The sequence below is a fragment of the Microbacterium sp. NPDC058062 genome (genome assembly GCF_042885375.1).
GTDB lineage: Bacteria > Actinomycetota > Actinomycetes > Actinomycetales > Microbacteriaceae > Microbacterium > Microbacterium trichothecenolyticum_C.
On sequence record NZ_JBHVSC010000004.1, the window covers coordinates 54,586 to 112,256 of the forward strand.

A 57,671-nucleotide genomic window follows, 5' to 3' on the forward strand; every position below is an offset into this window, starting at 1 on the left:
TTCGCGAACTCGGCGCCGAACAGCGCCTTGGCGCGGTGGATCGCGAGCTCCTCGGCGACGTCCACCTCTTCGCAGCCGCCGTAGTAGCGGCGACCCGGGTAGCCCTCGGCGTACTTGTTGGTCAGCACCGAGCCCTGCGACTGCAGCACAGAGACCGGAACGAAGTTCTCGGAGGCGATCATCTCGAGGTAACCGCGCTGGCGGTCGAGCTCGCGGTCGAGCACCTGGGCGATCTCGGGATCGACCTCGGCGAGAGGGGCGTTGAAGAACTGATCGGTCATGCGATCTCCTTGACTGCGGCTTTCGGGGTGCGCGGCACGGGGTGCCGGGATTCACATCGGCCCAGGCGTGCGGTCGAATGCCGTAGTCGGTCGCTCCCCGGTGGTGTCCCACCTCAACGCCAGTCGCGACACACCGAGCATAACGGAACAGGAGGCGCTAGGCTGAGTCGAATCGCTTTTGTTAGGACTCTTTACATGAATCGTCGACGAGGACGGGCCGTCGTGGCAGCCGTCCTCGTCGCTGCGCTGCTGGCCGGCTGCACCCCGGTCGCACAGAATGGAGACACCGTGTCGCTTCCCGCCGTCGTCCCCGCCCCCGTCTCGATCGAGGCCGGCTCCGGCGCGCCGTTCCGGCTCACCTCCGCCACGGCGGTGAACGGAGAAGCGGATGCTGCCGCCGCCCTGTCCGCGATCGTCGAGGCCCGCACGGGACTGACCCTCGCAAGCGGCGACGGCGCGGGCATCGAGCTGCGGATCGACCCTTCGGCGGGCTCAGGAAAGGGGGACCCGGCCGAGTCCTACCGGATCGCCGTGGACGAGGCATCCGTCTCCGTCACCGGCGCCGATGCGGCCGGCCTCTTCTACGGCGTGCAGACGCTGGGCCAGCTCATCGCGCGCGACGGCGACGAATGGACCGTGCCTGCCGTCACCATCGAGGACGCCCCGCGCTTCGCGTACCGCGGTGTCATGCTCGATGTCGCCCGCCACTTCCATCCCGTCGAGACGGTCGAGGCGTACATCGACCACGCGGCGTCGCTCAAGTTCAACGCGCTCCACCTGCACCTGACCGACGACCAGGGCTGGCGCATCCAGCTCGACTCGCGGCCCGAGCTCACCGAGAAGGCGTCGGGCACCTCGGTCGGCGGCGACCCCGGGGGCTTCTACACGAAGGACGATTACCGCGGGATCGTCGAGTACGCGGCATCCCGTCACATGATCGTCGTCCCCGAGATCGACATGCCGGGCCACACGCATGCGGTCGGGCTCGCCTATCCCGAACTCGCCGAAGACCCGAGCATCAGCGACCACATGCGCGAGATCATCCGCGACTACGGCGGCGAGGAGCCGCGTTTCGGCGCACCGTACGACGGCATGGCCGTCGGGTTCTCGTCACTGAAGATCCACGACGAGGCGACGTACGACTTCGTGGCCGACGTGTTCGGCGAGCTCGCGGCGATGACGCCCGGCCCGTACCTGCACTTCGGCGGCGACGAGTCGCTCTCGACGACCGACGAGGACTTCGCGGAGTTCGTCGGGCGCGCGAGCGAGATCATCGCCGACCTCGGCAAGACGCCCGTGGCGTGGCACGAGGCCGGCGCCGCGGCCGGCATCGCCGACACCACGGTCGGCCAGTACTGGGGCTTCCTCACGCCGCAGGAGGGCGCCGCCGAGAAGGCGACAGCGTTCGTCGACAACGGCGCCCAGCTGATCCTCTCTCCCGCCGACGCGATCTACCTCGACATGAAGTACCCGGCCGGCCCCGAGCTGGGCCTCACGTGGGCGAACGGCCCGACGAGCGTCGAGCACGCGTACTCGTGGGAGCCGTCCGACGTGGTCCCCGGCGTCGACGACTCCGGCATCCTCGGCGTCGAGGCGCCGCTGTGGACCGAGACGATCCGCACGGCCGCCGACATCGACACGATGGCGTTCCCCCGCGCGGCCGCCGCGGCGGAGGCCGCCTGGTCGCCCGCGACCGGAGCGAGCGGCCTGCGCACCTGGGCGTCGTTCCGCGAGCGCGTCGGCGCCCTCGGCCCGCTGTGGACCAGCATGGGCATCGGCTTCCACCCGTCCGAAGAGATCCCGTGGGTCACCGAGTGACCTCCGCCGAGTGATCCGGAGCACCGCATGAGCACCCTCGTCCACTCCGTCCGCCTGCTGGGCTCTGTCTCCGTCGACGGCGACCGCACCGACGGGTGGGCGCTGTTCGAGGGCGGGCGCGTCGCGTCGGCCGGCGCCGGCGGCGATCTCCCGGTCGCCGACGAGGTCGTGGACGGCGGCGGCGGATGCCTCGTCCCCGGCTTCATCGACATCCACGGGCACGGCGGCGCCGGCGCGAGCTTCGACGACGGACCGGACGCCGTCGCGACCGCGCGCGCCATCCATCGCGCCCACGGCACCACGCGCGCGGTGCTCTCGCTCATCACGGCGCCGATCGACGTCCTCGTCGAGCGCGTGGCGATGGTCGCCCATCTCTGCGATGCAGATCCCACCGTCCTCGGCTCGCACCTCGAGGGCCCGTTCCTCGACCCCGGCCACAAGGGCGCGCACACCGAGTCGCTGCTGCGGGCGCCGGACGCGGCATCCGTCGACCGCCTCCTCGAAGCGGGGCGCGGCACGATCCGGCAGGTCACGCTCGCCCCCGAGCGCGCCGGCGCCTTCGACGCGATCCGGCGCTTCGTCGATGCCGGGGTCGCGGTGGCGGTCGGCCACACGAACGCCGACGCCGACACGACGCGGCGCGCGTTCGACGCCGGCGCGACGCTGCTCACCCACGCGTTCAACGCGATGCCCGGCATCCATCACCGCGCCCCCGGTCCGGTGATCGCGGGCCTCCGCGACGAGCGCGTCACGCTCGAGATCATCGCCGACGGCGTGCACGTCGACCTGGAGCTCATCGCGACCCTCTTCGCCGTCGCCGGCAACCGCATCGCGCTCATCACCGACGCGATGGCCGCGGCCGGCTCGCAGGACGGCCGGTACGAGCTGGGCGGCCTTGCGGTGCGCGTGACCGACGGCGTCGCGAGGCTCGAAGAGGGCGGCGCGATCGCCGGCTCGACGCTCACGCAGGACGCCGCACTGCGCCACGTCGTGGCCGCGGGCGTGCCCCTGGAGGTCGCCTCGCACGCCCTGAGCCGGCAGCCTGCGCACGCGATCCACCGCGGCGACCTCGGCACGCTCGACATCGGCGCGCCCGCCGACGCCGTGCTGCTCGACGGCGCGCTCGCGGTGCGCCGCGTCTGGGTCGCGGGGCACGGGGCCTGAGCGCGCTCGCGCGCACGTGAAAGGCGGGGCCGAAGGTCCCTCCCCCGAGATACCTCCGAGCCCCGCCTTCTCCGCGGGAGTCCCGCGGGGGCGGCCACCGTCGTGCCCCACACAAGGGCGGCCGGCCACTCTGACGAAAGAGACGGCGCGACCCCCGATCTATTACGCGAGTTCTGAAAATTCGCTCGGACGGATGCCGCGGGGTCGAGTCGCACCCTGGTCAAAACCGGGGACGGCGACGACAATGGAACGAGCCGCGGTCCGCACCCGGGATCGACGTCGTCGATGTGCGCCGCGGAACTGGGGGATCCATGGACCACGAGGAAGTGCAGGAGCACGAGACGGAGGTCGTCGTCGACGCCGACGCCGACCTCGTCCTGCGGACGAGATCGGGCGACACCGACGCGTTCGCGGAGCTCTGGCGGCGGCACTATCGCGCAGGCGTCACCGTCGCGCGCAACATGACCTCGAGCCTCGATGCCGACGACCTCGTGCAGGAGGCGTACACCCGCATCTACCACTCGATCGTCCACGGCGGCGGGCCGACCGGATCGTTCCGCGCGTACCTCTTCACCAGCATCCGCAACACCGCTGCGGCGTGGGGGCGCGCGCGCCGCGAGACCGCGTACGAGGAGCTCGACGGCGTCGAGGACCCCTCCGGCGCCGAGCACGAGAGCGAGGCCGCGCTCGACCGGGGCCTCACACATCAGGCCTTCCGCAGCCTGCCGACGCGGTGGCAGGAGGTGCTCTGGTACTCCGAGATCGAGCGCATGAAGCCCGCCGAGATCGCGCCGCTGCTGGGAATGAAGCCGACGGCGGTCGCCCAGCTGACCTTCCGTGCGCGGGAAGGACTGCGCGAGGCCTGGATCCAGGCGCACCTGCGGTCCGTGGCCGACGGCTCGGACTGCCAGTGGACCATCGAGCGCCTGGGCGCGTACTCGCGCCTCAACCTCGGCCGCCGCGACCACGCGAAGCTCGAGCAGCATCTCGGCCGCTGCGTGCGCTGCTCGATCGTCGCGAGCGAGGCCAAGGAGGTCTCGAGCCGGCTGGCGCTCGTGCTCCTGCCCATCGCGCTCGGCGCGGTCGGCACCGCCGGGTATCTCGCGACAGTCCAGGGCGGCGGCACCTCGCTGGTGGCGCTGGCTTCGATGCCGTCCAGCGTCGTGCACAGCACGGTGACGATCGCCCCGGGCGGAGTCGTCGGTGCGGGTGCGACCGCGAGTGCGGGTGCCGGTGCGGCGGCGACGTCGGCCGGCGTGGGATCGGCGGGGGCGGTCGGCGCAGCAGGGGCGGCGACCGCCGTCGCTTCGACGGGGGCGGTCTTCGGCACGTCGGCGGTCGCCGGCATCGGTGCGGCCTCCGGACTCGCCGCCGCCGGCCTCGTCGTCGTCAGCGGCGTGGTCGCCGCGGCCGTGATGCTGCCGGCCACCGCCGGCCCGGAACCGGTGCCGACGCCCACGCCCGCGAACGAGGTCGCGGCAGAGAACGTGAACGCCCCGGCCCTCCTGCCGGAGGAGACCGGCGACACCGCGCTCCAGCTTCCGGCCGAGCCGGGTCCCGGGCCGGCCGACGTGCCCGTCGTGTCCGACGCCACTGCCGGCGACGGTGACGCGCAGAGCGGCGGCGCCACGTCGTCGGGTGGCGGCAAAGCCACGGGCCAGACCGGCAACGGCACCGCGAAGGGCGACGAAGCCGCGCAGGGGAACAACGGCAACCCGACCAGCAACAACGGCAACCCGACGAGCAACAACGGCAACGGGAACACCGGCAACAACGGCAACGGGAACACCGGCAACAACGGCAACGGGAACACCGGCAACAACGGGAACGGCAACGGCAACGGCAACGGCGCCGGAGAGTCGGGTAACAACGGGAACGGCAACGGGAACACCGGCAACTCGGGCAACGGCACGCCGACGAACGGCACGGGCAACGGCAACGGCGGCACCACCGGTAACGGCGGCTCGACCGGGAACGGCACCCCGACCAACGGCACCGGCAACGGGAACGGTGGCAACACGGGCGCCGGCAGCGGCACGGCCAAGCGCAACGTGAGCCTTCCGAACGGCCTCGGCCGTGGCGTCGTCGACCGGATGGCGGCCTCGACCGCCGCCGAGGCGCCCGCGGACGCTCCCGAGGTGGCCGACACCCTGCCCCTGGAGACCGTGCCTGCCGACGGCGGCAACTGACCCGCCGCGTCCCGCGTCGTCAGAAGCGCTCATCGCCGGGCGAGAGCACCGGCGCCGGGCGGACGCGCGCGGCACGCCGCCGTAGACTGGAAGCCATGTCCGACACGCCGAACGTCACTCCCGCGCGCCCTGCCGAACCGGCACCCGGAACGCGCGCGCCCCTTTCGGCGATCGACGTGGTCGCGTTCGTGTGCGAGATCTTCGCGTTCGGCACCCTCGCGCTGTGGGGCTTCACGATGTGGCCGTTCCCGTGGAACATCGTCGCGGGCGTCGGGGCTCCCGCGATCGCGATCCTCCTCTGGGCCTTCTTCGTGTCGCCGCGTGCCGTGTTCGCGGTGCACCCCTTCGTCCGCGCCGTCGTCGAACTCCTCGTCTACGTGTCCGCGACCGCCGCCTGGTGGTCGATGGGCAACGCGTGGATCGGACTCGCGTTCGGCGTGGTCGCCGTGACCGCCGGCCTCATCGCCGGCCGGCGGCACCTGTCGTGATCCCGGGCGCCGACGCGCTCGACCAGCTGCGCGCGGCACTCGGCGACCGCGTCGACACGTCCCCGGCCTCGCTCGCCGCCGCGCGCGCCGACAAGTCGGGGCACGCGGCATCCGGTCTCCCCCTCGCCGTCGTGCACGCCCGCAGCGTCGACGACGTGCAGCAGACGCTCCGCATCGCCGGACGCACCGGCACGCCCGTGGTCACCCGCGGCGCCGGCACCGGCCTCGCCGGCGGCGCCAATGCCGGAGACGGGGAGATCTCGCTGTCGGTGCGCGGCATGGACCGCATCCTCGAGGTGCGCCCCGACGACCTCCTCGCGGTCGTCGAGCCGGGCATCCTCAACGCCGACCTCAACGCCGCGCTCGCCCCGTACGGCCTCTGGTGGGCACCCGATCCCGCGAGCCGGGCGATCTCGACGGTCGGCGGCAACATCGCCACCGGCGCGGGCGGACTCCTCTGCGCGAAGTACGGCGTCGTGCGCGACGCGGTGCTCGGCGTCGACCTCGTCCTCGCGGACGGCCGGCTCCTCCACCTCGGCCACCGCACCGTCAAGGGCGTCACGGGCCTCGACCTGACGTCGCTGGTGATCGGGTCGGAGGGGACTCTCGGCGTCGTCGTCGGCGCGACCCTGAAGCTGCGCCGACTGGTGCCCGGCGAGGTCTGCACGATCGCCGCGACGTTCCCCGACGTGCGGGCGGCGGCCGAGGCATCCTCCGCCGTCACCGCCTCCGGTGCGCAGCCCGCGATCATGGAGCTGATGGATGCCGCGTCCCTCGCCGCCGTGCACGCGCTCCTGGCGCTCGAGGCACCGACTCCGGGCGCGGCGCAGCTCACCATCCAGACCGACGGCCCGGCCGCGATCGCCGAGGCCGACGCCATCGCCGACGTGCTGCGTCGTGCCGGAGGCACGGCCGTCGTCTCGCACGACCCCGAAGAGGGAGAGCGGCTGCTGGCGATCCGCCGGTCGATGCATCCCGCCATGGAGTCGCTCGGCACCGCGCTCATCGAGGACGTCTCGGTGCCCCGCAGCGCCCTGCCCGCGATGTTCGACGAGATCGCCCGCGTCGAGCGCGCGCACGGCGTCGTGATCCCGACGGTCGCCCACGCCGGCGACGGCAATCTGCATCCCAACTTCATCTTCGAGGCCGAGCCCGACGAGTTCGGCGTCGTCGAGGCCCCGGACCACATCTGGGCCGCCGCCGACGACCTCTTCCGCGCGGCCCTGCGCCTCGGCGGCACGCTGACCGGCGAACACGGCGTGGGCGTGCTCAAGCGCCGCTGGCTCGCCGACGAGCTCGGCGAAGACCAGTGGGAGCTGCAGCGTCAGATCACGCGCGTCTTCGACCCCCAGGGCATCCTCAACCCCGGCAAGGTGTTCGCGCGCTGAGCCGCCCGCGGGCTACGAGGCGGGCGGGTAGACCTGCGTCGGCGCCGCGGGGCGGGGCGACTCTCGCGGCGCGAACACGATCGCGAGGATGCCGAGCAGCAGGACCCCGAGCGTTCCGATCGCGGCGGACCCGAAGACCACGGCCACGAGGTCGGGCTGCACCAGGCTGCCGCTGGTCGCGACGACGAAGACCTGGGCGAGCACCTGCGCGCCCACCGCCACCGCGACGACGATGAGCGGCACCCACCGCAGTCGATCGGGCACCGCACCCGCGCGGCCGATGACCACCGTGGCCACGATCAACGCGACAGGCGACAGCACCATGACCAAGGTGCCGACCGATGTCGCCGTCGTGGCGTCCCAGGTCTGGAGCGGGAGCACCCACCACACCAGCCTCGATGCCAGAGGAGCCGCCGCCGCTACCACGAGCGCGGCGATGCCGAGCGACTGTCGTCCGACCACGCTTCCCGATCCACGGATGCCGAGGGCGAAGACGAGCAGCGCGGCGCCCCACACGAGGTCGATCGCCACGCCGACCGCGGGGAACGCGAACGTCCAGCTGCCCTGGGCGATCAGCCCCAGCGTCGCCGAGGCGATCAGCAGCGAGCCCCCGAGGATCCATGCGCGCCGCGCGTCGCGCACGGCGGGCGTCGCAGCGGGCGTCACGACGTCGGCGTCATCGATCATGCCCTCAGCGTAAGGTCAGATGCCCTGCCAGTCGGGCTTGTTGTCGTAGGCGTAGCGGTAGTAGTCGGAGCGGGTCAGCTGCGAGGCCGCGGCCTCGTCGACCACGATCGTCGCGTGCGGGTGGAGCTGGATCGCCGATCCCGGCAGGGACGCCGACAGCGGACCCTCGACGGCGCCGGCGACCGCGGCCGCCTTGCCCTCGCCGAACGCGAGCAGCACGAGGTGTCGCGCGCGCAGGATGGTGCCGAGGCCCTGCGTGATGCAATGCATGGGCACGTCGTCGATCGAGTCGAAGAAGCGGGCGTTGTCGCGACGCGTCTGCTCGGTGAGGGTCTTCACGCGGGTGATCGAGGAGAACGACGAGCCGGGCTCGTTGAAGCCGATGTGGCCGTCGGTGCCGATGCCGAGGATCTGCAGGTCGATGCCGCCGGCCGCGCGGATGGCCTCGTCGTACTCCTCGCCGTGGTGCTCGATGCCCTCCGGCGTGCCGTCCGGCGTGCGGATGAGATCGGGGTTGAGGCCCAGCGGCTCGACGACCTCGCGCGTGATCACCGAGCGGTAGCTCTCGGGATGCGCCGGGTCGATGCCCACGTACTCGTCGAGCGCGAACCCGCGCACGCGCGAGAGGTCGACGCCCTCCAGCCGTGAGCGCAGCGCCTCGTAGACGGGCAGCGGCGTGGACCCGGTCGCAAGGCCCAGCACCGTCTCGGGATTCGAGCGGACGAGCTCCGCGATGTGGTCGGCGACGAGCGCGCCCGCGGCGGCCTTGTCTTCGACGATGACGATCTCAGCCATGGACCAGTGCTTCCTCTGCGTCGTGTGTGGCGTCGCCCTCCGCACCCACCAGCGCAGCCCCGAGTGCAGCGGCCGGGGAACCCGGCGGCAGCAGCTCGACCCGGTCGGCGAGGTGCAGCGAGCGCATGAACGGGGATGCCTCGGCACTGGCCGCGAGCTCGGCTGCGACATCCGTCATCAGTCGATCTCCCAAAGCCGTGACACCCCCTCCGAGGACCACGATATCGACGTCCGCCGTCAGCACCAGCACCCGGATCGCGGCGGCCACGCCGCGGGCGAGCCCCGCGCGCAGCTGCCGTGCCGACGGGTCGCCCGCGTCGGCGGCGTCGAAGACGTCGCGCACCGGCAGTGCGGAGCGCTGAGCCCAGCGCTCCGCGATCGCACCGCCGCCCGCGAACGCCTCGATGCAGCCGCGCTGGCCGCAGCGGCACAGGGGTCCGTTCGGGTCGACCGAGATGTGGCCGACCTCGCCCGCGGTGCCGCGGGCGCCACGCCAGAGGATGCCGTCCGAGACGATCCCCGCGGCGATGCCGGTGCCGAGGTTGAGGTACGCCATGGAGCCCGGCGCCGGTGCGCCATCCCGCGTGTGGAGCGCATGCGCTCCGAGGGCGGCGGCCTTGACGTCGTTCTCGACCTGCACCGGCACCCCCAGCTGGGGCCCGACGGCGGCGGCGAGGTCGAGCTCGTCGACGCCGAGGTTCACCGCGTGCACGACGCGGCCCGTGCCCGGCTCGATCTGGCCCGGGATGCCGACCCCGACCGAGCGCACGGCCGAGAGGTCGACGCCGGCCTCGGAGCCGAGCGCACGCACGGCGTCGATGACGGTCTGGGCCACAGCATCCGGCCCCCATCCCGTGGGGATGCGGAGGCGACCCGCGATCGTGCCGTCGGCGTCCACCGCGACGGCGTCGGTCTTGGTCCCGCCGACGTCAAGCCCGACCTTCATCGGCCGACCTCCCCGTGGGAGGCGGCGTGGTCCTTCGTGCGCATCAGCCCTTGACCGCCCCTGCCACGAGACCGCTGGTCATGCGGCCCTGGACGATCACGAAGAACACGATGACGGGGATCGCGACGATGGTGGACGCCGCCATCACCTCGCCCCAGTCGATCGCGCGGCTGGAGCTCTGCTGCACGAACCCGCGCAGCCACAGCGGGAGCGTCTGATTCTCGGCGTTCATGATGACGAGGGCGACGGTGAACTCGTTCCAGCACTGCAGGAACGCGAACACTCCGGACGCCACCAAGCCGGGCGCGAGGAGAGGCAGCGTGATGCGCATGAACGCCTGGGTGCGGCTCAGCCCGTCCACCATCGCAGCCTCCTCGAGCTCGGCGGGAACGCCGGCGACGAAGCCGCGCAGCATCCACACCGTGAACGGGACGACGGCCGCGATATAGAGAAGGCTGAGGCCGAACACGTTCGACAGCAGGCCCAGCTCGCTCATCATCTTGTACTGGGCGATGAACAGGCCCTCGGCCGGCAGCATCTGGATGATGAGGATCGCGAGCACGAAGGTGGTGCGACCGCGGAACCGGAACCGACTGATCGCGACCGACGCGAGGAACGCGAACAGCAAGCAGAAGAACACCGCGATGATCGTGACGGCGAGGCTGATGCCGAGTGCGCTGAAGAACGACCCGTCGATCACGCCGCGGTAGTTGGCGAACGAGCCGGCGAACGGCAGGAAGGTCGGAGTGAACGACTCGAGCGTCGCCGACGACAGCATCGACGAGTTGACCATCCAGTAGACGGGGAACACCCAGATCACCGCGACGACGATCGCCAGGGCGCTCCATCCCCACGTCGCCGCCCGGCCGCGACGACGACGCTTGGGCGCGGGTGCGGAGGTGCGGGACGAACCCGAGCGGACCGGCGCCGTGGTCGGCGCGAGTTGTGCGGACGCGGACATCAGGCCTGGTCCTCCTTCAGAAGGCTGCGGATGTAGAACCAACTCAGCAGGATCGTGAGCGCCAGTACGAAGATCGCCATCGCTGCGCCTTGGCCGAAGTTGAGGCCGGCGACGCCCATCTTGTAGATGTACGTGCCCAGCAGGTCGTAGTCGCTCGAGTTCGAACCGGCGTCCTGGAGCATCGTGATCTGTGTGAACACGCGGAGGTCCCAGATGAGGTTGAGGAGCAGCACGATCATGATGACTGGACGGATGATCGGCAGCACGATGTAGCGCAGACGCTGCCACCCTGTGGCGCCGTCGAGCTGGCTGGCTTCGACCATCTCGGTCGACACCTGCGTGAGTCCGGCGTAGGCAGAGAAAGCCACGAAAGGCACCGACATCCAGATCACGATGATCGAAGCGACCATGAAGAACACGAAGGGCTCGCCGCCGATCCAGTTGAACTGGTTCATGTCGACCCCTGGGATGAGGTCGAGCAGATAGTTGACGACACCGCGGCGGCGGTCGAACAACCAGATCCACACGGTCATCGCCGCGACGACGGGCATCGCCCAGGCGAGCAGCAACGCGATCTGCAGAGTGATGCGTACGCCCGAGTGGACACGAGTCATCAGCAGCGCGAGGGCCATTCCGATGACGACGGTGACGGCCGCGGTCACGAGGCAGAACAGCACGGAGCGAATCGCGACCTCCCAGAACGTGGGACTCGTCGCGACGGCGATGTAGTTGTCGAGTCCGACGAAGTCGGGAGCCTTGCCGCCGAGCTGCTGCAGGGCACCGTACTTCTGGAACGACGTAATGACCTGCCACACCACCGGATAGCCCATGCCGAACAGCAGAATGGCGATAGCGGGAATCAGCAGGAACAGGGGAACAGGGGACCGGCGCCGAGCGCCGACCGATTCATCGGCGCGGTCTTGTCGGTCGATCGCGGTGGGGGCAGGAACTGCCATGCCCGCCTCCTCAGGGGGGTCTCGCAGGGAACCGGGGTCGCGGACGCGTGTCCGCGACCCCGGGATTGCTGAAGGTCTCAGCCGTTGATGATGGCGTTGATCTTCTCGTCGTATTCGGCGGCCAGGTCGGCGACATCGCCACCCGACGCGACCTTGCCGAAGAACTCCTCGAGGATCTTCTGGCCCTCGACTGCAGCCCAGCCGGGCGCGGCCGGGGTGAGCTTCGAGTTCAGGGCCGACTCGATGAGAGCCGAGGCGAAGATGTCATCGCCGAGCGAGTCCACGAACTTGGTGTTCGCCGGACCGAGGCCGTTCTGGCCGAGCATCTGCTGGTACTCGTCGGAGAAGATGATGCGCAGCAGCTCCTTGGCGCCGGCCTGGTTTTCGCTCTTGGCCGAGATGCCGACGTTCGAGCCTCCCGCGAAGACCGGAGCGGCCTCGCCCTCGGTCGTGCCGGGCAGCGGGAAGACGCCGAACGTGTCGTCGTTCCACTCGCGGACCTCGGTCACGGTGCCGTCGTCAGCGGTCTTCTCCTCGACGAAGTCGCCGATCGACCAGTGCGCCCAGCCGGGTGCGATGATGGTGGCCGCCGTGGGCGGGTTGCCGGTCTTGTCGTTGTTGATGTTGACCCACGGGGTGCTGTCGTCCTCAGTTGCCGGGGCGTTCGAGGCGTTCTCGAACAGGTCCTGGAACTGCTCGAGACCCGTGATGGTCTTCTCGTCGCTCAGCGTCGAGACCCACTTGTCGCCGTCCTTCTTGGCCAGCTCGCCGCCGTTGGCGAAGATCCACGAGATGCCGTTGCGCCAGTCCTCGCCGCCGATGTAGAAGCCCGACTGGTCGTCGGTCCGGAGCGTCTTGACGTCCTCGTTGAACTGCTCGAGCGTCGTCGGCACGTCGAGGCCCGCGGCCTCCCAGATGTCCTTGCGGTACGTGATGTAGCGCGAGCCGAAGTAGTACGGCAGTGCATATTGCGCGCCGTCCACGGTGCCCACGTCGACGAACGACTGCAGGAGGTCGTCGCCACCCAGGTCCTCGTAGACGCCGCTGAGGTCGCTGAACGCGCCGGAAGTCGTGAAGGTCGGCGACCACGTGTTGCCGATCTCGGTCACGTCGGGGGTGTTCTTGGCGTCAGGAAGCTGGTTCGCCAGCTTCGTGAGCGCGTCGCCCCACGACTGCTCCTCGATCGTGAGGGTGCCGCCGGCGGCCGCCTTGTACTCGTCCTTCAGGTACTCGCGCAGCTCGTCCGGGGTGTCGCCGCCCATGACCCAGAACGTGATGTTCTGGTCCTTCGCACCTTCGGGGTCGAAACCCGAGGCGTCGTCGGATCCACCGGACGTGCCGCCGCCGGCGCAGCCAGCGAGCACCAGTGCCGAGGCGCCGATGAGCGCCACAGCTCCAAGCGTCTTCTTCATGGTGTGTTCCTTTTGTCTGTTCTCTTGGTGTTTCGGTTGGGCCGGGTGACCCATCCGGGGATCGGATGCTCCGCGGGGAGCGCTCCGTGTTGTTTCGGGATCCGGGGGGATCCCCCGGGGAATCGCGCTGTGTCAGGACACCCCGAGTTGTCCGGACAGGACCATGACGGCCGCGCCGCGCAGGACGATGTCCTGGCCTTGCTCCGTCATCCGCACTCGCACGCCTTCGTCGACGGACGGCGCGAGCGTGCGCGCGCGGAGTGTCTCGACGGTCTGCTCCGCCAGGGAGCCGCCGAGGAGTTCAGGGGGGCCGGAGAGGACGATCTCCGACACGTCGAGCGCGCCCACCACGGGGGCCAGCGCGATGCCGAGCCGCTCCCCCGCGTCGCGGAGGATGCCCTCGTGGGCGGCGGGATCGGCCGCCGCGTTCAGTCGCGAGGTCAGCGACGGGACCGAGAGCCAGGCTTCGAGGCATCCGACCTTGCCGCACGCGCATTGCGGGCCGCCGTCGGTGCCGACGGTCACGTGGCCGATCTCGCCCGCGGCGAAGCGGCTGCCGCGCATGGGCTGGCCCGCCAGCAGCAGCCCGGAGCCGACGCCGCGCCCGACTTTGACGAGCAGCACGTCGTCGGGAGCGCCGCCGAACGTGTACTCGGCGAGGACGGCGGCGTTGGCATCGTTGGCGACCAGCACAGGAACCTCGAGCGCATTGCGCAGCGCGCCCTCCAGGTCGAAGCCGGCCCAGCCGAAGTTGGGTGCCGTGAGGATGACTCCCCGATCGTCGACGACACCGGGGGTGCCGACGCCGACGCCGAGCACGGGCGCGTGAGACTCGGCGACGAGCGCGCGGGCGAGTTCGACGACGGTGTCGACAAGAGCGTCGGCTGCGGGGACCGCGACCTCCCGACGCGCGACGATGCCGCCGTCGAGGGTCAGGACGGCGCCGATGAAGGTGTCGCTGCCCGACAGGTCGAGCCCGATGATGCGGTGACCGGCGTGATCGAGGTCGACGAGGATCGCGGGCTTGCCGGGACCCGAGGCCTCGCGCACCCCCATCTCGGCGACGAACCCGTCCGCGATGAGCTCGGCGACGAGGTCGGAGATCGTGACCCGGGTGAGCCCGGTCTCACGCGACAGGTCGGCGCGGCTCATCGCGCCCTGGTGGAAGAGGGTCTGGAGCACCAGCGAGCGGTTGTGGCCGCGCGCGTGCTCGGGCAGGACCTTCGCACCCTGGCGGAGCGTGCGTCCGGGGGCGAATGCACGGGCATTCGTGGTGGGGCTCTGCGGCGCGTCGATAATGGAAGGGCCGCGCCGCGCTTCCGTGTTGGGCATGTTTGTTAGTAGACCTTACGAACTAACTTTTCGCAAGCCCCTGGGCCAATTTGGTCGGATGCTTTACAAAACCGTGATGCGCCGTGTTCGGATCGTTACCGACGCCCGCGCGGGTTTCCCGCTGTGACCGGCGGTTCGTGCGTGACCAGCCCGTGACCTCGACACGCAGGCGCGTCGCCTACCATGGGGGGAAGCGTTGATCACAGTCGGGGGTGTGGCGTGACGAATCTGGCGACCGAGTCGCAGGCAGGGAAGGCGTCAGGGGATGACGCCGTCCAGGCCGAGCAGGCCGTCGAGGACGAGCAGTCCGCAGCGGCGGACAACACGGAATCGAATGCCGTGAACGAGACGGATGCTGAGGCCCCGGCGGATGCCGAGACGGCCGACTCCGTCGCGCCCGCGGATGCGGACGACTCCCCCGCTGACGACGCGGACGCGGAATCGGCGTCTGAGCCTGAGGCCGAGGACGAGGCGGAAGAGGCGCCCGAGGGCGAGGCCGAGCTCGACGAGTCGTCTGAGCCCGCAGCCGCTGAGGACGACGCCTCCGCAGACGAGCCCGCAGACGAGGCAGAACCCGCCGACGAGGCAGAGCCTGCAGACGAGGCAGAGCCCGTCGACGAGGCCGCCGCCGCCGAGGACGCCGAGCCCGCCGTGGCGGCCGAGCCCGAGGCATCCGTCACCACCGACACCGATGCCGATGCCGATGCCGATGCCGATGCCGAGACCATCGCCGTCGCGACGACCGTGCTCGCCCCTGCCGGCGCGACTGCGCTCGCGCCGACCGCAGATCTCTCCGCCGAGCCCGCGACCGCCGTCGCCACGGCTACCCAGACCGCTCCGGCCGACGGCTCCCCCACGTTCGCGTGGGCGCCGGCCGAGCCCAAACCGAAGAAGAAGCGCACGGCGATCTGGGTCGGCGCAGCCGCCGGCGTCGCCGTGATCGGGCTCGTCGTCTCGTCGCTCGTGCTCATCGCGCCCGGCACCACGGTCGCCGGCGTGCCGGTCGGGTGGCTGACGCCTGGCGCGGCCGCCGATGCCATCGAGCAGCGCTTGGCCGAGACGACGGTCGTGCTCACCGGCGCGGGCGAGGACGCCGAGGTCACCGGCGCCGAACTGGGCGCCGCGGTCGACGCGAAGGCACTCGCCGACGCCGCGTTCGCGCAGCACCCGATGTGGAACCCCACCGCCTGGTTCGCCGCGACCGATGCCGAGATCGAGCTCGACCCGGCTGCCGCCACCGCGGCCCTCCGCGAGGTCGCGCCGCAGCTCTACACCGACCCGACCGACGCGACGCTCGCGTTCGACGCGGCCACCGCGTCGTATGTCTCCACGGCCGCCGTCGCCGGCGCGGGGATCGACGTGGCCGCCGTCCAGGGCGCCATCCAGGCGGCCTTCGAGGCCGGTGAGACCCGCGTGCAGCTCGACCCGGTCTCATCCGAGGTTCCCGCCGACATCTCGACCGAGACCGCCGACGCGACCGTCGCGCAGCTGAACGGCATGCTCGACACGGCCGGCTTCTACGTCGGCGAAGAGCGCACGGTGCCGATCGACCGCGCGACGCTGGCAGGCTGGCTGACCGTCGCACCCGACCCCGAGAACGCCGCGTACGACATCACCGCCGACAAGGCCGCGATCCAAGCCGCGGTGGACGGTCTTCCCGCCGCGGTCAATCGGCCGGCCGAGAACGGCGCCGTCATCACCAACTCGGCCGGCAAGGTCCTCCGCGAGGAGGCGCCCGGGATCTCGGGGCGCGAGGTCGGCGACACCTCGAACTTCGCCTCCGACTTCGCCACGCAGCTGGCCACCGGCAACGCGGTGTTCGAGACGCCCGTGACCGAGGTCGCGCCCGTCGTCTCCACGTTCGCCCGCACCGTCGAGGTCGACCTGTCCAGCCAGACGGCCACCCTCTTCGAGAACGGCAACGTGGTCGCCTCGTACACGATCTCGTCGGGACTCTCCGGCACGCCGACGCCCACCGGGCACTTCACCGTGAACGCCTTCACCCGCGTCCAGGACATGGGCGCGCTGTGCTACAACCCGGCCGCGGTGAACAGCTATTGCACGAAGGACGTGCCGTGGATCACCTGGTTCGCACCCGACATCGCGTTCCACGGCGCTTCGAACTTCCGCAGCCGCCTGGGCTTTCCGCAGAGCCACGGCTGCGTGAACATGTGGAACGACGACGCGAAGTTCGTCTACGACTGGACCGCGCGCGGCACCGAGGTCTGGGTCCACGCCTGATCGCGGTCACGCCGCCACGCTGACCCGCCGCCTGCCGGCGACCCCGGCGATCACGAGGCCGAGCCCCGCGACGGCCGTGAGGCCCAGCCCGATGATCGCGGGGATGACCCCGGCCGCGTCGGCGGTGAGCGCCGCCCGCAGGAGCGCCGTCGCGGCCGCGGTCGGCAGCGCCGCCGCGAGCTGCGAGATGACCGGCGGAACCGTTCCCGCGAGCCCCGCCGCGAGCGCCACGATCGCGATCAGCGCGGCGACGAGGCGGCCGGTGGCGCCGAACGCGGCCGCCAGTCCCTGATTCGCGAGACCGAAGACCGCGCCGCAGAGCATCGCCGACGCCACGAACGCGATCCACTCGAGCGGGTTCACGCCCACCGACGTGAGCACGGCCGCACCGACGACGACCCCCTGCGCGGCGCAGATCGCCAGCGTCGGCACGACGGCGCGCAGGGCGATGGCGACCGAGCCCCTGCCACTCAGCAGACGCGCGGTCGGCACGGACTGCACCGCGATCGCCGTGACGAGGGCGCCGAGCCACAGCGCGATCATCGTGAAGAGCGGAACGGATTGGATGCCGGTGGCCGGCGTCGTCTGATCGACCACGACGGGCTCCGCGACGACTTTCGACAGCGTGTCGATGTCATCGTCGGTGTAGGTGGGGAGCTGGGTCGACGCGGAGTCCAGCCCCGACGACAGCTCGGCGGCGCCGGCGCCGACCTGTGCGGTGCCTGCGGCGAGCTGGGCGGCACCGGAGGCCACCTCGCCGCCGCCCGCGCTGGACGAGGCGGCACCGGCCGACACCTGGCCGGCGCCCGTCGCCGCGCTGTCGATGCCACCCACAACCCTCGGCAGCGCCGCGGCGAGCGCGTCATTGCCGACGGCGACGCGGCGCGCGCCGGTCGTGAGGTCGCGCAGCCCCGCGTCGGCCGCCTCGAGCTGCCGGAGCGCCTGCGTGGCGCGATCGCACAGCGTTCCCGGTCCGGGGAGTGCGCACAGTTCGGCGACGACCTCCGCGAAGGCGAGGGTTGCGGCGTCCGCCTGTCGCAGCGCCTGGTCCAGCGAACCGGCGACCCGGTTCGCCCCGGCGGCGACGTCGGCCGCCGCCCGCGGCAGCGGTCGGGCTGAGGCGTCGAGCTGCGCCAGCCCCGAGGCCAGGCCTGCAGCTCCCGCACTCAGCGAAGCGAGCCCTGACGACAGCGCGCTCGCCCCGCTCGACAGATCGGCCGCTCCCGTCGCCGCCGAGGCCGCCCCGGCAGCGACCTGATCCGCCCCTGCGGCCGCCTGGCCGATCTGGTCGGCGATCGTGTTGAACCCGGCGTAGACCTGCTCGAGGTAGCGGCCCGTGAGCTCCCTGCCGAGGGCCGCAGTCGCAGCCTGCGTCACCGCGCCGGTCAGCGCGGGGTCGAGCCAGGCGGACGCCGGGGTCGTGCGCACCTCCACGACCGCCTGCCGCGCCTGTGCACCCGGTCCCGAGATCGAGGTGGCATCGGCCGAGAAGGTCGGGGGGATCCGCACGACGGCCACGTATCGCCCGGCTGCGAGCCCCTCGGCGGCATCCTCGTCGTTCGTGAGCACCCAGTCGAGACTCGGCGGCGGGTCGTCCGTGGTGTCGACTCCGGGCTGCGCAGGCTCCTGAGCGGCCATCAGTCCTGCGGCGAATTGCCGCCCGAGCGGCACGGACTGGCCGTCGACGGTGACGGGCGTGTCATCGTTCACGATCGCGGCGGTGAGCCGCTCCGGGTGCGCCGTGGGCGCCGCGAGTGCCCACGCCAGGATCCCTCCGATCAGGAGCGGCACGATGATGAGACCGATCACCGCCAGGCGCCCGAGCCGCGGCGACCCCGAGGTCGCGCTGAACGCGGCCATCAGTCCGGCCCCGCCGGCGCCGCGGTGGCACCGCCCACCGCCACGAGCGCACGATCGCGGTCGCCGCCGGCGAGCCGCACGACGACGGGCGCCGCGTCCGCGGGCAGCGCCGGCTCGACGTCGACGGTGTCGCGTGCGGCGACCACCAGGGCCAGCGCGGGATCGGCGGCGCGCGCCGCCGTCAGCTCCCCGTGCACGCGCCGCAGCGCCGACGGGGAGCCGACGTCGTCGAGCCCGTCGACGAACACGAGCGCCGGCCCCGAGCCGAGCGCCAGGTCGAGGCCTCCGGCGTCCGGGGGCACGCGCCAGTACGACGTCCGGGCGCGCACCGTGGCGGTGCGGGCCGGCAGCACGAACCCCGCCACCCTGACGCGTCCTGCGGCGAGTTCGGCCCGCCCGCACAGCGCGGCGAGCATCGCGCGCCGTTCCGCAGCATCCGCCCCTTCGATCACGAGGATGCCGCCGGGCGCGAGCTCCGCGTCCAGCGTGCACTCGTGGTCGTGCACGCGCGCTCCCTCGGCCGCCAGCGCGAGGTCGCGGCCGGGCCATTCGGCCAGGGCGAGCTCTTCCGCGAGCCCCTCCCCCTCGACGTCGAATGACGGCAGCAGGCGGTCCAGCCACGCCGGCATCCACCATGCGTGGTGCCCGAACAGCACGAGCACCGCCGGGATGAGCGTCATGCGCACCAGGAACGCGTCGATGACGACGCCGACGGCGAGCCCGAAGGCGATCGGCTGGATGTTGGCGTCGCCCTCGGGGACGAACGCGACGAACACCGCGAACATGATGGTCGCGGCCGCGGTGACGACGCGAGCGGATGCTGCGAACCCGTCATGCACGGCACGCACCGGCTCGCCGTGGTGGACGTAGTCCTCGCGCATCCGGCTGACGAGGAACACCTCGTAGTCCATCGCGAGCCCGAAGAGCACGCCCATGAGGATGATCGGCATGAAGCTGATGACCGTCCCCACCGCGGCGACGTTCAGGGCGTCGGCGAAGACCCCGTCGACGAAGACCAGCGTGGTGAGGCCGAACGCCGCGCCGATCGACAGCACGTAGCCGAGCGCCGCGGTGATCGGCACGACGATGGAGCGGAACACCATCGCGAGCAGCACGAGCGAGAGCCCCACGACCAGGATGCCGAACGGCAGCAGCGCGCCGCCCAGTCTCTCCGAGATGTCGATGCCGGCCGCCGTGTATCCCGTCACCGAGAGGTCCACGCCGTACTCGGTCTCGAAGTGGTCGTGCATGCCGCGCAGCGTCGCGACGAGGTCCGCCGTGGCGACCGAGTCCGGGCCGCCGTCGGGGATCACCTGCACGATGCCGGTGTCGCCGGTCTCGTTCGGCGTCGTGAGCGGCACCGAGGCCACGCCGTCGACCGTCGCGATCTCGGCGCCGAGGTCGTCCATCAGCCCGACCGGATCCGTGCTCTCGATCACCGATCCCGTCACCAGCAGCGGGCCGTTGTATCCGGGACCGAAGTGCTCGGCGATGAGGTCGTAGGTCACGCGGCCCGGCTCGCCCTCCTCCATCGATCCCGCGTCGGGCAGGGCGAGACGCAGGTGCGCGGCGGGGAGGGCCGCGAAGGCGAGCAGACCGACGATCAGCACCACCGTCACGAGCGGCCACCGCGTGACGGTGCGGACCCAGCCGCGGAAGAACCCGCCCGGCTCCCGCGGGGTCGGCGCCGAGTCCGCGCCGTCCGGGTCGGTCGCATCACCCGCAGCGGCAGCATCCGGCGCCCCTTCCGCGTCCTCTTCCGCCTCGGCCGGATCGATGAGCTCCACCTCGGCGTCGTCGAGCGCAGGCCGCTGCCCGTCATCGTCGACCGCATCGACGGACTCCGCGTCGACGACGTCCGCAGCATCCGTGTGCCGCGCGGGACGGTAGCGTCGCGGCACGACGCGCCATTTCGCGAACCCCAGCAGCGCGGGCGTCAGCGTGAGCGAGACGAGCACGGCCAGGGCGACCGCGACGGCCGCGGCGACGCCCATGGTCGTGAGGAACGGGATGCCCGCGACCACGAGCCCGAGGAGCGCGATGATCACCGTGAGCGCGGCGAACACCACCGCCGACCCCGACGTCGCGATCGCTCGCGCCGCCGCCTCTTCCGGTTCGACGCCCTCCTTGAGCTGGTCCTGATGTCGCGCGAGCACGAACAGTGCGTAGTCGATGCCGACGGCGAGTCCCAGCATGAGGGCGAGCAGCGGAGTGGTCGAGGTGATCGTGGTGAACCGCGTCGCGATGAGCACGATCGAGAGCGACGCCCCGACGCCGACGATCGCCGTGACGAGCGGCAGCCCGGCGGCCACCAGTGAGGCGAACGTGAACACCAGCACCACGAACGCGACGCCGATGCCGATGAGCTCGGTGATGCTGATGCCCGTCGAGCTCTGCGAGAAGAGCTGCCCGCCGACCGACACCTCGCAGCCAGGGGGCAGGGCGTCCTGCAGCGCCGCGCCCGCATCCTGCAGCGCCTCGCCGGTCGAGGCGTGCACGGCGGTGCCGCTCACGGTCAGCTGGATCGGCACCAGCACGGCGTCGCCGTCGGCGCTGATGTTCGCCGACGACGCCTGGCCGTACGGCGAGGTCGCCGACGACACCTGCGGGATCTGGGCGATCGCATCGACGGATGCCTCGACCGCAGCCTCGAAGTCGGGATCGGTCGCCGACCCGCCCGGCGCCGCGACGGCGATCAGCTGCGCCGATCCTCCGCTCACCTGCGGGAACGTGCGGCCCAGCGCATCCAGTGCCTCCTGGGACTCGGTGCCCGGGATCGTGTACGTGTTGTCGGTGCCCGTGCCGAGCAGCGCCGCGCCCGCGAACAGTGCCATGAGCACCGCGATCCACACGCCCAGCACGAGGCCGCGCGCGCGGAAGGCCCAGCGCCCGAGCGTGTAGAGCGCAGACGACATCGTCCCCCCTCGGAAGGGCCGCCCCTCCCCAGCGGCGGTGGCGCCCCCCAGGGTAGGACTGCGCGACCTCGGGATCAACAGCCCCGGAGACGACGGAAGGACGGATGCCGAGGCATCCGTCCTTCCGTATCTCAGTCGTACGTTTCGACTGGTCCGCCGCTGACGCGTCGGACGCTCAACGACCGGCCCTCTTGGTCGCTCAGCTCCGCTGCGCGACCAAGGCGTCGATGACCTCGTTGAAGGTCTGCGACGGACGCATGACACCGGTGACCAGCTCGGCGTCGGGGCGGTAGTAGCCGCCGATCTCGACGGCCGAGCCCTGCACCGCGAGGAGCTCGTCGACGATCTTCTGCTCGTTCGCGGCGAGCGCCTCGGCCACAGGGGCGAAGGCCGCCGCGAGGTCGGCGTCAGCCTGCTGCTTCGCGAGCTCCTGCGTCCAGTAGAGGGCGAGGTAGAAGTGGCTGCCGCGGTTGTCGATCGTGCCGAGCGCACGGCCGGGCGACTTGTCGTTCTCGAGGAAGGTGCCGGTCGCGGCGTCCAGAGTGTCGGCGAGGACACGTGCCTTGGCGTTGCCGGTGAAGTCGGCGAGGTGCTCGAGCGACGCGGCGAGCGCGAAGAACTCGCCGAGCGAGTCCCAGCGCAGGTAGTCCTCGGCGAGGAGCTGCTGCACGTGCTTGGGGGCCGAGCCGCCCGCGCCCGTCTCGAAGAGGCCGCCGCCCGCGAGGAGCGGGACGATCGACAGCATCTTGGCGCTGGTGCCGACCTCGAGGATCGGGAACAGGTCGGTGAGGTAGTCGCGCAGCACGTTGCCGGTCACCGAGATGGTGTCTTCACCCTTGCGGAGGCGGTCCAGCGAGTACTGGGTCGCCGCGGCGGGCGCGAGGATCTCGATCGTGAGGCCGTCGGTGTCGTGGTCGGCGAGGTACGTCTTGACCTTGGCGATGAGCGCCGCGTCGTGCGAGCGGTTCTCGTCGAGCCAGAACACGGCGGGGGCACCGGTGGCGCGGGCGCGCGTGACCGCGAGCTTGACCCAGTCGCGGATCGCGACGTCCTTCGTCTGGGTCGCACGCCAGATGTCGCCCGGGGCGACCTCGTGCGCGAGCAGCACGTCGCCGGCCTGGTTCACGACCTGGACGGTTCCGGCGGCGGCGAGCTCGAACGTCTTGTCGTGGCTGCCGTACTCCTCGGCGGCCTGCGCCATGAGACCCACGTTCGGGACGGTGCCGATCGTCGCCGGGTCGAGCGGGCCGTGCGCGATGACGTCGTCGATCACGGTCTGGTAGACGCCCGCGTACGACGAGTCGGGGATGACCGCCAGCGTGTCGGCCTCGCCGCCGTCGGCGCCCCACAGCTTGCCGCCGTTGCGGACGAGGGCGGGCATCGACGCGTCGACGATGACGTCGGACGGCACGTGGAGGTTCGTGATGCCCTTGTCGGAGTTGACGTACGACAGGCGCGGGCTGTCGGTCGCCGCGGCGAACGCGGCGGCGATCTCGTCGCCGCCCTCGACGTTCGCAAGACCCGCGAGGATCGCGCCCAGTCCGTCGTTCGGGGTGAGGCCGGCCTCGACGATCTTGTCGCCGAAACGGTCGAACACGTCGGCGTAGTAGGCCTTCACGACGTGGCCGAAGATGATCGGGTCGCTGACCTTCATCATCGTGGCCTTGAGGTGCACCGAGTAGAGGACGTCCTCCGCCTTGGCCGTTTCGAGCGTCTCGGCGAGGAACGCGTCGAGCGCGGCCGCCGACAGGAACGTGCCGTCGACGATCTCACCGGGAAGCACCTTGATGCCGGTCTTGAGCTCGGTGGTGGTGCCGTCGGCCGCGACGAAGCGGACCGAGAGCACGTCGTCGGCGGGGATGACCGTGGTCTTCTCGTTCGACTTGAAGTCGTCGTGGCCGAGCGTCGCGACGCGGGTCTTCGAGCCCTCGCCGAAGGCCTTGTTGCGGTGCGGGTGCTTGCGCGCGTAGTTCTTCACCGACAGCGGCGCACGGCGGTCGCTGTTGCCCTCGCGGAGGACGGGGTTCACGGCCGAGCCCTTGATGCGGTCGTAGCGGGCGCGCACGTCCTTGTCTTCGAGCGACTGCGCCTCGTCCGGGTAGTCCGGGATGTCGTAGCCCTGCGACTGCAGCTCGGCGATCGCGGCCTTCAGCTGCGGGATCGAGGCCGAGATGTTCGGCAGCTTGATGATGTTGGCCTCGGGGAGCGTCGCGAGGCCGCCGAGCTCCGCGAGCGCGTCGCCCACCTGCTGCTCGGGGGTCAGGTTCTGCGGGAACGCCGCGAGGATGCGGCCCGCGAGCGAGATGTCGCGCGTCTCGACGTCCACTCCCGCCTGGCGGGTCACGGCCTGCACGATCGGCAGGAACGATGCGGTCGCGAGGGCCGGTGCCTCGTCGGTGTAGGTGTAGATGATGGTCGAGTCGGTCACCAGTCACGTCCTTCTTGCGGGTCGGCGTTCAGCCTATCGCAAGCGGCCGAGATATCTCGACGTCAAGATACTTCGGCGTATGAACACCGTGTTAATCCGACTTCCGGACGATGCCGGATGCCGCCATGGGGGCTAGCCTGTGGTCCATGGCTGAACTGCGACTCGTCGAACTGTCCGCCACGACCATCGTGGCGGTCAACAATATGTCGCTCAAGCCCGGCCAGGAGGAGTTCCTGTCGCCGGTGAGCTACGGCATCGCGGCGACCGTCGTGAACCCGCAGACCACCTGGCAGCGCGTGGTGGTCGACGGCGAGGAGGTCGTCGCGTTCGTCAGCGGCAACTTCGACCTCGACGACCCGCAGGAGCACTTCCGCTCGGTGCTGTGGCGCATCAACGTGGACGCCGACGACCAGGGCCGCGGCGTCGGCCGCTTCGCCGTCGCGGGCCTGCTCGAAGAGGCGCGCAACCGCGGGATGGACCACGTGAACGTCATCTACGAGGCCGGCGAAGGCGGTCCGCAGGCATTCTTCGAGCGTGTGGGCTTCACACCGGTCGGCGAGACCGAGTACGGTGAAGTCATCGCAGAGATCCGTCTCTGACGCAGAGCCGCACGATCGACCCGAAGACTTCCCCACACAGCGCCCCCCCGGGCGCACAGAGACCGGCGGCGGGGCCTCGAATACCCCTCCCCCATCGAGACCCCGTCGCCTTCTCGGTCCAGACCGTCGAAACGCTTCCGCGCGACGCGCTAGGGTGAGCGCGTGCCGAGATTCGATCTGTCCCCCGCTGAGCTCGCGGACTACGCCCCCGACGTCCGCGAACCCGCCGACTTCGACGCCTTCTGGGCCGATACGCTCGCGCAGTCGCGGCAGTGGGATGCCTCCCCCGACGTCGTGCGCCTCGAGACGCCGTACACGCTGGTCGACATCTTCGACGTGACGTTCCCCGGCTTCGGCGGCGACCCGGTCAAGGCGTGGCTGACGCTCCCGGCCGGTGCCGACGGACCGCTCCCGACGGTGGTCGAGTACCAGGGCTACGGAGGCGGCCGCGGGCTCGCCGGCGAGCGCCTCGGCTGGGCCGCCGCCGGCTTCGCCCATCTCTTCATGGACACGCGCGGCCAGGGCTCGATGTGGGGCTCGGGCGGCGACACCCTCGACCCGCACGGCACCGGTCCCTCGTCATCGGGGTTCATGACCCGCGGCATCGAGGATCCCGAGACCTACTACTACCGCCGGGTCTTCACGGATGCGGTGCGCGCCGTCGACGCCGTGCGCACGCTCCCGCAGATCGACGCCGGCCGCATCGCCGTGTGCGGCGCGAGCCAGGGCGGCGGCATCGCCATCGCCGCGGCGGGACTGTCGGACGGCATCGTCGCGGTCATGCCCGACGTGCCGTTCCTCTGCCACTTCGAGCGAGCCGTCGGCCTCACCGGCGACGACCCCTACCAGGAGGTCGTGCGGTACCTCGCCGTGCATCGCGGTCGCGACGAGCGCGTGTTCGAGACGCTGTCGTACTTCGACGGCGTGAACATGGCGAAGCGAGCGGATGCTGCGGCCCTGTACTCCGTCGCCCTCATGGACACCATCTGCCCGCCGTCGACCGTGTACGCGGCGTACAACCGTCACACGACCCCGGCGAAGCAGATCGAGGTCTACACGCACAACGGCCACGAGGGCGGCCAGGCGTTCCAGTTCCCGAAGCAGGCGCGCTTCCTCGCCGACCTGATGTAGCCCGCACGGCCCTGGTCAGAGGGCCTCTAGGTGCAGCACGAACGCCTGCAGCGGCCACAGCGTCGGCAGTTGCAGGCCGACCTCGGCGAGCAGCGACCCGGGCAGCTCGATCTCGCCGGCGGTGAACCACTCCGGCGCGATCCAGCCGTAGGCGGCTGCGCCGATCTCGCGGCGCACGCGCACACGGTAGCGACGGTCTCGGTCAAGCCCCGGCACGCGCAGTCGCTCGGCGCGGGCGTCCTCGAGGCTCGCCACTGTCGCCACGACGACGACCGCTGCGCCGTCGGCGACGAAGGCCGTCGCGCGCCAGGCGGGGTCGCGCAGTTCGGGATGCAGCATCCGTCCGCCGTGGACGATCGGCCGCAGCTCTTTGTAGAGCGCCGCGAACCGCGTGATCGTGGCGGTCTCGTCGTCATCGCACGAGAGGATGTCCCACTCGAACCCGGCCGAGCCCATGAGGCTCGTCGCCATCCGGTACGACAGCGCGGTGGTGCGCCCCGACGAGTGCGACGTCGTCGGGCCGACGTGCGCGCCGACGAGCTCGGGCGGCAGCAGGAGGCCGGTCCAGCGCTGGATGTCCTGGCGTTCCACCGGGTCGTTCGAGTCGCTCGCCCACACCCGGTCGGTGACCTCGAGGATCCCGAGGTCGGTGCGCGCACCCCCGCTCGAGCAGGACTCGATCTCGAGCGACGGATGCCGCGACTTGAGCTCTGCGATGAGCGCGTAGACCGCCGTCATCTGGGCGTGCCCACCGGGGCGCCCGTCGTGCACGCTCTCGACGAGATCGCGGTTGTGGTCCCACTTGATGAAGTCGATGCCGAGCTCGCCCACGAGTGCGTCGATCTGTCCGAGCACGTGGGCGTACGCGTCCGGATTCGCGAGGTCCATGACGTACTGCCCGCGCCACGACACCGCCGGATCGTGGTCGAGGTGGCCCGCGTGATGCAGGAGCCAGTCAGGGTGGGCGCGCGCCACGTCGGAGTCGAGGCTGATCATCTCGGGCTCGAACCACAGTCCGAACTGCATGCCGAGCTCGTGCACGCGCGCCGCGAGCGGACCGAGGCCCTCGGGCCACACCGCCCGGTCGACGACCCAGTCGCCGAGGCTCGTCGAGTCGTCACGGCGACCCTGGAACCACCCGTCGTCGAGCACGAACCGCTCGATGCCGACCTCGGCGGCGCGCTCGGCGAGCGCGGCGAGTCGGTCGGCGTCGTGGTCGAAGTACACCGCCTCCCACGTGTTGAGCACGAGAGGACGGACGGACGACGGATGCTGCGGCCGCGCCCGCAGCCAGGTGTGCACGCGGTGCGCGAAACCGTCGAGGCCCTCAGCCGTGTACACGAAGGCCGTGCGCGGCGCCCGGTACTCGTCGCCCGGCGCGAGCCGGATCTCGCCGGGGCGCAGCAGCTCGCCGGCGCCGATCAGCGTCACCGCGTCGGTGATGCGGTCGACCCGCGTCGTGAGGTCGCTCGACCACGCGAGGTGCACGCCCCACAGCGCGCCGTCCTGCCAGCGCGGCGCCCCGATCCCGGCGATCGCCGCGACCGGGTTGTCGTGCCCGGGGCGGCCGCGACGCGTCTGCCGCACGGTGGCGCCGGCGGGCATCGGCGTCACGACGGGCCGCTTCTCGCGCGTCCAGCGGCCGTCGAACGTCAGCAGGGTGTCGGTCGTCGACGGCACCGGCAGCGTCGCCTCGAGCCAGTCGACGTCGACCGGCGCGGCATCCGTCGCTCCCTCGTGCGCGAGCGCGTGCTGCACCCACACGACACCGCCGGCCTCGATGCCCACCGTGATCGACAGACGCAGGGCGGATGCCGCATCCCGCGCCTCGACGGCGAACGACCGGTCGTCGGCCTCGAGGCCTGTCACCTTCCACCGCGCGTGGTGCACGACGCCGTCGCGGCGCAGCTGCATCCCGGGGCGTCCCGTCCAGCCGTCGCCCTCCTGCGGGGACAGCGAGACCTGCCACGCGGCGTCGAGCGTGCCCGGAGCGGTCTGGCGGCTCAGCGCCTTCGCGAGGGCGTCGGCATCGGCATCCGTGATCCTGCCGACAGGCGCACCCCAGTGCAGCACGTGCGGAAGACCCGGGCCGCGGGCGTCGACGAGCACGCCGACACCCTCGCTCTCGAGACGGATGAAGCCGGGGGTCATGCGGTGGTCCTCTCTGCGGGGGTGCGTTCGCCGGTGCCGCGCTCGACGATCCAGGTCGGCATCTCGAGCTGGCGGGTGAAGCCGGCGGGATCCTGCATGCGCTCGATCGCGAGCGTCGCGGCCGCCTTGCCGAGCGCGAGCGGGTCGTAGCTGATCACGGTCACCCCGAGCACGTCGGCGGTGTCGAAGTCGTCGAAGCCGACGAGGGCCGTGCGGCCGTCGTCGTGGAGGTCGCGCAGCACGCGCAGCGCGTCGATCGTGACGCGGTTGTTCCCCGTGATGACGGCGGTGGGCGCGTCGTCGCGGTCGAGCAGATCGGCGATGAGGCCGTCGGCGGGTCGCGACAGGTCGTCTTCGAGGCGCTCCCACGCTGAGGAGTCGCGGATGCCGTACGCCGCCAGGGCATCGCGGTAGCCGCGCAGGCGCTCGGCCTGCGTGTAGACGGACGCCGGGTTGCAGATGTAGCCGATGCGCCGGTGGCCGCGCTCGAGCAGTCGCGTCGTCGCGTCGAACACCCCGCGATGGTTCTCGAGCACGATCGAGTCGGCGACGAGGTTGCGCGCCGGCCGGTCGATCGCGATCACCGGCGTGCCGAGATGGCGCTCGCCCTCGAGGTACGACTGGTCGTCGGCGACGGGGATGAGCAGCAGCGCGCCCAGGCGCTGGCCGAGGAGGGCGTCCGCGACGCGCTCCTCTCCCTCGGCGGTGTCGTCGGTCGTCGCGACGACGAGCGAGAAGCCGTGCGACGACAGCTCGCGTTCGATGCCCGCGGCGAGCTTGTAATAGAACGGGTTGTTCAGCTCGCCCATGATGAACCCGATCGTGTTCGTCGGGCCGCCGCGGCGCAGATTGCGCGCCAGCGGGTTCGGGCGGAAACGCAGCCGCTTCGCGGCGCCGAGCACGCGCTCGACGGTCTCGGGCGCGACGAGGTCGCGGTGCGTGAAGACGCGCGAGACCGTCTTGGAGCTCACTCCCGCGAGCCGCGCGACGTCTTCGAGCGTCGCGCGCTGCTGAACGGTCATCAGGGGCCTCCTTGCCGGCGGGGTTCACGCTAGCACCTGTCGCGCGGAAATGTCCACGTAGGACATTGCAGAGACATCGGAGCACCGAAGGACTGACAGATTACAAAATAATCCCAGTTCAAGCGGCTTGTTTCTTTGAATTGCACCGAGCGGACAGGACAAGACAGCGATGACATCGAACGCTTGCGGAAACGCTTCGAATCGCTCTACTCTGACGGCGCGACGAACCACGCAACGGTGCGACGACGCGCACCGGCAGTTCAAGGGCGAACCTGACAAGGAGACATCACATGGCGAAGAAGGCATTCGCGGGCATCGCGCTGCTGGCGACCGCCGCGGTCGCGATCAGCGGCTGCGCGGGCGGCGGGGCGAGCGACGCCGACAACACGATCGACGGCGAGGTCAAGGGCGACATCAAGGTCCTGACCTGGCGCACCGACCTCGTGCAGGACGGGACGTACGACCGGTACGTCGAGGAGTTCGAGAAGAAGTATCCCGACGTCAACGTCACCATCGAGGCGGTCACCGACTACGCCACCGAGATGCAGACGCGCATGTCGACGACCAACTACGGCGACGTCATCGGCATCCCCACCATCCAGCCGGACCAGTTCGACCAGTTCCTCGAGCCGCTGGGCAAGACGGCGGACTTCGGCGACACCTACCGGTTCCTCCCGGCGGCGAGCTACGACGGCGAGCAGTACGGCATCGCGTGGGGCGGCAACGCCAACGGCGTGGTCTACAACAAGAAGGTCTTCGAAGAGGCCGGCGTCACCGAGCTGCCGACCAGCGAGGACGAGTGGCTCGACGCGCTCCAGAAGGTCAAGGACAACACCGACGCGATCCCGCTCTACACCAACTACAAGGGCGGCTGGCCGCTCACGCAGAGCTTCGGGAACCTCGGTGGGGTGACCGACGACGCGGACGCGTCCATCACGCTCGCCGAAGACCCGGCGCCGTGGACCGAAGGCACCGACATCTACGCGATCGACTCGCTGCTGTACGACAGCGTCGCCGCCGGCCTCACCGAGGACGACCCGCTGACCACCGACTGGGAGCAGTCGAAGGTGCTCATCGGCACCGGCGAGGTCGCCGCGATGACCCTCGGCTCATGGGCCGTGTCGCAGATGAAGGCCGCCGCCGAAGACAACGGCGCCTCGGCCGACGACATCGGGTTCTTCGCGTTTCCGGCGAACGTCGACGGCCAGCAGTACGCCGTGATCGGCGGCGACTACAACCTCGGCGTCAGCAAGCACTCGAAGTCGAAGGCCGCCGCCTGGGCGTTCATCCAGTGGATCGTCGGCGAGTCCGACTACACCGAGGTGCAGGGGATGGTCTCGACGCTGAAGGACGACCCGCTCCCCGAGTCGCTCACCGACTTCGAGGCGGCCGGCGTCGAGCTGATGGAGATCAACCCCGCCCCGGCCGGCAAGGAGGCGCTCCTCACCGAGACCGCGAACGAGGCGCAGATCGACCTGTACGGCCCGATCTACCGCCAGAAGCTCGTCGACATCGCCCGCGGCGCCGCCGACGGCGACAAGGACAGCTACTTCGCGGAGCTCAACGAGAAGTGGGGCGCCGCGGTCGAGAGCCTCAAGGGCTGACGGAAGGGGGCGGCAGAGACATGGCCATCGCAACTCCTGGCGCAGCACCGGCGGATGCCCCCGCCGCCCTGTCCGCCCCCCTGCGCGGGCGCCGGCTTCGCGGGATCTCCCGCGGAGCCGGCACCCGGCGCGGCGGCTCCGCGGGGCGCACCGTGATGCAGCACCTCACACCGTGGCTGTTCCTCGCCGCGGCCGTGGGACTGCTCCTGCTGTTCACCTACTGGCCGGCGATCAACCTGTTCTACTACAGCGTCACCGACTGGGACGGCCTCGACCAGCAGAAGAACCTCGTCGGACTCGAGAACTACGTGCAGGTCTTCACCGACCCGCGCATCTTCTCGGTGTTCTTCGTCAGCCTCTACTACTTCGCGGCGTCGTTCTTCCAGATCGCCATCGCACTGTATTTCGCGACGATCCTGAGCTTCTCGACGCGGTTCTCCAGTTTCTTCCGCGGAGTGCTGTTCTTCCCCTACCTGATCAACGGCGTGGCCGTCGGATTCGTCTTCCTGTACCTGTTCCAGCCCGGCGGCACCCTCGACACCGTGCTCAGCTGGTTCGGCGTCACCGAGCCGCCGCAGTGGCTCGGCAACCCGGACGTCGTCAACTGGTCGCTCGCCGCGACCTCGGTCTGGCGCTACACCGGCATGGGATTCGTGCTGTTCCTCGGCGCGATCCAGTCGATCCCCCACGAGCTCTACGAGGCGGCCGACATCGACGGCGCCAACCGCTGGGCGCAGTTCTGGGCGATCATCTTCCCCGGCATCCGCCGCGTGGTCGGCCTCACGGTGATCCTCGCGATCGCCGGCAGCCTCAGCGTGTTCGAGGTGCCCTTCGTGATGACCGGCGGCGCGAACGGCTCCTCCACCTTCGTCATCAACACGCTGCAGACCGCCTTCAGCTACCGGCAGGTGGGCCTCGCCTCGGCGATGGCCGTCGTCCTGCTGATCGTGGTGCTGGTCGTGACGTGGATCCAGCGCCGAGTCTTCCCCGACGAGAAGGTCGATCTCACATGACCACCACCGAAGAACCGCTCCGCACGATGCCGCTGCGGACCAGCCCGCCCGAGCCGAAGATCCGCGGACGCTCGCCCCTCGAGCGCGTGCGCTCGGGAAGCGCCACGACAGCGAAGTACACGAGTCTCATCGTCGCGGCCGTCGTCACGATCCTGCCGCTGTCGGTCCTGCTGTTCGCCGGGCTCAAGACCGCTCCCGAGTACGCGCAGACGGGGCCGTTCACGCCGCCGTCGAACTGGCTGAACTTCGACAACTTCGTGACCGCGTTCGTCAGCGGAAAGATGCTCGAAGGCTTCGTGAACACCACGATCGTCCTGGCGGTGTCGCTGGTGGGCACGATCTTCATCGGCACGATGGCCGCCTATGCGCTGGACCGCTTCAACTTCCGCGGCAAGCGGCTGGTGCTCGCGCTCTTCCTCGTCGCGACGCTGATCCCCGGCGTCACGACGCAGGTCGCGACCTTCCAGCTGATCAGCGCCTTCGGTCTGTACGACTCGATGGCCGCCCTGATCATCCTGTTCATGGGCACCGACATCATCGCGATCTACCTGTTCATCCAGTTCATGCAGTCGATCCCGGTCTCGCTCGACGAGGCGGCGATGATCGACGGCGCGAACCGGTGGACGATTTACTGGCGCATCATCCTGCCACTGCTGCGGCCGGCCATCGCGACCGTGGTGATCATCAAGGGCATCGCGATCTACAACGAGTTCTACCTCCCCTTCCTCTATCTGCCCTCGCAGGGATTCATCTCCACCTCCCTGTTCCGATTCAAGGGCCCGTACGGCGCGCAATGGGAGGTGATCGCCGCGGGTACGATCCTCGTGATCATCCCCACGTTCATCGCCTTCCTGCTGCTTCAGCGCTGGATCTACAAGGGCCTCACCGCAGGAGCCGTCAAGTGACCTCTTCCCTCTCCTTCCGTCCGATCGACGCCGGCTGGACGCTCCGCGCTTCCGCGGGACCTGCTCCCGAGGGATTCGCGGATGCCGTCACCGCCGCCGTCCCCGGGTGCGTGCACACCGACCTCCTGGCCGCGGCTCTGATCCCCGACCCGTTCCTCGACGACAACGAGTCGGCGCTGGCGTGGATCGGACTCGTCGACTGGACGTACGAGACGACGTTCCCCTGGACGAAGGACGCCGCGGACCGCACCGATCTCGTCTTCGAGGGCCTCGACACGGTGACGACGATCCTCCTCAACGGTCGCGAGGTCGGGTCGACCGCGAACCAGCACCGCTCGTACCGGTTCGACGTGCACGGCGCGCTCGTCGAAGGCGACAACGAGCTCGTGGTCCGCTTCCGCTCCCCGGTGAAGTACGCGAACGAGCAGAGCGTCGCACTCGGCGTGCGGCAGCGCCCGTACCCGCTCCCCTACGACGCGATCCGCAAGTCCGCGTGCAGCTTCGGCTGGGACTGGGGCATCGCGACCTACACGAGCGGCATCGTGAAGCCGGTCGGGCTGGAGTCGTGGTCGGTCGCGCGTCTCGCGCAGACGCGCGTCGTCGCGACGCCGGACGGCGACGGCGGCACGGTCACGGTGGAGGTGGAGCTCGAGCGGACGCGTCACGACCCTGTCGTCGTGACGGTGCGCATCGGCGGGGTGGAGACATCCGGCAGCCTCGCCGGCGACGACACGTCCGCGACCGTCACGCTTTCACTCGCCGAGGTGGACCGCTGGTGGCCGGTCGGCTACGGCGCTCAGCCGCTGTACGACGTGGAAGTCGAACTCGCAGCCGCCGACGGCACTGTTCTCGACCGCGTGGCGCGCAAAGTGGGCTTCCGCGACGTGCGCTGGGACATGACGCCCGACGACGCGGGCACGCCGTTCACGCTCGTCGTGAACGACCAGCCGGTGTTCGTCAAGGGTGTCAACTGGATCCCCGACGACGCACTCACCGTGCGCGTCACGCGCGACCGCGTGCGCCGCCGCTTCGAGCAGGCGCTCGACGCGAACCTCAACCTCATCCGCGTGTGGGGAGGCGGGCTCTACGAGTCCGGCGACTTCTACGAGCTGGCCGACGAGATGGGACTCCTGGTCTGGCAGGACTTCCTGTTCGCGTGCGCTGCGTACGCCGAGGAGGATCCGCTGCGCTCCGAGGTCGAGGCGGAGGCGCGCGAGAACATCGTGCGACTCGGCCACCATGCGTCCCTCGTGCTGCTCACCGGCAACAACGAGAACCTGTGGGGCTATGAGGACTGGGGCTGGAAGCTGCGCCTCGACGGCAAGACCTGGGGCGCGCACTACTACTACGAGCTGTTCCCCGCGCTCGTCGCCGAGCTCGCACCGCACGTGCCGTACGCGGCGGGCAGCCCGTTCAGCCCCGGCATGGGCTGGGACGGCGAGGCGCAGACCGGCCCGCACCCCAACGACCAGCAGCACGGCTCGATGCACCTGTGGGAGCAGTGGAACCGCCGCGACTGGCACACCTACCGGGAGCACACGCCGCGGTTCGTCGCCGAGTTCGGCTGGCAGGGCCCGCCGGCGTGGTCGACCCTCGTGCGCTCCGTGTCGGACGCGCCGCTGACGCCCGAGTCGCCCGGCATGATCGTGCACCAGAAGGCGATGGAGGGGAACACCAAGCTCTCGAACGGGCTGATCCCCCACTTCCGGATGCCGGAGGCCATGGAGGACTGGCACTGGGCGATGCAGCTCAACCAGGCGCTCGCCGTGCGCACCGCGCTCGAGCACTTCCGCTCGTGGGCGCCGCACACGCAGGGCGCGATCGTGTGGCAGCTCAACGACTGCTGGCCGGTCACGTCGTGGGCCGCGATCGACGGCGACGAGCGCCCGAAGCCGCTGTACTACGGGCTGAAGAACGCCTTCGCCCCGCGGCTGGCGACGATCCAGCCCCGTGACGGCGGTCTGGCCGCGGTGCTCGTCAACGACACGTCCGAGCCGTGGGAGGGCGACGTCGTGGCGCGCCGCCTCGGATTCGCGGGCGACGAGCTCGCCCGGTTCGAGACCCCGGTCTCGCTGGCTCCGCGCGAGACGCTGACCGTGTCGCTGCCCGCCGACGTCGCCATGGCCGCCGACGCCGCCGCCGAGCTCGTCGTGGCGGGCATCGACGACGTCCGGGGATTCTGGTTCTTCGCCGAACCCCGGGACTCGGCACTCGGTGAGGCCGGCGTCGAGGTGCACACCGAGCCGGTGGCAGACGGCACGCAGGTCACGCTCACCGCCTCCACGCTGGTGCGCGACCTCACGCTCCTCGTCGACAAAGTCGACCCCGATGCCGTGGCGTCGGATGCGCTCGTCACCCTGCTGCCGGGCGAGAGCGCGACGCTCATCGTGCGTCACGACGGCGACGGGCTCGCCGCATCCGTGCTCTCCGATCCGCGCGTGCTGCGCACCGCCAACGAGCTGGTCGCCTCGTGACCGCCGAGACCACCCGGGCGCTCGGGCCGTACGTGGCCGGAATGACCTGGGGATGGACAGGCGTGCGCGGAAGCTGGGCGACGGCCGAGGCATCCGAGTCCCTGCGACTGATGGCCGACCACGGCGTGAACTGGACCGCGCTGGCGTACGCGGCCCTGCAGGACACCGCCCAGTCGACCGAGGTGCGGTTCCGTGAGGAGCCGACGGTGACCGACGACGAGATCGTGTGGGCGATCCGCGAGGCGAAGGCGCTCGGGCTGAAGGTGTGCCTGAAGCCCGTCGTCAATGTCGCCGACGGCACGTGGCGTGCGCACATCGGGTTCTTCGACCAGGACGTCCCGGGCGAGCCGACGTGGGGCGAGTGGTTCGCGTCGTACCGCGAGTTCATCGTGCACGCCGCGCGCCTCGCGGAGGCGGAAGGCTGCGAGATGCTCTGCGTCGGCTGCGAGATGGTGCGCGCCGACGCCCGCGAGGCCGAGTGGCGCGAGCTCATCGCCGCCGTGCGGGCCGAGTACTCCGGCATCGTGACGTACAACTGCGACAAGTACCAGGAGGACCGCCTCGGCTGGTGGGATGCGGTCGACGTCGTGAGCTCGAGCGGCTATTACCCCGTCGACCGGTGGGAGGCCGAGCTCGACCGCATCGAGGCGGCCGTCGCCGCGACGGGCAAGCCGTTCTTCTTCATGGAGGCCGGGTGCCCCTCGCGCGAGGGGTCGCCCGATCGCCCGAACGACTGGTCGCTGCCCGGGGAGGTTTCCCCCGGCGAGCAACTGCGGTACTACAGGGTCATGTTCGAGGCGTGCGCGCAGCGCGCGTGGGTGGGGGGATTCATGTTGTGGGACTGGCCTGCACGCCTGTACTCCGCTGATGAGGCGGAGTTCAACGACGACTACTGCCCGTACGGCAAGCCGGCCGGCGAGTATCTGCGCGCACAGTACTCGGCACTCGCGGCGGGGGTCTCGCGATGAGCGCCGCAGTGCTGGCGATCGATGCGGGCCAGACCGGGATCAAGGTGCGCGTGCGCGAGCACGACATCGTGTTCCCCGGCATCCGCACCGGGGAGCCCCTCCTGCCCCAGCTCGCCGCCGTCACGCACGCCGCGATCGAGCGGACCGGCGCCGAGGTCTCGGTCGTGAGCGCCGGCGTCTCGGGTCTCACGAAACGGGAATCGGATGCTGCTGCCTTCCTCGCCCGGATCGACGACGCCGCCGTGCACGAGGTGATCCTCGCGCACGACTCGACGACGTCGTTCCTCGGGGCGCTCGGCGACACCCGCGGCGCGGTCGTCGCCGCGGGCACCGGCGTGGTCACGCTCGCGGTCGGCGCCTCGCGGGTGGCGCGCGTCGACGGGTGGGGCTACCTCATGGGCGACGCGGGCAGCGGCTACTGGATCGGCCGCGAGGCCCTCGACGCCGTGATGCGCGAGTACGACGGCCGCGGTCCCGCGACCGCGCTGCGCGCCGTCGCCGAGGAGCGGTGGCCCGACCTCAGCCAGGCGTACATCCACCTGCAGTCCGACCCCGAGCGCGTGAGCGTGATCGCGTCCTTCGCAGCCCACGTCGCGCGACTCGCGACCGAGGGCGACCCGGTCTCGCAGAACATCACCGTCCGCGCCGGCGGGGAGCTCGCCCACAGTGTCGAGACGGCGCTGCGCCGCGTGCGCTCCGACGACGAGGGCGAGCACTTCGCCGCGTGCGCGATCGGAGGCGTCTTCCGCTCTCCGCAGCTGCGCGAGGCGTTCGCCTCGCACATCGCCGCCAGCGAGTTCGACGTCACGCTGGTCGAGCCTCTCGGCCACGGCATCGACGGCGCCGCGGCCCTCGCGGGCCTCGCGCCGCAGCATCCACTCGCCCACGCGGTCTCTGTCGCGTACGCCTGATCCACGGTCGTGGAACCCGGGCTCGCCTGCAGCCCTGCCCCACCACTTCGACAGGTCAACCGGGCTTCTGCAGGCGCCCCCAGACGGATTCGCTCCTGTCGAAGCCCGGTTGACCTGTTGCAGGTGGCGCGGCGCTCGGAAGAGAAGAGACAAGACGACGGATGCCCCGGCCCTGAGTGTGGACAGGGGGCCGGGGCATCCGGGTTCTCAGACGGGGTGGGTCAGACGAGCGACTCCCGCCAGGCGGCGTGGAGCTGCGCGAACTTGCCGGTGCCGCCGATGAGCTCCTCGGGGGTGTCGTCCTCGATGATCTCGCCGTGCTCCATGACGAGCACGCGGTCGGCGATCGCGACCGTCGACAGACGGTGCGCGATGATGATCGCGGTGCGGTCGGCGAGCAGCGTCTGCAGCGCGTCCTGGATCTGGCGCTCCGACGGGATGTCGAGCGACGCGGTCGCCTCGTCGAGGATCAGCACCGCCGGGTTCGCGAGGAACGCCCGTGCGAACGAGATCAGCTGGCGCTGACCCGCCGACACGCGGCCGCCGCGCTTGTTGACGTCGGTGCCGTACCCGTCGGGAAGAGCCTGGATGAATTTGTCCGCTCCGACCGCGCGAGCCGCCGCCTGGATCTCGTCGAGCGTCGCGTCGGGCTTGCCCAGCGCGATGTTGTCGGCGACCGTGCCGCTGAACAGGTAGGCCTCCTGCGTGACCATCACGATGGCGCGGCGGAGATCCTTCGGGTGCAGGTTGCGCAGATCCACGCCGTCGAGCGTCACCGCACCACGCGTCGGGTCGTAGAACCGCGACACGAGCTTGGCGAGCGTCGACTTGCCGGCACCCGTCGTCCCCACGAGCGCGATCGTCTGACCGGCCGGGATGTCGAGCGAGAAATCCGGAAGGATGACGCGATCCTGCGAGTACCCGAACAGCACGTCGTCGAACCGGATGTGGCCCTTCGCCGCCCACAGGTCGACCGGGTTCTTGGGATCGGGAACCGTGGGCTCCTCCTCCAGGACGCCCGACACCTTCTCGAGCGCCGCCGTCGCGGACTGGTACGAGTTCAGGAAGAACGCGACCTCCTGCAGCGGCGAGAAGAAGTTGCGGACGTACAGCACCGCCGACAGCAGGAAGCCGATCTCCATCGCGCCGTCGACGACCCGGATGCCGCCCCACGCGACCACGATCGCGAGCGTGAACGATGCCACGGCCATGAGTCCCGGCTCGAACGTGCCGAACAGACGGATCGAGCGCATGTTGACGTCGCGGTAGTCCAGCGCGAGACCGCCGAACTCCTCATCGTTGCGCCCCTCCTTGCGGAAGGCCTTCACGGCGCGGATGCCCGTCATCGTCTCGACGAACTTGACGATCACCTTCGCGCTGACGACGCGCGACTCGCGGTAGACGAGCTGCGAGCGCGTGTAGAACCAGCGCATCAGGAGGAACAGCGGGATGCCCATGAACGTGAGGATCAGGCCCGACTGCCAGTCCACGAGGAACAGCGCGACCAGCGTGAACGCTCCGTAGAGGATGCCCGAGACCAGCTCGTTGAGGCCTCCGTCGAGGAGTTCGCGGATGGTGTCGAGGTCGCTCGTCTGGCGCGAGATGATGCGGCCCGACGTGTACGACTCGTGGAACTCCAGGCTCAGCCGCTGCGTGTGCAGGAAGATGCGCTTGCGGAGGTCGAGCATGATCGCCTGCGTGAGGCGCGCCGCGACGACGACGTACCACCCGATGAGGGCGGCGCCGCCGAGAGCCGTGACGAGGTACACGAGGACCACGAGGATGGTCGGCGCCCAGTCCATGCGCTCGACCGCGGCCGGCAGCGCGTTGTTGATGCCGACACCGATGAGCCACGGCCCCGCGACGCGCAGTGCGGTCGAGACGACGAGCACGACGCCCGCGAGGATCAGCTGCGCGCGCACCGGCGTGATGAGCGAGCCGAGGAGGCGCAGCGAGCGCTTGCGGATCGCCTTGCTCTCATCGCGCGTGTAATCGGAGCGGTCTTCGCCGCTCGTTCCGGTCACCGTGGTGCTCACAGGGTCACCTCCCATTCCTGGTCTTCCTGTCTCGCCCTGAGCCGGGCTTCCTCGACCTCGAGACTCGAGATCACGTGTCGGTAGTGCTCGCTGGTGCGCAGCAGCTCGGAGTGCGTGCCGACCGCGGTCACGCGGCCCGCCTCGAGCAGCGCCACCCGGTCGGCGAGCGTGACCGTCGACGGGCGGTGCGCGACCACGAGCGCGGTCGTCTCGTGCAGCACCTCGCGGAGCGCATCCTCGACGAGGGCCTCGGTGTCGACGTCGAGCGCCGACAGCGGGTCGTCGAGGACGAGCACGGCGGGCCGTGCGGCGACGGCGCGCGCGAGCGCGAGACGCTGGCGCTGGCCGCCCGAGAGCGACAGGCCCTCTTCGCCGATGATCGTGTCGACGCCGTCCGGCAGGTCGTCGACGAACGACGCCTGCGCCACCTCGAGCGCCTCGCGCATGACGCGCTCGGCCTCGTCGCTGCCGGGCACGAGATCCTCGCGGCCCAGCAGCACGTTGTCACGCACCGACTGGGAGAAGAGGGTCGCGTCCTCGAAGGCCATGCCGATGTGCCGGCGCAGCTCGGCGAGCGTCAGATCGCGCACGTCGACGCCGTCCAGCGTCACGCGGCCACCGGTCACGTCGTAGAGCCGCGTCGGCAGCGTCGTGAGGGTCGTCTTTCCCGAGCCGGTGAGGCCCACGAGAGCCATCGTCTCGCCCGGCCGCAGCACGAGGTCGACGCCGTCGAGCAGGTCGCGCTCGCGCTCCGCAGCATCCTGATACCGGAAGTGCACGCCCTCGAACGCGAGCTCGCCGCGCGGCTTCGCGATGGTCTTCGGCTCCTCGGGGTCGACGATCGTGTTCTGCTCGTCGAACACCTCGAAGATGCGGTCGGTCGCGGTGCGCGCGTCGAGCAGGAACGAGAACAGGAAGCCGATCGACTCCATCGGCCAGCGCAGCACCGTCGCCATGGCGAAGAACGCGATGAGCTCTGCGCCCTGCAGCTGACCGATGGCGGTCAGGTAGATGCCGGCGCCGAGGCACAGCGCGAACGCGATGTCGGGCAGCAGCACGAGCCAGAACCAGATCCAGCCGACGGCCCGGGCCTTGCTCAGCTCGGTCTCGCGCAGCGTCTCGGCCTGTCGGGTGAACTTCTGCAGCGCGTGCTTGCCGCGGCCGAAGGCCTTGAGCACGCGGATGCCGTGGACGCTCTCCTCGACGGAGGTGGCGAGGTCGCCGGCCTGGTCCTGCGACTGGCGCGCGAGCGTGCCGTACGACTTCTCGAACCGGTACCCCGCGTACCAGAGCGGGGCGGACGTGACGAGGAAGATCGTGCCGAGCGCCCAGTGCCAGCGGAACAGCAGCGCGGTGCCGACGACGATGGTGATCACGTTGACGACGAGCAGCACGACGCCGAAGGCGAGCCAGCGGCGCAGCATGCTGATGTCCTGCATCATGCGGCTCAGCAGCTGCCCGGACTGCCACCGGTCGTGGAAGGAGACCGGCAGGCGCTGCAGGCGAGAGTAGAACGTCTGGCGCAGCTCGTACTCGACCATGGTCGCGGGGCCGAGCACGAACCAGCGGCGGAGCCAGACCATGAGGGCCTCGGCGAGGCCCAGCGCGAGGATCGCGGCGGCGCCCCACCCGATCATGGCGATGTCGCCGGAGGCGATCGGGCCGCCGACCACCTGCTCGAGCACGAGCGGGATCGTCAGCGCGAGCAGGCTGGCGACGAGCGCGCTGGCGGCGCCCATGATGAGACGCGGAAGCACGGGCTTCGCGAACGGGAGGAGCCGGGCGAGGGCTTTGAAGGTGGACAGTTCGGACCGTTGCGGCTGTTCTGATCGCTCAGGAAGGGCGGTGGTGGTCATGATCCTTGTGGGGGTGTTGCGGTGACCCGTCGTCGGGTCGCGAGGCGACAGCGCCGTGTGGGAGCGCTGTCATGAGAGAGGAGCTTCCTCGGTGAGGAACGCTCCGGAGGACGGCGGTATGCCGAATCCGGCCGGGCCGGCAGGTGCGAGGAGGCGGACTACCCCTGAACGCGGGGACGCGGCAGCCGGGAGACGGCGCGGGGTCCCGCGGGACGGAGGACGAAGGCGGTCTTCGCGGCGATGGCGGCCTGATACATTTCTTCCTCCTTGGGCTCAGCGGAAAGGGCTGCGCACTCCGCTAGGTCGTAGCGACGCGACAGCCCTCCAGCATATACCTGAGAATTCTCTGAAAGCAACAACCGCTTTCCGGTCCCCCGGAAAGCGGTTGAGGCGGGCGATTCAGATGAGCGCGGGCACCGCCGCTTCACGGTCGAGCAGGCGCTGCTTGACGGGCAGTCCCCACGCGAACCCGCCGAGCGTGCCGTCGGTGCGCAGCACCCGATGGCATGGCACGAAGAGCGCGGGCGCGTTGCGCGCACAGATGGATGCCGCGGCCCGCACCGCACTCGGAGACCCGAGCTCGACGGCGAACTCGCTGTAGGTCAGCGGTCGGCCGGGGGCGATCCGCCGCAGCGCCTCCCACCCGGCGAGCTGCATCGCGGTGCCGTACTGCGCGACGGCGACGTCGTCGATCGCGCCGAGGTCTCCGCCGTAGTAGGCGGCGACGGCGGCCGCAGCATCCGTCTCGCCCTTCTCGACGGATGAGGGGCGTACGCGGTCCGCGAGACGGCCGAGGATCGCGTCGGCGTCGGCGGTCCACCCCGAGGCGAGCACGCGCCCGTCGTCGTGGGCGAGGATCGTGAACGCGCCGTCGGGGGTGTCGAGTGTCTGGATGGTGGCGGTGGTCATGAGATGCCTCCGGTGGTCGATTCGGATGTGGGGGTGATGGATGCCGCGACCCGGCGCGGTGCGGCGGGCTTCGGCGGGACGGCGCGCCAGAGGTGGGCGGTGAGGTAGCTGCGCCACGGGGCCGTGCGGGCGGCCCACGCGTCGAGCGGGCGCGCCTCGGCGGGAAGCCCGACGGCCGCAGCCCCGGCGCGCACCGCGACGTCGCCCGGGAGGAAGACGTCGGGGTCGGCGAGCACGCGCATGCGCACGTAGTCGGCGGTCCACGGGCCGATGCCGGGCATCGCGAGGAGTGCGGCGCGCTGCTCGACCGCGTCGTCGCCGGCGGTGAGGGTGAGCGAGCCGTCGGCGAGGGCCGCGGCGGCGCCCGTGATGGCGCGGATGCGCGCGGCGGGACCGCGGAGCACCTCGGGGCCCCGTTCGGCGATCGCGGCCATCGTCGGGAACAGCCGGACGGGGCTGTCGTCGGGGTCGGTGGCGGGCGACAGCATCCCCGCGAAGGCGGGGACCTCCTCCCCCAGCGCAGCCGTGAGCGCCGTGAGCGCGGTGCGTGCGGCGACGACGGTGATCTGCTGCCCCACCATCGCCCGGATCAGCATCTCGTGCGGGTCTGCGGCGCCCGGAACCCGGATGCCCGGCAGCGCGTCGACGAGAGGGGCGAGCTCGGAATGCCGCGCCAGCGACTCGTCGACCGCGTCGGGATCGGCGTCGAGGTCGAAGAGGCGCCGCGCGCGCGTGACGAGCGTCGAGAGGTCGGCGAGGTTCGTGAGCGCGGCGCGCAGCCGCACGCGCCCGAGGTCGTCGAGCCGGAGTTCGAACCACGCGGGTCCGTGGGGCAGGCGGATGGTGCGGGCGAAGGTCAACGCGGTCGCCGCCTCGGCACCGGAGACGGCGCGGGCAGCCATCCACGCGAAGAGTCCCGGGGCATCGAGAGCGCCGCGGTGCGGAAGCGCGAGGTCGATCGTGACCCCGGGCGCCGAACCCGCCGCACCCGGCCCCTCATGCCGCGAGACGCGGCGCCGCCCGCGCAGTTCGAGCGGCGGCATCCCGAACACCTCACGGATGGTGTCGTTGAACTGGCGCACGCTCGCGAACCCGCTCGAGAATGCGACGTCGGCGGCCGTGAGGTCGGTGCCGACGAGCAGCATGCGCGCCGTCTGCGCGCGGTGCGCACGGCTGAGGGCGAGGGGGCCGGCGCCGAGCTCGGCGGTGAGCAGCCGCGTGAGGTGCCGCGGCGAGTAGCCGAGCCGGCTGGCGAGCCCGGGCACACCCTCGCGCTCGACGACGCCGTCGGCGATCAGCCGCATCGCGCGGCCTGCAGTGTCGCCGCGGAGGTTCCACTGCGGCGACCCCGGCGCCGCCTCGGGCAGGCACCGCTTGCATGCGCGATAGCCGGCCTCGTGCGCGGCGGCGCTGGTCGGATAGAACGTGACGTTCGAGGGCTTCGGCGTGCGTGCGGGGCAGCTCGGGCGGCAGTAGATGCCGGTCGAGCGCACCGCCGTGACGAACTGCCCGTCGAAGCGGGCGTCGCGCGAATCGATCGCGCGGTACCTCTCGTCGAACGTCATGACCAGGCTCATGCCCCTAGCCTGACACGCTCCCCCGACATCGGCTCGCGGAAATCGGACACGACTGTGCGTGACGATGTGGTGCTCGGATCAGCCCGTCGGAAAGCCGACACGGGCAACGTCAGCGCAATGCACGAGAGTCATGAGGCGGTCAGCGGGTCGCCTCGACCCATCTCGAGCGTGGCTCGCGCGACCGTGCCGTTGTCGGCCGTCCAACGGAAGGGAACGTTGTTGAGGGCGGTCGCCGCGCGCAGCGCCTCGCGGACCTGATCGCACTGCTCGTGGTCGAGGGCGACATCGAGGTTCAGCACGACGGCGCCGTGGTCGTGCATTCCCAGATCGAGCGACGCGACACGGGGACCGCGTGCCGCGGTGCGCACGGTGCGCATGTCGTGCAGGCCGATGACGACGGAGTTCAGCGAGCCGCCGGTGTCGTACACGAGCGTGCGCAGCCGGCGTGCGAGAGCCTTGCCCGCGCCGATCGTGGCCCGGTTGTCGGATACGACGACGCCCAGCGTCTGCGCCCACGCGAGCGGTGGGACGCCGGCCAGTCGTACGCCGTCCGCGTCGACCTCGATGAACGTGCCCTCCACCGCCATGGTCTTCCGCACCCGGCGACGCGAGACGAGGCCCAGCCCGACGTTGCCCAGCAGGACGACGAGCAGGATCCCGAGCAGCGCGAACGTGACCGCACGGCCGATGCCCGTCGCGAGCAGACCCACGATGACCGCGGTCACCACGGCGCAGATGCCGCCCGTCACGAGCAGATAGCGCGTGTTGCGCTGCAGGGTCGCCGTCAGCTGCGGGCGGTCCACCTCCAGCCGCAGGGCGCGGCCGGACTGGATGAACTGACGCCACGGATCGGCAGAGATATCGGTCACGTGCGGCGCCTACCCGTCGCTGCGGACGAACGCCGAGCGCACACGGTGCCAGAGCGGATCGCCTTCGCTCACGCCCGAGACGATCCGGACGACGCCGCCGGCCTGGCCCAGCGCACAGGCGAGGGCGATGATGCCGACGAGGCCTGCCGTCGCGGAGAGGCCGACGAACGAACCGGCGGCCAGATCGCGCAGCGCGAGCGCCACTCCCCCGATCGCCAGCAGGAAGGCGAGCGTAGCCGTCGTGAGCCGGGCGAAGAGGGGCGGGTCGAAGTTCGTCGTGCGGGCGAGCACCCAGCCGCCTCCGCGCCGAGTTCGACCGCCCTGACGGTACGGCAGGCGGAGCCACTCGGTCGCCGCCCGCGTCAGCGTCCGTCCGGTCTGCCACAGCCGCACGAGCCCCACGGCCCCGGCGAGGGCGACGACAGCGGCGATGACGATGACGACGACGTCGACCGGGGCGACCGCCCCGCCGAGCGCCACGATCGCGTCGAGCATCCCGCCGATGACGAACACGCCCAGCGCCGCACCCGCGAAGCACACGAGCCCGAGCGACCAGCGCGACCAGCGTTCGTAATCGGCACGCAGGAGCACCGCCACGCGATCCGCCTCGGCCACCGCCTTCTGACCGCTCGGGACGTCGATCCACGGGCGCGAAGCCGGAAGGATGAGTGCGAAAGCCATACCGTCAGGCTACGGCGTGCGGCAGGTCGCTCCCGCTCGCCGACGCTTCCAGGGAAGCCGGCTCGACGCCGTCGGGCAGCACCTGCGTGGTCGACAGTGTGAAGGCGGTCAGAACGGCCAGCTCGGTGCGCTGGCCGATGTCGGTGCACATGCCCATCACGAGGATCGTCCCGTCGCCGGCGGGCAGGCGGATCTCGCCGACCGTCGTGATTACCGCCCTGCCACCGAGCTGCAGCGTGCCGGAGGCGACCGTTCCCACGCGCCCGTCGGGCGCGGTGAAGGTCTCGGCCGCGGAATCCACGCCGAACCGCGCGAGCGGGAAGAGACGGTGGAACTCCAGGGACGGGGCATCCGTCCCTGCCGCCACCCTCACCACGTTCGTGCAGAGGAAGCTGACGGCCGGGCGCTCGCCGAGCGTGATCGAGACTCCCGCCGAGTCGAAGTCCGTTCCCTCGAACGCGGCCACCCCGGCATGGAAGCCCGCGACGATCGCGGCACGCGCGTCGTCGGGGAGCCAGCCCTCACCGCCGGCCAGATACCAGTCCAGCCATTCCTGGGGCGTGCGGTCGCCGAACGAGCGGAACTCGATCCACCCCTGCGGCATCCGCTGCCACACGCGATCGCCGCTCGTCCTCGGTGTCACCATGTCAGAGCTCCTCATCCGTGCGAGGACCGTTGCCCTGGATGGTGTTGTCGACGCGCTCGGCGAGGTTCTGCCACGGGCCGCTCAGGCTGTCGACGAAGCTCTCGCCGTTGTCGTGCGCGTCCTTCGCCTGCGACATCGTCCAGTACGTGTTCGAGACCAGGTTCGGGAGGTTGACGTTCAGGGCCACCGCGAGCGATCCCGCCGCAGTGCCGCCGCCGGCCAGCGCCGGGGTCATCTGCTGGATCGACGGGATGAGCACCTGACCACCGGGACCGATGAGCGACTTCGCCGCCATGCCGAGGGCACCACCGGCCAGGAGACCCAGAGCGCCGACCGCGAAGTCCGTCCAGTCCCCCCGCCCGGTCAGGGCCTGGAGACCGTCGATCGCGACGAGGGCGATCGACATGATGAGCGCCACGGTGCCGAGGACCGGGATGAACAGCGACAGGATCGCGATGATCGGCAGCGCCGCCCGGAGGATGTCCTCCAGGATCGGCACCACGTTCTCCATGAGCCAGTTGCCGGCGTCGGCGAGCCACTCACCCGCGTCGCCCAGGAAGTTCGAGAACGCGTTGCCCGCGTAGTCGTCGAGGATGCCGCCGGCGTCGTTGAGCGAGCGCGCGGCGACCGTCGCCTCGTCGTCGACCTCGGCCTTGAGGCTGCGGGCGGAGGCGCGGATCTGCTCGAGGTCGTCGCCGGCGCTCCCGAGCGCGAGGGCCGCGTCGGACACGGCGTCGGGGTCCGCGTCGTCGTCGTCCTTGTGCTTCACCGCCGATGTGTGCGCGGTCTCGCACGCGGCGACCCGCGCGGCTGCGGCATCCGCCTCCTCGGCGAGCACCCTCGCCCGCTGCTGGAAGGAGGCGAGCTGCGTGCTCCAGGTGCGCAGGGCGTTGCGCGATGTGCGCAGCGCCTCACCGGTGTCGGCGAGCTGCGGGCGGAAGTCCTCGCTCATCGAAGCGCGGAAAGCGGTGGCGGAGAGCCCCACCCAGTCGGCGTCGTCGCCGCCGTCGAGCATCGACAGCGCGTCGTCCACGCCGTCGCAGCCGCTCGACAGCGCGTCGACGTAGCTGTCGAGGGTCGCGAGATCGCCCGGTGCGGGGTCGAACCCGAGGGCGCCGAAGTCGGTCACGCCGCACCGCCTTCCTGGGGCACCATGCTCGCTCCGAGCTCGCTGTCGAGGCCCTGGAACGCCTCGAGGATGCCCTGGAGGCCGGTGCCGGCATCCTCCGCGTAGCGGGCGAGCTTGTCCATGCCGCCGCCCCACGACCCGTGCAGGTCTTCGAGGCGCCGACGGAGCTCATCCTGCGGCACCGCCGAGCCCGACACGTTCGAGAGCGCGCCCGTGGCGTCGTCCAGCACCGTCCGCATGTTGGCGTACGCGTGCCGGCTCGCGTTCATCGCGTCGTAGTCGATCCGCACATCGGTCATGGCAGTCCCTCCGAGGACGGCTGACCGGAGGCCGCAGGAGCGGCGCTCCGGTCAGACAGTCGAGCTTTGCGTTGCGGGTGCGGTTCAGCCGCCGGCGAGCTGCTGGTCGAGGTCCTGAATGGCACGCATCATGCCCAGCAGCGACTCCGACATGTCGTTGATGCCGTCCACAGCACCCTTCAGACCCGTCGTCAGCTCGGTGTACCCCTCACCGAACTTGCCCGACGCGTGCTGCGTCTTGAAGTCCTCACCCAGCAGCGTGTCCACCTGGCTCTTCAGCGCGTCCAACTGACCCTGGATGTCATCACGAGCCTGCGACAGCGACGACGCCACCTGCTCCATCTCCGCATACGAAGCACCGAAATCGGCCATCGTCAACTCCCTCACTCAGATTCCCGACCCCCGTCGGGCCGATGACTCCACGCTAACCGGGACACCCGGTGGAGCCCATGGGGACCATTCCCCATGGGATCGGATGCCGCGGGTCACGGTCGCGTCTCCAGTGGGGTCCACCGCGGCGCGCGCGTAGATCGTGGCCGGGACGTCGGCCACGGCGACCATCAACGCGAGCGCTGCGGGTCCGACTTCTCGAGCTCGGGAGCGAGCGTCAGGGCGAGCTCTCCCGGCGCGGTCGCGAGCGCCCGCGTCGCCGTGTCCGGCTCGATGAGGCCGTGATCGGCGAGACGCCGGATCGCTTCATCCCGGCGCGCCGTGATCTCAGCGAGCGTGCCAGGCGGGATCTCGCGGATGCTCCACTGCAGATTCTGGCGCTCGTTCTGCGGTCCGCCCGCGGGCAGCGGACCACGGATCAGGATGACGACGTGGACGACGATGTCGGCGGCGACCACGGCGATCCACACCCATGCGCCGCCCTGCAGGAAGGGCGCGCCGGCCGTGAGCGCGATGAGAGCCGTGATGAGCCCGGGGATGACGTGGATGAGCGCCAGCATTCGCACGGCCGACGCTCGCGACGCACGCGGGTGGCGCAGCCGCTGCAGCTCACTCCACCCCGTCACCAGCAGGCCGACCAGCGTGATCGTGCCTGCGAAGGCCAGAGGGAAGTCGTACGCGGTATCGCCGAGGACCCACCGCACCATGGCTGCGGCGGCGATCACCGGAGCGGCGACGGCGAAGAGATACGCCAGCCCCTGGATGAAACTGCCCAGCGTCACCCCGCGGTGCTCCGACATCGCCTCTGCCGGCGCGAGCACGGCGAGGGGGCGCTGCGCGGGGGTGCGCGAGAAGGACCGCAGCTCCAGGCGCCACCAATCCACCGGCGTCCACGACGATGCCTCGTCGACGAGCTCTGTCAGCGATCTGGCGGTCATGCCGGCCATTCCTCTCCGAAGCGCACCACGGCGCGGTCGAGCGCGTCGACGCGCACGCGGTCGCTCGACGCGACGAAGCCCTCGAGCGCGGACTGCCGCAGCACCGCCTTCGCCGTCTCCTCCACGAAGGCCAGCCCGTAGGGTGCAACTGGGCCGAGAATGGCGGCGACAGTCGCGTCCTCGCCGAAGAACAGCCAGCGCTCGAATCCGAAATCCCGGTCGCCGTGCCGCTCGAGGAGCGTCGCCGAGATGCCGATCCCGAAATTGTCCGTCTCGATCACCTCAGTCGTCGCCGGCAACTGCGCCGAGGGCGACCAGAGGAACGCCGCCTGATCGGCTTCGCTGAGCGCACCATCCACCGCGAACACGGTCAATGGCGCGATCACCCGACCGTCGATGCCGACGATGACGAGGCTGCGGCTGTCGTCCGAGGCCACCCGGGCGACATCGTCGAGCGCTGCGGCGATCGGGCCGGCGGCTTCGGGGGCGAGCCCGGTGCGCGCGACGAAGTCGGCCGCCGTTGCGCGTGCCCACTCGGAACGATCGGTCGCCGCGTCCGCGGGGAAGTCGACCGGGATGCAGTGCTCCCGGTCGAAGCGAAGGTTCACCCGCATCTCAGCTGACGCTCCAGGTGAAGGAGGATATGTGGTTGTCGAAGAGAGCGAGCCACGCCAGCAGCACCGGGTCATCGGGCGCCAGCTCGGCCCCATGGGCCACGGTGGCCGTCCACTGGACGGCCTGCGTGCGCCGGGTGCCGGGGATCGGGATCAGGTAGTGGATGAGGAAGCTCACCGCGTCGACGCCGTCGACGCGGGTCGGGCGCCGCTCGGTCCAGCGCACCATGCGGTGACCTTCGCCGATCGGGACGCCGCCGCGATTGCGCACGGCATCCTCGACGATGTCGTCGAGCGTCCATTGCGGCGTCGACCGACGACGCAGGCCCACGAGGCTCGCAGAGCCCAGCACCCAGGTGGGCGAGCTCTCGGCCGGGAGGGCGTAGGCGAACGCGTCCTGGCCCTTCAGCTGTGCCAGGGCGTCCTTCACCTGCGCACCGAGCGCTGCCCCCAGGTCGGGTCGGCCGGCCTCGGCAAGGCGTGCCTTCGCCGCCGCGACGAGATCGCGCTCGGTGTCGGCCCCCATGTCGTACGACCGCCACCCGGGCGGCAGCAGCATGCGATACCTCGGCACGGTCGCTCCGGCACCTCCGGTCAACTCCGCGCGCAGGTCACTCACCATGCCAGTCTTCCATCACCCACGACCCGCTTCGGAACCTCCGTCACGAGAACGGGTTCTGGTCGGGATCGAAAGACCCCGGGAACGCCCCGCCTGCGGTGTCCTTGATCCACCCGGCGATCCCGAGCTGCGTCGCCCAGACGCCGGCCGTGCCCTCGACGATGTTCCACCCGCCGGTCATCACCGCGGGGTCCGCCCAATGCGCCATGTTCTGACCGGTCAAGAGGCCCGTCGTGAAGTCGACGGCCTTCGCGCCGAACCCGGTCCCCTGCAGGCGGTTGAGCCCCGACGCCCAGTCGTCGATCCCCGTCGCACCGACGCCGAACAGGCGGGCGGCGTCGTCGCCGAACGCCGTTCCGAGTGCGCGCCAGCCCCCGGGGGCGCCCAGTCCGCGCAGGCCACGCGCCGCGGGGCCGATGAACGGCACCACGCCGATGACGCCGAACGCGACGTCGACCCAGCTTCCGTCGTCGAACGCGAGCTTGCGGGTGAGGGCGACGGCGAGCGTCGCGACGGCGACGATCGCCGCGAGTGCGGCGATGATGGGTCCGCCGACGACGATCGCCAGCACCGCGAGCACGATGCCGGCCACGGCGAGGACGTTCGAGAGGAACTCCAGCGCGCCTCGCAGGTCGTCCTTCCAGGAGTCCTCGATCTTGCCGCTGAAGCCTTCCTTGATGTTCGTGGCCGCGGTCTGGAACGCGGTGTGCCAGCTGTCCCACTCCGTGTCGTACTCACCGGCTCGCGTGTCCCACTCGCCGCGCTTGGCGTCGGCGAGACCCCGCTTCTCGACGGCATTGGCGTTAGCGTTGTCGTACGACGACTGCTCATCGGCATCGGCATCGTCATCGGGCTCTCGCGGAACGGCGCCCTCAGCCGTATCGGCGGCGCGCGACAGCGAGTAGTAGGCGGCCCACAACTCGATCAGGTCGTCGACGATCGGATCGATCGCGGCCTTCGACGTCTCGAGCTCCTGACCATAGGTGAGGATGTGCGGCCCGACGGCGGCGTACAGCTCGGCCGCCTTCGACAGATCGCCGCTGACCTCACCCGCGACCTCGCGGAGCTTGTCGACGGTGCTGCCTTCCATGTCGGCGCCGTTGTCGACCAGCTGCTTGATGAGCATCCACGCGGCCGACATGTCGGCACCGAGGTCGACGATCTGCTGACCACGCGTCTGGACGTCGCCCGCATCGCCGCGCAGGTGCTCGATGAGGTTTCCTCCCCTCGGCGTCTGCGAGGGCATGTACGGAAGCACTGTCGTCATCGTCGGCTCATCTCTCGCCGGTTCGGTTGCCGGCTTCCTCGTCGAAGTCCTGGAAACCCTCGATCACGCCGTCGACATGCTCGGCGAGACCCTTGCAGCTGTCCATCAGACGCTTCCGGCGATCGTCCCAGCGGCCCTCGAAGTCGTGCGCCGCGTCCTTCAGATCACCCAGCTCGTACGGGCGGTCGACGGCACCCTCGAGGTCGCGGCGGCGGCTGCCCGCATGCTCGAACTCGTCGATGATGCTCTTCAGCTGCGTGCTCAGTGCACCGAGGTCGTCATAGCTGACTTTGACGCTCACTGGGTCTCCTCATTCCCGATCCGACTCGTCCGCCCTCACCGATCACCGGTCGGGAGCGGCCTGCACCGCTCCCGACCACGATGATGCGGTTCAGCCGCCGGCGAGCTGCTGGTCGAGGTCCTGAATGGCACGCATCATGCCCAGCAGCGACTCCGACATGTCGTTGATGCCGTCCACAGCACCCTTCAGACCCGTCGTCAGCTCGGTGTACCCCTCACCGAACTTGCCCGACGCGTGCTGCGTCTTGAAGTCCTCACCCAGCAGCGTGTCCACCTGGCTCTTCAGCGCGTCCAACTGACCCTGGATGTCATCACGAGCCTGCGACAGCGACGACGCCACCTGCTCCATCTCCGCATACGAAGCACCGAAATCGGCCATCGTCAACTCCCTCACTCAGATTCCCGACCCCCGTCGGGCGGGACACTCAGCAACCTAACGGAGCGCGCCGACGGCACGCGATGGGGATCATTCCCCATGTCCTCGCGTCCGGCGCCGCGGGCCGCGTCAATGCTGCGGCGCCGCCTGCGGAACGGGGAGGACGGATGCCTCGACCAGCGGCAGCTGGACCGTGACCTGGCGCCCCGCCTGCACGAAGATGCCGCGGCCATCGGGGAAGTCGGACCGCTTGACCTTCGGGAACGGCACTTTGAACACCGCGTCGCCGTCGAAGGCGTCGGGCTTGATGATGATGCCCTTCCGGCCGCCCTTGAAGTCGCCCACCAGGCCGAAGCCACTGGTCACCTGCGTGACGTCGGCGTCGCCGATGAGCACGTGCTCGCTGCGGTTGACGGCCTGGAACAGTGCCTTGAGCGGACGCTCAGCGGGCGAGTCGGCGAACTGCGGCACGTCTTCGATCACGATCATCAGCCGCGCGTCGATCGACTCGTCGGCGACGAGCTCGGCGAGCTCGGTCGCCAGATCCTTCGCCTCGTCGGGCGTCGTGGCGCTGCGCATCCACGGGGCGAACTCCTTGAGCTGCGAGCGTCGCCCGCCGAAGTGGAACAGCCGCACGGCCGGATCGAAGCGCACCATCGACGTGACGAGGGCCTTCATCGCGTTGGTCTTGCCCGCCGAGGGCGGCCCCGCGACGACGAAGGTGCCCACCGGGTCGAACTCGCGGGCCGCGAGCGTGTCTTCGGCGATGCCGAGCACCGGGAACTCGCCGATGCGGTCCGGCAGCGCCTGCCAGGCGAGCCGTGTCGGCAGCGAGCCGATCTCGTCCACCTCGCGCGCGCCGGTCGCGCGCAGCTCCTCGGCCCACTGGCCCAGGAGCTTCGTCTGCTCGGCCACGTTCGGCGTGCCGCCGAGCACCGCGATCTGGGTCTCGAAGCCGTCGACGATGGCCCGGCCCGGCGCGGACCGCTCGTCGAGCACGTCCTTGGGGGCGTTCAGCAGTGCGTACGCGTTCTCATCCGACAGACGCAGCACCACACGCCGCGACACGTTCGAGCTGATGGCGGTGGGCACCGACCCGGAACGGTCGGCGGTCGCGACGACGTGCACGCCGAGCGGGCGGCCTTCGCCGAGGATGCGCATGAACGCCTGATAGAACGGCATCCGCGCGGTCGTGGACTCCCACTCGGCGCGGAACTGCGGGAGGCCGTCCAGGAGGACGATGATGCGCGACTCGTCGCGCCCCGTCAGCTCGCGATACTCCGCGATGCTCGAGGCGTTGGCCGCGCTGAACCGCTTGGCGCGGTCGTCCAGGATGCCGCCCAGCGAGCGCATGATGCGCTGCACGCGCTCGGCGTCGTCGCCGGGGATGATCGATCCGACGTGCGGCAGCACCTCGAGGCTCTTGAGCGCGCCGGCGCCGAAGTCCAGGCCGTACACGGCGACGTTCTCGGCGCGGCGCCCCATCGCCGCGGCGATGGCGACCGTGCGCAGCACGGTGGACTTGCCCGAGCCGCTGGTGCCGTACACCAGGAGCGACCCGTCGCGGTCGGGCTCGAAGTACACCGGCTCCTGCAGCTGCCGCTCGGGCACGTCGCGCTTGCCGAGCAGGATGAAGCCGGGTCGTCCTGCCCGCAGCCCGCGGAGGTCGACGGTGGCCTCGAGGTCGTCGAGCCACGGGCGCCGGGGTGCGGGGATCCGGGCCGCCGCGGCGGCGGCGACCAGGGTCGCGACGATGCGCTTCTGGTCGTTGGGCCCGGGATCGACATCGTGGGATTCGGATTCGCCCGAGTCCGGCAGCTCCCACCGCTGCACCGAGCCGAACCGCAGCTGTGCGACGCCCACATCGGCGGCAGGCGCCTCGTCGGTGCTCCAGCCGCCCGCATAGGCGGACTGGAACGGCACGAGCCGGCCGGGGCCGGTCTTGGCGATGCCGCGGCCGGGGATGCCCGGGTCGAAGCGCGCGGCCACGGGGTCGTCGACGACGTCCTTCGAGTCCGACTCGTCGGCCATGCGCAGCGCGACGCGGAGGTTGGTGTTGGCGCGCAGGTTGTCTTTGATGACGCCCGCCGGCCGCTGCGTGGCCATGATCAGGTGGATCCCCAGGGAGCGGCCGCGCTGCGCGATGTCGACGACACCGTCCACGAACTCGGGCACCTCCCCCGCGAGGGCCGCGAACTCGTCGATGACGAGCACGAGGGCGGGCGGCGTGTCGGGGTCGCGCCGCTTCTCCAGCTCGAGCAGGTCCTTCGCCTTCTTGCGGTTGAAGAGGTGCTCGCGGTGGTGCAGCTCGGCACGCAGGCTGGTGAGCGCGCGCCGAACGAGGTGCGGGCTCAGGTCGGTGACGAGGCCGACCGTGTGCGGAAGTTCGACGCAGTCGGCGAACGCGGACCCGCCCTTGTAGTCGACGAACAGGAACGTGACGCGGTCGGGGCTGTGGGCGGCGGCCATGCCGAGCACCCACGCCTGAAGGAACTCGGACTTGCCGGCACCGGTGGTGCCGCCGACGAGGGCGTGCGGTCCCTGCGTCCGCAGATCGAGGGCCATCGCGTCCGTGGCTCCCTGGCCGACGATCGCGCGGAGCGTTCCGGCCTTCTTCAGGCGCGGCAGGACCGCGCCTGAGCGGTCGATGATCGTGTTGTTCTCGCGCCAGCGCTCCACGGCGGAGCCGGCATCCGCGGCGAGCTCGCCGCCGACGAGCGAGAGGAACATCACCGAGTTCGGGATGTCGGACGAATCCTCCACGACCGTGCTCGAGTCCACGACCGGGGCGAGCCGCTTGGCCAGCACCGTCATGAGGTCGTTCGACACGCCCTCGACCGCGGTCTCCGGATAGTCCACGCCACTTCGGACCGTGCCCGCGCGGGCGTGCTCGAGGCCCCGGGACACGTCGACGAAGCTGCGGCAGACGGCGGGCAGCGCCTCGACGACGGGGGCCACGAAGAGACCGTAGACGCCGACGTCGGCGCCGCGCTCGAGCACCTGCGTGAGGCGTGCGCGATCCACCGGGGCGTCGGCGGTGACGATGACGAGCACCGCCGTCTGGCCGGGGAACGTGGCCTCCTCCGCGGCGCGCCGCACGTCGGTGCCGTAGCGCATCGGGTCCCACTCGTCATCCAGCGGCAGGCGCGGCGACGAGGCGGCCTTGGAGCGCTGCATGACGAGCTCCTCCAGGCCCGACAGCAGAGCGGCGCCGGTCGACGCCGAATCCGACAGCGGCATCTCGCGGAAGGGACTGCGCTCGCTGGAGGTGTGCGGAAGCCACTTGAGCCACTCGAGCTGCGTCGCCCATCGCGGCTCGGTGAGCGCGATCGCGACCAGTTCGTTGGGCGAGTGGAGGCCGAACAGCTGGACGCAGAGGCCGCGCAGGGCGTCGGCGGCTTCCCGCTCGCCTCCCGCGACGCCGATCACCCCGACGCTCTGCAGCGACTCGAGCACCGGCACGCCGTCGATCGTGCGGTAGCGGTCCCGCAGTCGGTCGACGCGGTCGACGAACTCCTGCAGCGCCTCGGGCGATTCGGACCGCTTCACCGTCGTGCGCGAGGGGGCCTCGGCGGTGCCCAGTCGCACCGACAGGAAGTTCCAGTGCTCGGGTCTCCTGGTCCAGAGCATCGGGCCGAGCCGCATCGCCTCGTCGAAGACGACGGCCACCGGCGGCACCTCGGCGTTGCGGATCTCGCGCTCGCGCGGCCGCTCGCGGTAGAGGCTCTCTTCGAGCTCCTCGAACGTGCGCTCGAAGATCTCGGTCTCTTTGCGGGCGCGCTGGCCGACCTGCGTGCGCTGGGAGATGAAGTTGCCGAGCAGCATGAGCGGCGAGAGCACGACGACCAGCAGCGCGCGGGGGTTGCCCTGCATCGCGAAGAGGGCCAGTCCCAGAATGATCGGGGCGACCAGCATGGGCCACGGGAACAGCCGCGAGACCGGGTCCTTCGGCATCCGCGGCTCGGGCAGCTCCTCGCCCACGTACCGCGGCTCAACGCGCGGGCTGCGGTTGAACAGGAGCGAGCCGCCCCGCTCGAGGACGGGATCCTGTTCCACCGGCGCGAAGTCCTGCACCATGCGGACGACGACGTCCGTGTCGCCGAGCGAGAACCGCTGGCCGGGGATGACGCGAAGGCGCTGCACGAGGCCGCCGTCCACGACGATGCCGTTCGCCGAGTTCAGGTCGACCAGTTCGACGGACGTGCCGACCTCGATGCGTGCGTGCGACTTGGAGACGAGGGGATCCGCGAGGACGATGTCGTTGCCCGCGACCCGGCCGATGGTGAACTGACCGCGCGGCAGCGGGAACTCGCGGCCGACGAGCGGACCGGCGACGATCGAGAGGATGGCGGCAGGCGGGCCCCCGTTCGTCCGCGTCGAGACGTAGTCCTCACCGAGATTGACGATCGACGCGACGAAGCCCGAGCCCACGGCGGCGTCGCTGATGAGCGTCTCGGGCGAGAGCATCACGAACGTCGACGACGTCGGAGGCGCCACCTTGAGCGTCAGCACGTCACGCGGGGACGCGACGGTCTCGCGCGCCGGGTCGGTCTCGACGATGTGCCTCGCGACGTCCTGCACGGTCGCCGTCGTGTCGGCCGTGACCACGACGTCGATGTGCTGGGCGTTCCGGCGCTGCAGGGTGAGTCTGAGTCTCATGGGTTCCTCGCTGTGCTGCCTCAGCCGATGCGGACGCGGGCGCGCCGTTCACCGAGCAGCAGGGTGTCTCCGGAGCGGACCGCGATGCCCTGGCCGGGCGGAAGCGCGTGCTCGACGCCGTCCCGGATCACCGCGCTCCCGTTGGTCGATGCACGGTCGATCGCGATGATGCTGCCCCCCGTGCGCAGGAGCGCCAGGTGGGTCTTCGAGATGGACTTCGACGGGTCGTCCAGGGGAACGAGGGCGAGACCGGCGTCCCCCGGCCCGGCCGCCGGATCGCGGCCGATCAGGATCCCGGACCCCGCGAGCGCGATGCGGGCGCCGCTGTCGAACTCGAGGACGACGCCCGGCGTCGCAGGGTCGGCCGGCGACGACGACCGTGGTGCCGGGGTTGCGGGCGCGGCCGGCGGGCCCACTGGGGCCGGCGCGGGTGCGGGGCTCGCGTCCGCCAGCAGCCGGGGCGGCGTCCACGGGATCCCCGGGCCGGAGGAGGGCGCCGTGGGCACGATGGCCGCCGGCGCGACACCGGCAGGCGCCACGACGGCAGGCGCGGGCGCGGGTGCCGAAGGGGACGCGGGGGACGCGGCATCCGTTCCGCTCGCCTCGGCGGTCGACGCGTACGCGTCGGTACGCGGCGCACCCACGACTCCCCCGCTGCTGCGGGTGACCGGGATGTAGGCGCCCGCGCCGGGGGCGGTCGCCGAGGTGGCGAGGGAGCGCAGCTCGCTGCGCTCGTCCGCGAGGTCGGTGGCGGCGGTCTTGCGGGCGATGCGCATGCGCTTGACGTCGTAGGGGTTGAGCCCGTCGCGCGCGTCGACGAACCACGTCGCCCCGGCGAGGTCTGCCCAGCCGCGGCCCCGTCGCTCGGGGTCGAACAGCGGCGAGCACGCGATGACGAGCACCGGACCCACCAGCGGCACCAGGAAGCTGCCGTACAGCACGAGATAGCGCACCACCGCGCCCCGCCAGAAGCCCGGGCGCTCGAGCGTGCGAACGTTGACCGATCGGATCCCGGTCATCGCCTTGCCGACGGTGGCGCCCTTGCGCCCGTGCAGCACGAGCTGCACCACGACGAACGCGGTCGTCAGCGCCGCCGATGCCGCCCCGCACGCGATGACCAGGCCGAGCCGGCCGGCGTCCGCGAGCGCCGCCGCGGCGTCCGGCGACGCCGTCGCGCTCAGGAGCGCGGGAAGGGTGACGAGGAGGAACGGGAGCTGGAGCACCAGCAGGATGCCGAGCTCGATCGAGGTGGAGAGCACGCGCCGCCCGAACGGCGCCCTGCGCAGCCCGAGTGTCGCGGCGTACTCCGGCTTCGGCCGGCCACGCCCATCGAGCCCCTCGACGGCACGCGTCGAGTCGTCGATCTCCCAAATCACGGGTCCTCCTGGCGAACGCTCCGCATCGACCCTATCCGGACGATCGTGCCCCTCCCGACGAGATCCAGGACATGGGGAAATAGCCCCATGTCCTGGTCGATCGGCCGGACGGCGCCTCCGGGTGACCTGCGTCAGTGGAAGAAGTGGCGCTCGTTCGTGAAGAACATCGTCACGTTCGCGGCCTTCGCGGCGGCGATGACCTCGTCGTCGCGGACCGAGCCGCCCGGCTGGACGATGGCCGAGATGCCCGCGTCGAGCAGGATCTGCGGGCCGTCGGCGAAGGGGAAGAACGCATCCGATGCGGCGACCGATCCAGCGGCGCGGTCACCGGCGCGCTCCACCGCGAGGCGGCACGAGTCGACGCGGTTGACCTGGCCCATGCCGATGCCGACCGTCGCCGAGTTCTTGGCGAGGACGATGGCGTTCGACTTGACCGCGCGGCAGGCCTTCCACGCGAAGATGAGGTTGGTCATCTCCTCGTCGGCCGGACG

The 57,671-nt window shown here is 70.8% G+C and carries 46 protein-coding genes and 1 riboswitch (2 of these 47 only partly in view); of the genes, 14 read left to right on the plus strand and 32 right to left on the minus strand.

All coding sequences use genetic code 11. The annotated features are described in order from the left end of the window. Positions 1–281 carry the beginning of a serine hydroxymethyltransferase gene (glyA, locus tag ACFVSU_RS13635; RefSeq protein ID WP_387143697.1) on the minus strand. 994 nt of this gene lie to the left of the window's left edge, so 281 of the gene's 1,275 nt are visible here — the first part of the coding sequence; it begins with the start codon at positions 279–281; the stop codon falls past the left edge of the window. A gap of 52 nt (positions 282–333) precedes the next feature. Then, positions 334–418, minus strand: a riboswitch (ZMP/ZTP riboswitch). A gap of 151 nt (positions 419–569) precedes the next feature. Here glyA and ACFVSU_RS13640 point away from each other — a divergent pair. The 5 genes from ACFVSU_RS13640 (at position 570) to ACFVSU_RS13660 (ending at position 7,328) form a co-directional block, all read left to right on the plus strand. Then, positions 570–2,099: a beta-N-acetylhexosaminidase gene (locus tag ACFVSU_RS13640; protein ID WP_387145232.1), complete on the plus strand. Its 1,530-nt coding sequence runs from the start codon at positions 570–572 to the stop codon at positions 2,097–2,099. Between the two features lie 27 nt (positions 2,100–2,126). Further along, positions 2,127–3,263 carry an N-acetylglucosamine-6-phosphate deacetylase gene (gene nagA / locus ACFVSU_RS13645; protein WP_387143700.1) on the plus strand — a complete coding sequence of 379 codons (1,137 nt, stop codon included), beginning with the start codon at positions 2,127–2,129 and terminating at the stop codon, positions 3,261–3,263. A 311-nt stretch (positions 3,264–3,574) separates the two neighbouring features. After that, positions 3,575–5,452 carry an RNA polymerase sigma factor gene (locus tag ACFVSU_RS13650; protein WP_387143703.1) on the plus strand — a complete coding sequence of 626 codons (1,878 nt, stop codon included), beginning with the start codon at positions 3,575–3,577 and terminating at the stop codon, positions 5,450–5,452. Positions 5,453–5,547: 95 nt separating this feature from the next. Beyond that, the gene (locus ACFVSU_RS13655; protein ID WP_310289065.1) at positions 5,548–5,940 is read left to right on the plus strand and encodes a YrdB family protein; all 393 of its coding nucleotides are present in this window, start codon (positions 5,548–5,550) and stop codon (positions 5,938–5,940) included. After that, complete coding sequence (locus tag ACFVSU_RS13660) at positions 5,937–7,328, plus strand: FAD-binding oxidoreductase (protein ID WP_387143706.1); 1,392 nt, start codon at positions 5,937–5,939, stop codon at positions 7,326–7,328. Before ACFVSU_RS13655 ends, ACFVSU_RS13660 begins: the two co-directional genes overlap by 4 nt. Positions 7,329–7,340: 12 nt before the next feature. Here the strand turns inward: ACFVSU_RS13660 and ACFVSU_RS13665 are convergent, their stop codons facing one another. The 7 genes from ACFVSU_RS13665 to ACFVSU_RS13695 all read right to left on the minus strand — a co-directional run bounded on the left by ACFVSU_RS13665 (position 7,341) and on the right by ACFVSU_RS13695 (position 14,417). Then, a complete protein-coding gene (locus ACFVSU_RS13665; protein WP_387143709.1) occupies positions 7,341–8,015 on the minus strand; it encodes a hypothetical protein in 675 nt (224 codons plus the stop codon). Between the two features lie 15 nt (positions 8,016–8,030). Beyond that, complete coding sequence (locus ACFVSU_RS13670; RefSeq protein WP_387143712.1) at positions 8,031–8,810, minus strand: glucosamine-6-phosphate deaminase; 780 nt, start codon at positions 8,808–8,810, stop codon at positions 8,031–8,033. Beyond that, a complete protein-coding gene (locus ACFVSU_RS13675; RefSeq protein WP_387143715.1) occupies positions 8,803–9,756 on the minus strand; it encodes an ROK family protein in 954 nt (317 codons plus the stop codon). The genes ACFVSU_RS13670 and ACFVSU_RS13675 overlap by 8 nt, the downstream gene beginning before the upstream one ends. Positions 9,757–9,799: 43 nt before the next feature. After that, positions 9,800–10,717 carry a carbohydrate ABC transporter permease gene (locus ACFVSU_RS13680; RefSeq protein ID WP_387143718.1) on the minus strand — a complete coding sequence of 306 codons (918 nt, stop codon included), beginning with the start codon at positions 10,715–10,717 and terminating at the stop codon, positions 9,800–9,802. Beyond that, positions 10,717–11,673, minus strand: a complete 957-nt coding sequence (locus ACFVSU_RS13685) for a carbohydrate ABC transporter permease (RefSeq protein WP_387143721.1) — start codon at positions 11,671–11,673, stop codon at positions 10,717–10,719. The genes ACFVSU_RS13680 and ACFVSU_RS13685 overlap by 1 nt, the downstream gene beginning before the upstream one ends. A 77-nt stretch (positions 11,674–11,750) precedes the next feature. Continuing rightward, positions 11,751–13,085 (minus strand): extracellular solute-binding protein, encoded by a 1,335-nt coding sequence (locus tag ACFVSU_RS13690; RefSeq protein WP_387143723.1) that lies wholly within the window; start codon positions 13,083–13,085, stop codon positions 11,751–11,753. A 132-nt stretch (positions 13,086–13,217) separates the two neighbouring features. After that, entirely contained in the window at positions 13,218–14,417 is a 1,200-nt protein-coding gene (locus tag ACFVSU_RS13695; protein ID WP_387143726.1) for an ROK family protein, read from the minus strand. Positions 14,418–14,636: 219 nt separating this feature from the next. On the opposite strand from ACFVSU_RS13695, the gene ACFVSU_RS13700 reads away from it, so the two are divergent. Next, positions 14,637–16,658: a L,D-transpeptidase family protein gene (locus ACFVSU_RS13700; RefSeq protein WP_387143729.1), complete on the plus strand. Its 2,022-nt coding sequence runs from the start codon at positions 14,637–14,639 to the stop codon at positions 16,656–16,658. Positions 16,659–16,664: 6 nt separating this feature from the next. Here ACFVSU_RS13700 and ACFVSU_RS13705 read toward each other — a convergent pair whose 3' ends face one another. The 3 genes from ACFVSU_RS13705 to ACFVSU_RS13715 all read right to left on the minus strand — a co-directional run bounded on the left by ACFVSU_RS13705 (position 16,665) and on the right by ACFVSU_RS13715 (position 23,861). Beyond that, positions 16,665–18,518 (minus strand): YhgE/Pip domain-containing protein, encoded by a 1,854-nt coding sequence (locus ACFVSU_RS13705; RefSeq protein WP_387143732.1) that lies wholly within the window; start codon positions 18,516–18,518, stop codon positions 16,665–16,667. Then, positions 18,518–21,433 (minus strand): MMPL family transporter, encoded by a 2,916-nt coding sequence (locus ACFVSU_RS13710; RefSeq protein ID WP_387143735.1) that lies wholly within the window; start codon positions 21,431–21,433, stop codon positions 18,518–18,520. Before ACFVSU_RS13710 ends, ACFVSU_RS13705 begins: the two co-directional genes overlap by 1 nt. A 199-nt stretch (positions 21,434–21,632) precedes the next feature. Next, positions 21,633–23,861, minus strand: coding sequence for an NADP-dependent isocitrate dehydrogenase (locus ACFVSU_RS13715; RefSeq protein ID WP_387143739.1), 2,229 nt, complete (start codon positions 23,859–23,861; stop codon positions 21,633–21,635). A 146-nt stretch (positions 23,862–24,007) separates the two neighbouring features. On the opposite strand from ACFVSU_RS13715, the gene ACFVSU_RS13720 reads away from it, so the two are divergent. Together ACFVSU_RS13720 and ACFVSU_RS13725 are read left to right on the plus strand one after the other, a co-directional pair. Continuing rightward, a complete protein-coding gene (locus ACFVSU_RS13720) occupies positions 24,008–24,460 on the plus strand; it encodes a GNAT family N-acetyltransferase (protein ID WP_375871394.1) in 453 nt (150 codons plus the stop codon). Positions 24,461–24,622: 162 nt separating this feature from the next. Further along, positions 24,623–25,591, plus strand: a complete 969-nt coding sequence (locus ACFVSU_RS13725; RefSeq protein ID WP_387143743.1) for an acetylxylan esterase — start codon at positions 24,623–24,625, stop codon at positions 25,589–25,591. Positions 25,592–25,606: 15 nt separating this feature from the next. On the opposite strand, the gene ACFVSU_RS13730 is transcribed toward ACFVSU_RS13725, so the two are convergent. Next, positions 25,607–27,742, minus strand: a complete 2,136-nt coding sequence (locus ACFVSU_RS13730) for an alpha-galactosidase (RefSeq protein WP_387143746.1) — start codon at positions 27,740–27,742, stop codon at positions 25,607–25,609. Further along, a complete protein-coding gene (locus ACFVSU_RS13735) occupies positions 27,739–28,764 on the minus strand; it encodes a LacI family DNA-binding transcriptional regulator (RefSeq protein WP_387143749.1) in 1,026 nt (341 codons plus the stop codon). Before ACFVSU_RS13735 ends, ACFVSU_RS13730 begins: the two co-directional genes overlap by 4 nt. Before the next feature lie 290 nt (positions 28,765–29,054). Here ACFVSU_RS13735 and ACFVSU_RS13740 point away from each other — a divergent pair, with 290 nt between their 5' ends. Genes ACFVSU_RS13740 through ACFVSU_RS13765 form a run of 6 tightly spaced genes read left to right on the plus strand, consistent with a single transcriptional unit; the run spans position 29,055 to position 36,639 of the window. Beyond that, positions 29,055–30,368 (plus strand): ABC transporter substrate-binding protein, encoded by a 1,314-nt coding sequence (locus ACFVSU_RS13740; RefSeq protein WP_387143752.1) that lies wholly within the window; start codon positions 29,055–29,057, stop codon positions 30,366–30,368. Between the two features lie 20 nt (positions 30,369–30,388). After that, positions 30,389–31,381 carry a carbohydrate ABC transporter permease gene (locus tag ACFVSU_RS13745; protein ID WP_387143755.1) on the plus strand — a complete coding sequence of 331 codons (993 nt, stop codon included), beginning with the start codon at positions 30,389–30,391 and terminating at the stop codon, positions 31,379–31,381. Next, complete coding sequence (locus ACFVSU_RS13750; RefSeq protein WP_387143758.1) at positions 31,378–32,286, plus strand: carbohydrate ABC transporter permease; 909 nt, start codon at positions 31,378–31,380, stop codon at positions 32,284–32,286. Before ACFVSU_RS13745 ends, ACFVSU_RS13750 begins: the two co-directional genes overlap by 4 nt. Next, positions 32,283–34,760 carry a glycoside hydrolase family 2 protein gene (locus tag ACFVSU_RS13755; protein WP_387143761.1) on the plus strand — a complete coding sequence of 826 codons (2,478 nt, stop codon included), beginning with the start codon at positions 32,283–32,285 and terminating at the stop codon, positions 34,758–34,760. Before ACFVSU_RS13750 ends, ACFVSU_RS13755 begins: the two co-directional genes overlap by 4 nt. After that, a complete protein-coding gene (locus ACFVSU_RS13760; protein ID WP_387143764.1) occupies positions 34,757–35,728 on the plus strand; it encodes a glycoside hydrolase family 113 in 972 nt (323 codons plus the stop codon). Before ACFVSU_RS13755 ends, ACFVSU_RS13760 begins: the two co-directional genes overlap by 4 nt. Next, a complete protein-coding gene (locus ACFVSU_RS13765; RefSeq protein WP_387143767.1) occupies positions 35,725–36,639 on the plus strand; it encodes an N-acetylglucosamine kinase in 915 nt (304 codons plus the stop codon). The genes ACFVSU_RS13760 and ACFVSU_RS13765 overlap by 4 nt, the downstream gene beginning before the upstream one ends. A 221-nt stretch (positions 36,640–36,860) precedes the next feature. On the opposite strand, the gene ACFVSU_RS13770 is transcribed toward ACFVSU_RS13765, so the two are convergent. From ACFVSU_RS13770 to purH, 19 genes are all read right to left on the minus strand, one after another. Beyond that, positions 36,861–38,690, minus strand: coding sequence for an ABC transporter ATP-binding protein (locus ACFVSU_RS13770; RefSeq protein WP_387143770.1), 1,830 nt, complete (start codon positions 38,688–38,690; stop codon positions 36,861–36,863). Beyond that, a complete protein-coding gene (locus tag ACFVSU_RS13775; protein ID WP_387143773.1) occupies positions 38,672–40,531 on the minus strand; it encodes an ABC transporter ATP-binding protein in 1,860 nt (619 codons plus the stop codon). Before ACFVSU_RS13775 ends, ACFVSU_RS13770 begins: the two co-directional genes overlap by 19 nt. Positions 40,532–40,930: 399 nt before the next feature. After that, complete coding sequence (locus ACFVSU_RS13780) at positions 40,931–41,440, minus strand: methylated-DNA--[protein]-cysteine S-methyltransferase (protein WP_387143776.1); 510 nt, start codon at positions 41,438–41,440, stop codon at positions 40,931–40,933. After that, positions 41,437–43,017, minus strand: a complete 1,581-nt coding sequence (locus ACFVSU_RS13785) for a DNA-3-methyladenine glycosylase 2 family protein (protein WP_387143779.1) — start codon at positions 43,015–43,017, stop codon at positions 41,437–41,439. Before ACFVSU_RS13785 ends, ACFVSU_RS13780 begins: the two co-directional genes overlap by 4 nt. 128 nt (positions 43,018–43,145) lie before the next feature. After that, positions 43,146–43,886, minus strand: a complete 741-nt coding sequence (locus tag ACFVSU_RS13790) for a hypothetical protein (protein ID WP_387143782.1) — start codon at positions 43,884–43,886, stop codon at positions 43,146–43,148. Positions 43,887–43,895: 9 nt separating this feature from the next. Continuing rightward, on the minus strand, positions 43,896–44,567 hold the full coding sequence (locus ACFVSU_RS13795) for a hypothetical protein (protein WP_387143785.1): 672 nt from the start codon (positions 44,565–44,567) through the stop codon (positions 43,896–43,898). 4 nt (positions 44,568–44,571) lie between these two features. Further along, positions 44,572–45,213 carry a hypothetical protein gene (locus ACFVSU_RS13800; protein WP_387143788.1) on the minus strand — a complete coding sequence of 214 codons (642 nt, stop codon included), beginning with the start codon at positions 45,211–45,213 and terminating at the stop codon, positions 44,572–44,574. A 1-nt stretch (position 45,214) separates the two neighbouring features. After that, on the minus strand, positions 45,215–46,342 hold the full coding sequence (locus tag ACFVSU_RS13805) for a hypothetical protein (protein WP_387143791.1): 1,128 nt from the start codon (positions 46,340–46,342) through the stop codon (positions 45,215–45,217). Further along, on the minus strand, positions 46,339–46,641 hold the full coding sequence (locus ACFVSU_RS13810) for a hypothetical protein (RefSeq protein ID WP_387143794.1): 303 nt from the start codon (positions 46,639–46,641) through the stop codon (positions 46,339–46,341). The genes ACFVSU_RS13805 and ACFVSU_RS13810 overlap by 4 nt, the downstream gene beginning before the upstream one ends. Positions 46,642–46,725: 84 nt before the next feature. Beyond that, on the minus strand, positions 46,726–47,013 hold the full coding sequence (locus ACFVSU_RS13815; RefSeq protein WP_116194191.1) for a WXG100 family type VII secretion target: 288 nt from the start codon (positions 47,011–47,013) through the stop codon (positions 46,726–46,728). A gap of 188 nt (positions 47,014–47,201) precedes the next feature. Further along, entirely contained in the window at positions 47,202–47,969 is a 768-nt protein-coding gene (locus ACFVSU_RS13820) for a hypothetical protein (protein WP_387143798.1), read from the minus strand. Beyond that, a complete protein-coding gene (locus ACFVSU_RS13825) occupies positions 47,966–48,406 on the minus strand; it encodes a hypothetical protein (RefSeq protein WP_387143801.1) in 441 nt (146 codons plus the stop codon). Before ACFVSU_RS13825 ends, ACFVSU_RS13820 begins: the two co-directional genes overlap by 4 nt. 178 nt (positions 48,407–48,584) lie before the next feature. Then, complete coding sequence (locus tag ACFVSU_RS13830) at positions 48,585–49,202, minus strand: hypothetical protein (RefSeq protein ID WP_387143804.1); 618 nt, start codon at positions 49,200–49,202, stop codon at positions 48,585–48,587. Between the two features lie 43 nt (positions 49,203–49,245). Beyond that, positions 49,246–50,469 carry a hypothetical protein gene (locus tag ACFVSU_RS13835; protein ID WP_387143807.1) on the minus strand — a complete coding sequence of 408 codons (1,224 nt, stop codon included), beginning with the start codon at positions 50,467–50,469 and terminating at the stop codon, positions 49,246–49,248. 7 nt (positions 50,470–50,476) lie between these two features. After that, a complete protein-coding gene (locus ACFVSU_RS13840) occupies positions 50,477–50,770 on the minus strand; it encodes a hypothetical protein (RefSeq protein ID WP_387143810.1) in 294 nt (97 codons plus the stop codon). Between the two features lie 90 nt (positions 50,771–50,860). Next, positions 50,861–51,148, minus strand: a complete 288-nt coding sequence (locus ACFVSU_RS13845) for a WXG100 family type VII secretion target (protein WP_116194191.1) — start codon at positions 51,146–51,148, stop codon at positions 50,861–50,863. Between the two features lie 126 nt (positions 51,149–51,274). Then, on the minus strand, positions 51,275–55,804 hold the full coding sequence (locus tag ACFVSU_RS13850; RefSeq protein ID WP_387143813.1) for an FtsK/SpoIIIE domain-containing protein: 4,530 nt from the start codon (positions 55,802–55,804) through the stop codon (positions 51,275–51,277). Between the two features lie 20 nt (positions 55,805–55,824). Further along, a complete protein-coding gene (locus ACFVSU_RS13855) occupies positions 55,825–57,180 on the minus strand; it encodes an RDD family protein (RefSeq protein ID WP_387143816.1) in 1,356 nt (451 codons plus the stop codon). Positions 57,181–57,311: 131 nt separating this feature from the next. Then, a protein-coding gene (purH, locus tag ACFVSU_RS13860; protein WP_387143819.1) for a bifunctional phosphoribosylaminoimidazolecarboxamide formyltransferase/IMP cyclohydrolase crosses the window boundary here: on the minus strand, positions 57,312–57,671 show its 3' portion. 1,245 nt of this gene lie beyond the right edge of the window; only the last 360 of its 1,605 coding nucleotides appear in the window; the start codon falls outside the window, past its right edge — the gene reads right to left on this strand; the stop codon is at positions 57,312–57,314.

Bases quoted from the DNA above. Each gene is read 5' to 3' on its own strand.
- ACFVSU_RS13710 (WP_387143735.1), bottom strand. From the start codon at position 21,433: ATGTCGTCTGCGCTCTACACGCTCGGGCGCTGGGCCTTCCGCGCGCGC.
- ACFVSU_RS13680 (WP_387143718.1), bottom strand. From the start codon at position 10,717: ATGTCCGCGTCCGCACAACTCGCGCCGACCACGGCGCCGGTCCGCTCG.
- ACFVSU_RS13690 (WP_387143723.1), bottom strand. From the start codon at position 13,085: ATGAAGAAGACGCTTGGAGCTGTGGCGCTCATCGGCGCCTCGGCACTG.
- ACFVSU_RS13835 (WP_387143807.1), bottom strand. From the start codon at position 50,469: ATGACGACAGTGCTTCCGTACATGCCCTCGCAGACGCCGAGGGGAGGA.
- ACFVSU_RS13705 (WP_387143732.1), bottom strand. From the start codon at position 18,518: ATGGCCGCGTTCAGCGCGACCTCGGGGTCGCCGCGGCTCGGGCGCCTG.
- ACFVSU_RS13765 (WP_387143767.1), top strand. From the start codon at position 35,725: ATGAGCGCCGCAGTGCTGGCGATCGATGCGGGCCAGACCGGGATCAAG.
- ACFVSU_RS13800 (WP_387143788.1), bottom strand. From the start codon at position 45,213: ATGGTGACACCGAGGACGAGCGGCGATCGCGTGTGGCAGCGGATGCCG.
- ACFVSU_RS13795 (WP_387143785.1), bottom strand. From the start codon at position 44,567: ATGGCTTTCGCACTCATCCTTCCGGCTTCGCGCCCGTGGATCGACGTC.
- ACFVSU_RS13720 (WP_375871394.1), top strand. From the start codon at position 24,008: ATGGCTGAACTGCGACTCGTCGAACTGTCCGCCACGACCATCGTGGCG.
- ACFVSU_RS13775 (WP_387143773.1), bottom strand. From the start codon at position 40,531: ATGACCACCACCGCCCTTCCTGAGCGATCAGAACAGCCGCAACGGTCC.
- ACFVSU_RS13845 (WP_116194191.1), bottom strand. From the start codon at position 51,148: ATGGCCGATTTCGGTGCTTCGTATGCGGAGATGGAGCAGGTGGCGTCG.
- ACFVSU_RS13815 (WP_116194191.1), bottom strand. From the start codon at position 47,013: ATGGCCGATTTCGGTGCTTCGTATGCGGAGATGGAGCAGGTGGCGTCG.
- ACFVSU_RS13750 (WP_387143758.1), top strand. From the start codon at position 31,378: ATGACCACCACCGAAGAACCGCTCCGCACGATGCCGCTGCGGACCAGC.
- ACFVSU_RS13780 (WP_387143776.1), bottom strand. From the start codon at position 41,440: ATGACCACCGCCACCATCCAGACACTCGACACCCCCGACGGCGCGTTC.
- ACFVSU_RS13740 (WP_387143752.1), top strand. From the start codon at position 29,055: ATGGCGAAGAAGGCATTCGCGGGCATCGCGCTGCTGGCGACCGCCGCG.
- ACFVSU_RS13655 (WP_310289065.1), top strand. From the start codon at position 5,548: ATGTCCGACACGCCGAACGTCACTCCCGCGCGCCCTGCCGAACCGGCA.
- ACFVSU_RS13770 (WP_387143770.1), bottom strand. From the start codon at position 38,690: ATGGGAGGTGACCCTGTGAGCACCACGGTGACCGGAACGAGCGGCGAA.
- ACFVSU_RS13745 (WP_387143755.1), top strand. From the start codon at position 30,389: ATGGCCATCGCAACTCCTGGCGCAGCACCGGCGGATGCCCCCGCCGCC.
- ACFVSU_RS13850 (WP_387143813.1), bottom strand. From the start codon at position 55,804: ATGAGACTCAGACTCACCCTGCAGCGCCGGAACGCCCAGCACATCGAC.
- ACFVSU_RS13675 (WP_387143715.1), bottom strand. From the start codon at position 9,756: ATGAAGGTCGGGCTTGACGTCGGCGGGACCAAGACCGACGCCGTCGCG.
- ACFVSU_RS13695 (WP_387143726.1), bottom strand. From the start codon at position 14,417: ATGCCCAACACGGAAGCGCGGCGCGGCCCTTCCATTATCGACGCGCCG.
- ACFVSU_RS13785 (WP_387143779.1), bottom strand. From the start codon at position 43,017: ATGAGCCTGGTCATGACGTTCGACGAGAGGTACCGCGCGATCGATTCG.
- ACFVSU_RS13730 (WP_387143746.1), bottom strand. From the start codon at position 27,742: ATGACCCCCGGCTTCATCCGTCTCGAGAGCGAGGGTGTCGGCGTGCTC.
- ACFVSU_RS13665 (WP_387143709.1), bottom strand. From the start codon at position 8,015: ATGATCGATGACGCCGACGTCGTGACGCCCGCTGCGACGCCCGCCGTG.
- ACFVSU_RS13820 (WP_387143798.1), bottom strand. From the start codon at position 47,969: ATGACCGCCAGATCGCTGACAGAGCTCGTCGACGAGGCATCGTCGTGG.
- ACFVSU_RS13685 (WP_387143721.1), bottom strand. From the start codon at position 11,673: ATGGCAGTTCCTGCCCCCACCGCGATCGACCGACAAGACCGCGCCGAT.
- ACFVSU_RS13670 (WP_387143712.1), bottom strand. From the start codon at position 8,810: ATGGCTGAGATCGTCATCGTCGAAGACAAGGCCGCCGCGGGCGCGCTC.
- ACFVSU_RS13735 (WP_387143749.1), bottom strand. From the start codon at position 28,764: ATGACCGTTCAGCAGCGCGCGACGCTCGAAGACGTCGCGCGGCTCGCG.
- ACFVSU_RS13810 (WP_387143794.1), bottom strand. From the start codon at position 46,641: ATGACCGATGTGCGGATCGACTACGACGCGATGAACGCGAGCCGGCAC.
- ACFVSU_RS13650 (WP_387143703.1), top strand. From the start codon at position 3,575: ATGGACCACGAGGAAGTGCAGGAGCACGAGACGGAGGTCGTCGTCGAC.
- nagA (WP_387143700.1), top strand. From the start codon at position 2,127: ATGAGCACCCTCGTCCACTCCGTCCGCCTGCTGGGCTCTGTCTCCGTC.